A 57,671-nucleotide genomic window follows, 5' to 3' on the forward strand; every position below is an offset into this window, starting at 1 on the left:
ACTACTTCTAATTGATTTCTTCTCTCTTCTTCACGTTTCGATAACATGTTCATCCCCCGCAGAATTGTGTTATTACCCTTATTATACAAAAAAGCTTGTAGACTTTGTCTACAAGCTGACCTTTCAGCATAATGGCTGAAAGGTTTTTGGTGTGAAGAAGGAAGGGAAAACCAGAAAAAAAGTAACACTTTCTCTTTGAGATTTCAATTTTCATTTATGAATATTTAATCTTGTGAAATATTTTCAAAAAGATGCCTATCGTCTTTTCTTCTTTTTCTGCTCTTTGCTCATTAATGAACAATAAGTATAAATGAGCTATACACCATTTTTTAGCAGAGTAGATTCAGAGAAAATAGAATCGCTATGAGATTGATTCATATTCTTTCAGATGAAACCACAGCATTTAAACAGTCATGGTACGGCAATGTCGAATACACTAAGACAAATTAGCGGCTCGATCGGGACGAGTTTGATCACGACGATTTATACGAATCGGACTGACCCGTTCTTTATGAATTCATTACAGGCGGCTGTATCGAATGTGGTACATCATATGGGCATTAACGATGCTTATATGTGGGTTACGTTATTCTGTGCTGCAGGTGTCATTCTTAGCTTGTTCCTGCGAGCTCTTCAAAAGTTTAAGCAGCCAAAACCACTTGTCAAAGAAGATGAACAAGGGAAATAAATGAATGATGATATGTATCGTTCTGGAACGACAAATAAAAAGAGAACCTCTCATTTCTCTTTTTATTTGCACAAAAAAACCGCCGGCTGAAGCCGTGCGGTTTTCCTTCACTCTATAAAGTGCTAAAAGAGCAGATGCTCTTAAATTACGCTTTGTTAACGTTAGCAGCTTGTGGTCCACGGTTACCTTCAACGATTTCGAAAGAAACTGATTGACCTTCTTCTAAAGTTTTGAAGCCTTCGCCTTGGATAGCAGAGAAGTGAACGAATACATCGTCTTGACCTTCTACTTCGATGAATCCGAAACCTTTTTCAGAGTTGAACCATTTTACTTTACCTTCTAACATGAAATTTCCTCCTAAAGCGATCTTAACGCTTAAATTCACTATTCTTGCTCTTACACAAACTTCAAAGACGAAAACTCTTTCAAAACTTTCTTCTTAAAGATGATACGAACAAAAATAATTACCTCTACTTTACCAGTGTTTGTGGAAAAAAACAACTGTTATACGAAAACTTTTTTAAAAATAATGAAGGCTAACAAATTGAGGAAAAAGCCTATGCCAAAGGTCTCTCAAACTTTCGTGATTTAAAGCACCTGTTAAAAGTCATAATGAGCTTGGAATCTATACAAATTTAATAGTTGATATGATTTTGTCTGATGCTCAACAGCCCAATAAGTGAAATGCAGTTCAAATGATGTTTCATGTACAATGGTGATAAACAGGCTGGTTGTTATCACGTTGCTTATCGTAATGGATAACAGCATTTTCACTACATGATTGATATGGCGTTCAGCAATCAAAAAAGTGTTGCGATTATCATCATGGAAAAAATATTAATGAATGATGAGAATGTGTAGAAAACGCTTTCTAGATTAGGCGTGATGGCTCTATTTTTTTGAAAAGTATCCTAGATCGTTCGTAAATTACATGTTAAATTTTAGGAGGTTTAACCGTTTTCGTAAAAGAACATTTTTCAAGAGAATAAAGTAAGGAGCCTTTTTCAGAAAGGCTCCTATTTGATTTATTTGTGCTCGATGTCGTTAATGACTTGCTGGATAGATTCATCATCCATCACATTCATGACACTTTCATCAATGTGAAGAGACTGTGCATAAGACTCTTTTGGCTGATGTGTTCTTGATGCTGACTGATGCTGATTCGTCTGATTTTTTGGTTGGACAGCTGTGAACGCTTGCTTGATCATTTGCCCAACTTCAGCAGTCCCTTTTGATTCTTTGTGCGAGTGAGTTTCATGACGATACGGCTCTTGATGTGGATGATTATTGTCTTTCATCATTGAAGACATTTTCATTTGAGTCATGTTTCTCAACTTTCTCCGTAATACTGGGGAGAATAATGCAATGATGGCTGTTGAAGCAGCGATCATAGCACCAGTGCTCATACCTTTTCTTTTTTTAAACAAAACGAATCCCTCCATTTGGTCGTGATGATCCTTCATCATGTTTAGGATGACCAAACGAGGCTGAATTATGAATTCATTTTGCTGAAATAGAGAATGTGTGCATAAAAAGTTGATTGTATGAAAAACCTATGAGCAAAAGGAGGGAATAATTGATGAAGAAGAAATGGATGCTTTCTTTACTACTCGTTCCAACATTAATCACCACTGGGTGTGGAATGAACAACCAAGGCAATGAGCGAAGAGGAACAATGGAGCGACAGTATGAAAATGTCACATATAAGAACGACAACATGAGACAGGATCAGCAAAATGTCCAAACACCTCAGAAGGTCAAAGTAGCAGATAAGGCGTCAGAGCTTGTAGCCAACATGCCTGAAGTGAAAACAGCTAACGTGCTTGTCACAGGGAAAAATGCATTTGTTGCAGTCATGCTTGAAGGTAATAAAAGCGGCGATGTGACAGAAGATTTGAAAAGCAAAATTTCAGACAAAGTAAAATCAACGGATCAAGAAATTGATAACGTATATGTATCCACTAATCCAGACTTTGTTGATCGTATGGAAGGGTACGGAAAACGTATTAGAAGCGGAGAGCCTATTTCAGGATTCTTCGATGAATTTACTGAAACCGTTAGACGCGTCTTTCCTGAATCAAAATAGCTAAGACAAAAGCCGTATGTCATATGCGGCTTTTTTGTTTAGAACCGCACCTTGTATAACTGACTGCATAAAGTAAAAAATATATCACCTCTTGTTGATCTTTGTTTCTTCATATCAAGAGAAAGATGTTGCAGGATGAATTCAGGTGGGGAGTAAATGAAAGAAAAGCCGTCATTGATTCATAAAAAGCTTGTAGGCGGAATGATTGCAGCAGGTCTTATTTTTTATGCTTTCACCGCTTACTTGATTTATGTTACGTTTCAGCTGACAGAACAATATTTAAAGCAGGATTTTTCTCCTAAAACGGTATTAACGGAGGGACTCAATAAGCAAGTCTATGAACATATCAGAATCTACTATGCAGAGGAAGAGGATGAATTTGTCGACCTGACAATAGAGGCACTGGATCAGGCAAAGAAGAGAACCGCGTCGGTGCTTCAGTTTGATACTGACAAACCTTTAGACATTATTTATTTTGATGATAAAGATACGATTGAACAATTTGCTGGTATCAAGCATATTACGGGTTTTTACTCTGATGATAATCAAATGATTGGGTTATACCCAAATAAAAGAGAGGAATTGTTAAAGAAAGAGACACTACCTTTGTACTTTTTCAATACGCTATTCATTCATGAGTATGCTCATTTTGTTTTCTATGAAAAGGTGCATGCATACAAGGTGTCTCCAGTGATCTTTCCTCTTTGGTTCCATGAAGGAACAGCAGAATGGACGGCTTATGACGTGTTAAACGCCACGTCTGAACGGTTTGACGTCATCCCTTTTCAATCTCTTTATTCTGATCAAGATTGGCAAGAATCTCGTATGAGCTATGAGACGGATGTTTATTTACAAAGCTACTATATGATCTATGAGCTAGTGCAACTTTTCGGACGAAACATCATACATGAGATCATGGAGGAAACGGCAAAAACCGGCCGTTTTGATAGAGGCTTTGAACATGCGACAGGACAGCGTCTCACAGACTTTGAAGAACAGTTTAAGGTAATTTATCAAAGGAAAAACAGCTGACCGGAGAAATGGGTCAGCCGTTTTTTGTTTAATGAAGTGTTTTTTGCTGATTGGCTTTGCTTGGCGGCATTTGTACTTGCCCCTGCAACGGAACGAAAGTAGATGTCATGGCTTGCATATCTTGGCTTGAAAGCTGAGGAACTTGATAGTAGCCATGTTTGTTTTGATACAAGAAAATTTCATACGCCATTTCGATAAAGTTCGGAATTTGTGCTGCAAGCACACGTCTGACAACAGGATTGGTTACTTCTAATGCTGTCATTGAAAGTAACCCTGCGTGTGATTTGACTAGGCCGAGCATATGCCCTGTGATGCCTGAGTCTTTTATATCTTGTAATGACTGATTGGGCTTTTTCGGCTGAGAAGGTTTGATCCCATACGTCACCTGCGTTTCTTCTTTCATCATATAAGTGGCAGTTTCTTCACTAGGCTTTTGTCCAGTAGAAAAACAATCTACAGTGACATTGTACTGGGACAAAACAAATTCATATTGTCGATCTAAGATGTCGGATAATGCTGGATCTTGGATAAATTCACGTAAGATCATATATTGATCCAAAATATTGATCGTACCCGCTAAAATTTCATGTAAATCGAATAACTCATGCCCGCCATGGTTGAATTCAGGCTGGGGGGCATTTCCCTGAACGGATGGTTGCTGATCGTTTTGCATAGAGATTCCTCCTTCTGTTTATATATTCTGTATTAATATGAGGATGTTTTCCTTCTTTCATGCAAAAAACATTATTTACAATTAGAGGGTTTTCTTCCTTTTTGTCGAAAAAAAGTATCATACGAATGAACATGGGGGTACCAGATGCAGGACAAAATCATTAATCGTTTGATAGAAGACGAACATGTGCAAGCACCAGTGATTGGCATTGGTGTTTCGCCATTTGATCAGCATCATCTTGAGGCTTTTTTTCAATCGTTTTCACACGAGCTAAGTGCCTCTTTTATTGTTGTCCAAAATCGTGTGACGGGCGGTTGTATAACAAATGTGGAAGCACTTGTTTTAACGATTGGCTACCGGGCAAAAACGATTAAACATGGTGAGAAAGTCATGAAAAACACGATTTATTTTTGTCCGCAGGGTGCGGTTGTGACATTGACAGAAGACAAGCGGTTGCACATATCACAGCAGCTTTCAACTGCTCAGACATGCTCTGTCAACACGTTGTTTCAGTCGCTTGCCAATGTGCAAAAGGAAGAGGCCTTTGCCATCTTTTTTCAAAAAGGCTTTTGTGTGGGGAATGGTTTGCTTCAATTGGTTGATCAAGGTGGTACAGCCTTATCATGTAGTGAGACAGATAGTAGACTAGACAGTATATATCATCAACATTTTAAAGACCCTTCTACCCTTGCAGTATATATTAGCAATATCATAAACCTCTCACATGTCGATGTGGCAGATCCCGTGTTGGGAAGAATCGTTGAACGTCTTGAAATGCATAAAGGTATTGCCTTTTCACCTTATGAAAAGCAAAAAATGCTCTCTGTCATTCAAAAGAGAATGCGAAGTGCAAAACAGCCAATTTCATTATTGTCAGAGTACGATCGTTTATTAGAAATAGAACCAGATGAGCTAGATCACTTACATGTACAGCTTTTAAGCGGCATGACTTCTTTTTTTAGAGATATGGAAGCTTTTCGTATATGTGAACAGACAATCATTCCGTCGATTATTGAAAATACGATAAAAAATGGGAAAGCTCGATGCCGCGTTTGGATCGCTGGATGTTCTACAGGGGAAGAAGCCTATTCCTTTACAATTTTATTTTTAGAAGAAATGAAGCGAAGACAAGTGTCAATTGAACTTCAAGTGTTTGCAACTGACATTAACCGGAAAGCCATTCAAACTGCAAGTAAAGGTCTTTACTCGGTAGAGTCTATGGCAAAGATGCCTGAAAAATGGCGGGCGCAATATTTCGAAAAAAAAGGTGACGCTTTTATTGTGAAGCAATCGCTTAGAAAACATATTGTCTTTGCTCCTCACAATTTATTGATCGATTCACCTTTTATCCACCTCAATTTTATCAGTTGCCGAAATGTTCTCATGTACTTCCAGCCAGAAGTACAAAAACGAGTATTGTCCGGATTCCAATATGCTTTAAAGGATCAAGGAATGTTGATATTAGGGCCAAATGAAACTGTACCCAATATCCCTCGTTTGTTTCATTTGTTAAATGAAAAATGGAACATTTACACCCACTCAAACGTTCCTAAATACAATGTGTATTCGAGGCATGACGCGTGTCCTGTAGAGTTAAAAGAACGAGCTGCACAATATATGAAAGAAGTAAGCGAGGATTATGACGAATACTTGGTGATCAACGATTGTGACAAAATTTTGGCAATATCAAATGGCGCCTATTCTTACTTAGAGCATATAGAAGTGTCAGGTCAATCATGTGAACATGTGACACCTGATTATATGAAAGAGATGTTGAGCCAAACCTTTCAAAAAGTGTGGACAGAAGAGACTGAGGTTGTATTTCAGCATGTCCTCATTTCGGAAAAAGGCAGAAAGCAGTATGCCGATTTTAAAGTGAAAAGTTTTGATCGCCGTTTTAAAGGAGTATATATCATGCTCATTCGGCTAAATGGAAGAGGAAAGAATCAACAGAACGGCAGGGGTAAAGGATTGTCAGAGCAGAATTCAGTCTATCAACAGCGTATTGTCGATTTAGAAAATGAACTCAACGAAGTGAAACAAAAGGAGCAAGAAGCAAGGGCTCAATTATGGGAAGAACTGTATCGACCCTCTGTGAAGCCGGAGTTTGCTACGTTGTTTGTGGACAGGGACATGAATATTCGCTTTAAAATTCCTACATCTGCCTCTTTATTCACTTCAGCTCAAAGCCGGCCCCAGCAATCCTTTCAGTCGATGGCTAAAAAGCTCACACAGGAAAGGCTGTATGATGATATTCAATCCGTCATATCGGACAGGCATGTCATCGAACGTGAAATTAAAACGAACGAAGGGGAGCAATTTACCGTTCATATGACACCTATTTATGATCAGGATCATGAGGAAGTAGCGATGACATGGATTAAGATGACGGAAATGACGAAAATCAAGCAGGCGCTTCCTCTTGCAGTGACAGCACTTGATAACAGCCATATTCATATTGTTGTCGCAACAGAGGAAGGCACCATCCAATACGTAAATCAGCGCTTTTGTCAGTTTGTACAGCAGCATCAGTATGATCTCATCGGCAAAGATATTTTTTCTGTCTATCATTCGTTGTGTCAATGTGATGATTTAGTGAAGCAATGGGACGTTTGTTTAAGAGAAGGAAGCTGGATAGGTGAGCTTTACTTTCAGGATTTATCAGGGTGCGAACGATGGGAGAGAGTTTCTTTACACCGAATTGATGACAAGGACAAAATGCAGTCAATCGTGATGCGTCTTTCGGAGGATATTACAAATCAAAAGCAGTCAGAGAAAATGCACATAAAGTCCGAAATGCTTTTGGCAGTTGGTCAGCTTGCAGCGGGCATTGCTCATGAGATCCGCAATCCGCTTACGTCATTAAAAGGCTTTTTACAGCTGATGATTCAAAGTAAAAAGTACCAAAAGGATTATGCAGGTGTAATGATGTCAGAGTTTAATCGACTCGAGGCAATTATTAACGAATTCATCATGCTCACTAGAAGCAAATCTGTGAAATTTGAGCCAGTACATGTCAACGTTCTGATCGAGGAAGTCATTATGGTCGTTGGATCCCAGGCGGTATTAAAAGGAGTGTCCATTCAAAAGGATCTTTCTCCAGCGCTGCCAAGCATTCAAGGCATACCAAATGAATTAAAACAAGTTTTCCTTAACATCCTTAAAAACGGTATAAAAGCAATGGATGGCGTGACAGGTGTCATCCAAGTGATCTCAGTACTGAAAAATAATCAAATGATGCTGATATTTGAAGACCAAGGAAAGGGCATATCAGAAGACGAAATGGGAAAACTGGGCGAGCCTTTTTATAAAACGAAAGAAAAAAGAACAGGCCTTGGATTGATGCTGACAATTAAAGTCATTGAAAGTCATGGTGGAACCATTCGTTTTGAAAGTAAAAGCTTTGAGGGAACACGGGTGATTATTACGTTTCCAATGAGTAAAAAGAGATAACTTTTACAAGAAATCCATTCAGCATCAATATTTACTTTGTACACTATGAGAGATAAAGTTAAAGGGGAGAGAGCCAATGAAACGTAATCAATCAATTCGAACGATCTGTTGTTTGGTTTTGGTGATATTTAGTCTGCAATCCTTACTGCCTAGCATGATGACAGTAAAGCAGGTCAGTGCATCTGAGAAGAAGGAAACTGTGTGGAAACAAAAGAAGCCAATGAAAATCCAAAAAGCCCGTGAGCTGATAGGAGAGACGGTAACGGTGAGCGGAATTGTGACAGCAGATCAGTCCGCTATTGGAAATGGAAAACTATCCACGTATATTCAAGACAAAACAGCAGGCATCAATATTTATTCCTCGCAGCCCAAACATTTCCCAGAATTGAAAGCCGGTATGAGGGTGACGGTGACTGGCAAGGTAACGTCTTATAAAGGGTTGATTGAAATTGTGCCATCTCAAGATCGGCTGAAGATAGATGCTATCCATCAACCATTGCCAGCACCGAAGCGCGTCTCCATTAAACAATTGGAAACCGATCATGCAGGTAAATATGAAGGAAGACTTGTGAAGGTAAAAGGCTACGTGGAATCAAAACCGAAGCAGCCTGCTGCCGGTGGATACAATGTGGTCTTGATAGATAAAAAGTATCGCAGTACTGTCCTTAGAGTCATGGTTGATACAGTTGCAATTGATCAAGTCAAGATGGGGAAATGGTATGAGTTTACAGGAGTTTTAAGCAGGTACGACACGCTGCAGGTGCTTCCAAGACATGAGGCTGATATCAAACTGCTGAAACGTCAGCCAAAGCCGCCAAAAATGAAGAAAGAATATCAAGCAACTGTTGACCGTGTTGTGGATGGAGATACCATTCATTTAAAAAACCCTGTACTAGGTACAACAAAGGTGCGCTTTGTCAATATGGACACGCCTGAAACCTACCACAATCCAAAAAATGAATTAGATCAAAACCAACTGCGTTTTGGAAAGCAAGCGACAGATTATTTAAAAACACTACTCTCAAGCGGTGATAACGTCACATTAAGCATTGGCCCTAAAGCAAAAGATGGCTATGGGCGTCTTCTAGCTCAAGTGAAAACAAAAAAAGGGATCAACACGAATTTAAAGCTTGTGATAGAAGGATATGCCACTACTTATTTCATCTGGCCTGTTGGAGATAAAAAAGACTACAACATGTTCCAACAAGCAGTAAAAGAAGCGAAGAAAAAAGGGCTGGGTATTTGGAATGAAGCGGACCCCCTGCTAGAACAGCCGTTTGAATTTAGAGCACGCGAGCAGAAAAAAGGACTTACACGTTATGTTGGTGATTCATCTGCAAAAACCTACGTAGCCCCTGATAGATGGAAAGAGATAGAGGTAGATAAACGTGTCTTTTTTGCTTCTAAAGAAGAAGCAGAGCAGGCAGGGTATCAGCCGGCAGAAGAGTCGGGCGAATTACCATTCATCATTTTAAGCATAAATGATTTACATGGAAAAATTGATCAACAATACAAGCTAGATCTGAAAGGGATGGCAGTAAACGAATGAACGGACGAATGGATTATGTGGCTTATATGAAAAAACATATACGATTACTGTCCATGTAGGGAATATGATTGGTGAAGCCCTATCTTCTCTTCTTCAAGATGAACCAACTGTGGAATTCATGGAGAACATTGGATTTGATGTCGGCACAGTCGGAAACCGTGAATTTGATGAAGGAGTAGACGAGTTATTACGTATTTTAAAAGACGGAGAGCATCCTAAAGACACAAAAGGGTATGACAGCCAGAACAATTAATTCGCTTGTTTGTGCGAACTGTGAATACAAGGATTCTGGCAAACCCCTTTTACCTACCTATGAAATCAAGGATGTCAAAGGAATCCCTGAGGCATTTATCGGTGTAGTGACCTAATCTGCCGCAGGAATGGTGATGCCAGAAGGGATTAAAAACATTCAGTTTACATTAATATTCAGCCATTCGGCAATGTTTTAAAGCTTGAGATTAAGGGGAAGGACTTGGTGATATCATTGAAGCCTAAATATCTCCTCAATTTGGTCCAGATTATAGTATTTCTGATCCGTTAACATATAAAGTAGTCGACTTGAAGCTGTCAGATGGTTCTCCAGTTGCTTTCGATCAATCGTATACACTCACGGTGAATAACTTCATAGCCACTGCAACTGAATAAGCCGACTAGGGAAAATCCTGAAACCGGCCCTGAAGGTATAGAAGCAACCGTCGCCTTTGTTAAAAGTTTTGAGACGCTTCTATTGTGTATCAAAACGAAGGTCTAATGCAACAAGCAAAACAAGAAGAAAGGCAGCAGCAAGCTGAAGGCGCATCATCTAAGAAAAGTGTAATTATTTATAAAACGAAGGAGTTTAAGCATGAAAAAGTGGCTTGCACTTACTGTAATGACAGCAGGTATTGCGCTGCTAGGCTGGGGAATGTGGCAAATCGCCTCTACTCATCTTCAAACAGCACAATCATTAGAGGAAGCGAAGAAGGTCATAGCGGTCGATCAAGGGATAACAAAGAAGCAGTTTGCTCCTAAAGTAGGCAAAGCCTCTGGCATTCTCACGATTCCGAAATTAAAAGCAGACCTTCCTATTGTCGAAGGAACGGATGCGGACGACCTTGCCAAAGGAGTGGGGCATTACAAAGGCAGTTATTATCCTGATGAGCATGGACAAATCGTTCTGTCAGGTCACCGTGACACGGTATTTCGACGGACAGGTGAGCTGGACATTGGCGACCAATTGAAAATTACTGTGCCGTATGGGGAATTTGTTTATGAAATCACTTATACGAAAATTGTGGATCAGCATGATACATCCATTATCACCTTGCAGCATGAAAAAGAAGAGCTGGTGCTGACCACATGCTATCCATTTCATTTTGTCGGTAATGCACCAGAGCGGTACATTATTTATGCAAAAAGAGCATCTGTATAATAAAAAAAGAGATTGTATATGATCAGCAAGCTCTTATTTTATTGGATCATGTTGTCCATTAGTTCGGCCATATCAGGTGGAAGCGGCGCATCTATGGTCAACTGCTCACCTGTCAATGGGTGTTTCATCTCTACTTGTTTGGCGTGAAGGGCACATCGATTGATACGATCACGCAGACCGCCGTATAATGTATCTCCAGCTAAAGGATGCCCGAGGCTGCTAAGATGGACACGAATTTGATGCGTTCTTCCCGTCTCTAATTGAAGCTGAACGGCTGTCATCTGAACGTGTGTATTTAAGCCAATGACTTGAAAATGAGTAACGGCGTTTTGGCCATTAGGGGAGACTCTTCGTCTGACTGCATGGTGTTTATTGCGGCCAATTGCCGCATCGATGGTTCCTTTCTTTTTCTTAAACAATCCTTCTGTGATGGCGATGTAAGTTCTGGTAATCGTTTTTTTAGAAAGCATTTGATCAAGTATAGCATGCGCTAACCTGTGTTTTGCAAAAATAACTGTGCCGGTTGTGTCTTGATCTAGCCTGTGGATATGTCTCACCCGCTTTTCTTCCCCATTAGCTTGAAAATGAAATGCGACAAGATTGGCAAGTGTGCCAATTTGCCCTTTTTTATTCGGGTGCGTCGGTCGTCCAACTGGTTTTTGAACAATTAATAAATGCTCGTCCTCAAACAAAATCTCTAATTCACCGTACTCTGGCGTAACATCACTTTCTTCCGTTTCAAATAAATCGATGATGATCTGGTCACCTGTACTGACTTTTACCGCGTGACGGGCAGGCTTTTGATTTAAACGTATTTTTTGGTGCTCCATCCAAAAATGGGTGATCGGTTTAGAGGCAGACACTTCGGCTTTTAAAAAATGACTTAATGAAGTGTTATGATAACGATCATCTACTTTTAGTGAGAGTGTATGTCCTTTTATGTCATGATTTCCGTTCCTCTCTTTGGGTTTATATAGGAAACACTTACCTTGGCGAATGCCTTTTTTTCTGTGCTATTCTGAATGGAGAAATAACGACAGAGAGGTAGATGTCACGTGAGATTAATGAAAGCTGCTACAGACCTTCAGGAGCAGGCAATTGAAGAAATATCAAAGGAGTTTGAAGATCTTTTATCCCATTTTGTAAAGGGAGAACAAAAGGAAGCCCGTCAAAAGGAGCGACCGCTTACATTCATTGATGGAGTATATAATGGTACAATGGATGATGCTTTTCGTATTTTATCAGGCCTTCAGCTTGTACATATCATTATTTTAAAGCCTAAACGTCATATAACAAAACAAGATCGTGAGTTATTCGCGCGGAACCGGGAACAAGTCAATGCGTGCGGCTTCTTTTTTCCATTTGACTTAGACGATTTTGAGAGCCGTCTCCTTCAAAATGCGTAAAAGTTGGTGTGAACTTCCTTGTTAACTTACAGGGCGGCCGCACATACTATTTTTAAGGAAACGGAGAAACCTTCATGATCCTGTAATACCAAACCCGCTCTTTTTCACCATTATATATTCTCCACGAATCGGAGCGCTTGGATCTCTTGCAGAATGAATCGAACATGATAGGAGCCTGACAAAACGTTGCAGGCTCCTTTTATACATAATCATTTTAGCAGACATTCATCTTTGAAAGTCAATTTTATTCACGATATGATAGCAGTGAGTATCATTTTAAGACTTTTGTAAAAAGGAGTGGCGTCGTTGGTAAAGGCGATTATATTTGATTTTGACGGTTTAATTTTAGATACAGAAACACATGAATATGAAGTTCTGAAAGAAATGTTTAAGGAGCATGAATCAGAACTGCCTCTTTCTGTCTGGGGCAATGTCATTGGGACGCAGGCAGGATTTAAGCCATTTCAATATTTGGAAGAGCAGTTAGGGAAAACGTTGAATCATGAGGCACTCACAGCGGACCGACGTTCACGTTTTCAAAAGAGAATAATGAACGAAACAGCAAGACCTGGGGTAGAGGCTTATTTAGAAGCAGCAAAGGAGCTTGGAATTAAGATTGGTCTGGCCTCTAGCTCAGACTATAAATGGGTGTCTGATCATCTGAAGCAAATTGGTCTTTTCGATTACTTTGAATGTATCCGCACGTCAGATGATGTGAAAGAAGTTAAACCAAATCCAGAACTTTATTTGCAAGCAGCAAGCTGCTTAGGTGTAGAGCCGGAAGATTGTGTGGCATTTGAGGATTCTGTGAATGGTTTAGTCGCTGCCAAACGATCAGGCATGCAATGTGTCATTGTCCCAAACAAAGTGACGAGCACCCTACAATTTGAAGAATATGATTACAGATTAGAATCAATGGCTGAAATTGAATTGCTCCAGCTTTTCCATCAGCTTGAAAAAAAGGGTCAGTAAGGGGGCAAAAACATCATGGCAGAAAAACTAGATTTAACGCGGTTTGAAAAAAGAATGGTCATTCGTAATATAAGGGAAGAAGACATTGACCGGATCATTGCTTTGCAAGAAGTATGCTTTCAGGGTATGGACCCTTGGAAAAGAGAACATCTTGAAAGTCATCTCGAATATTTTCCGGAGGGACAGTTTTGTGCAGAATTCGAGGGAGAAATCATCGGCTCTTGTTCAAGCTTATTAATTAATTTTGATGAATACGATGATCGGCATACTTGGCAGGACATTACAGATGATGGGTACATCACAAACCATAACCCTGATGGAATGAATATGTACGGAATTGAAGTCATGGTTAGTCCAGAATACCGACGCATGAAAATTGGTCATCGTTTGTATGAAGCAAGAAAAGATTTAGCGAGAAGATTAAATTTAAAAAGCATTATCATTGGCGGACGCATTCCAAACTATCATAAATATCAAGAAGAAATGACGCCTCGCCAATATGTGGAGCAGGTCATGCTGCACCAAATTTACGACCCCGTTTTATCTTTTCAGCTGTTAAATGAATTTAGCCTGATGCGGATTAATCCTAATTACTTGCCTGACGATAAAGCGTCTAGCACATATGCGACGTTAATGGAATGGAACAATGTTGATTATCGCCCTCAATCAAAAAGATATTATAAATCAGCCTTCCCGGTCCGAATATGTGTGATTCAATATGCGATGAAACAAATTCATTCATTTGAGGAATTTATGAATCAAGTGGAATATTACGTAGATGTCGCATCAGATGCGTCAGCTGACTTTGCCGTTTTTCCAGAAATTTTTACAACGCAGCTGATGTCTTATTTAGAAGAGAGATCACCAAGTCTTGCGGTGCAACGGATCACTGAATATACCGAGGACTACATTAATTTGTTTACAGATCTCTCTGTGAAGTACAACATTAACATCATCGGTGGTTCCCACTTCGTTGAAGAGGAAGGGAAAATCTATAATATCGCCTATTTATTTAGACGTGATGGAACCATTGAAAAGCAATATAAGCTTCACATCACCCCGAATGAAAGAAAATGGTGGGGAATTTCAAGCGGTGATCAAGTGAGGGTGTTTGATACAGACTGCGGCAAAATTGCGATCCAAATTTGCTACGATATTGAATTCCCTGAGCTTGCTCGGATTGCTGCTGACAAAGGCGCTAAAATTATTTTCACCCCTTTTTGTACAGAAGACCGCCAAGGCTATTTAAGGGTGCGTTACTGTGCGCAGGCTAGAGCGGTTGAAAATCAGATTTATACGGTGATTTCTGGAACTGTCGGAAACCTTCCACAAACAGAAAATATGGATGTCCAATATGCACAGTCCGCTATTTTTGCACCATCTGACTTTGAATATGCAAGAGATGGCATTGTCGGTGAGTGTAATCCAAATATTGAAATGGTCGTCGTCGGTGATGTCGACTTAGAAATTTTAAGAAGACAGCGGCAAGATGGTACTGTGCGTCAATTAAAGGACCGACGCAGAGACGTGTACCATATCGAATATAAGAAATAACCAAAACAAGTGCCTCGTTGTAAGAAAAACTTGCAAATTTTTCATGCTTTTCCTGCCTGCAATAACTTCTTTTCCTGTTTTTGAAAAGTTCAACGTTTTGTTTAATGGTGTCATTGATTGAAGGACGCTGAAAGTCACTATGTGTTGTTACCTGCTTTTTTTGAACAGGTACAGCAGCATCAGCTGTCTGTGTAAATGGTAAAGCGAATAAAATGACTATAGAGGAGAGGACCAAAGATTTTGTGATTGTTTTCATTTAAAAAACTCCTAGTTTTTTTAGTATTGTGTTTCGAGATTTATTATATATTTTTTTAAATAAGGTAACGATTTTAACCGCTTATTTTTTATGTGCAAGGGATGCCGAAGCAAAAGACGAATATACTGAAAGGAGATCATATGTTCAAAAAGGAGATCATATGTTCAAAAAGGAGAGGAACATGGGGCGACAATCTAAACATCTGTATATCAATTTGCCGGTAAAGCATGTCAAGGAGTCAAGGGCTTTTTTTGAGCAACTGGACTTTCATTTTCATCAGCAGTTTACGAATGATCAGGCCGCTTGTTTGGTCATTGATGACACGGTCACTGTTATGCTGTTATCTCTTAAGCATTTTCAATCCATTTCAGAGAAACAATTGGTGGATGCAAGGCAGGCATCAGAGATGATTATCTCCTTGCAGGTGAATTCAAGAGAAGAGGTCGATGAGCTGGTGGAGCAGGCAATCGCAGCAGGCGGTTCACCGTTTAAGGAAAAGCATGATCTTGATTTGATGTATGGATGGAGCTTTCAGGATCTTGATGGTCATTTGTGGGAAGTGTTCTATATGGATGAGGAGAGAAGCGACCTTTTATAAGGGTGCTTCTTTTTTATTGTTAATCAGTGGTATGATAATGAGAAAATGAAAAGAATAAGGAACTCTTCTAAAAAAGGAAAGTAGGTGCAGCATGGAGTTTTTACTAGTCTTAATGCCAGTGTTCGGAATTTTCCTTATAGGGTATATCGGGCAGAAGGCAATTGGTTTTGACATACATACGCTCTCATCAATGTCTTTATATTTAATGTCACCGTTTCTTGCGTTTGAAACCTTTTATCAAAATAAAGTATCGATGGACTATGTGTACTTATTCATTTTTGTCGTAGGGCTCTGCCTTTCACTTGTTTTATGTGTCTTTATTTTATCTCGTATTTATGGTTATTCGAATGAAACATATTGTGCAATGGTTTTGTCGTCATCATTTATGAACAATGGAAATTATGGTACACCCGTTGTGTTGCTTGTCTTTGGAGCAGCTGGTTTAGATATTGCGATCGTTTTGATGGTCCTTCAGCAGCTTGTGATGAGTACAATTGGCATGTATTATGCAGCGAAGGGAGGAGAGGATGCAGGAGATCTAAAGGTCGTTTTGAAAAAAGTGCTACGCATGCCGGTTGCTTACGGGGCGCTCATCGGTCTATTATTTCAGCTCATTGACCTTTCATTACCTAAAGAGCTCATGACGGGTGTTCAGCTCGTTGGGGATGCCGCTATACCGACGATTATGCTCATTTTAGGCATGCAGCTTGCTGTCATTTCTTTTAAACAAGTGGATTATCGCAATATTTCCTATGCCGTGCTGTTGAAGTTATTTATTTCACCAATGATCGCATTCGGATTTACTCTCATTTTACCGGTAGATGATTTAGTGAAGCAAATTATGATCTTAGTTGCAGCTATGCCAACAGCAGCGAATACAACGCTGATGGCTGTTCAATTTCGAACGAAGCCTGAGCTTGTCTCAAGCACGACTTTTCTTAGTACGATCTTAAGTATCGTCACTTTACCTGTTTTATTATGGTTTTTATCCATGCACCCTCTGGGATAGGGGACGGCAAACAAAGGGGGACATATGAATGAATACAGATGTCATTTTCAAGTGAGTAATGTGATGAAAACGAAGCATTTTATGCATGTGAACATATTAGCTAGGGTAATGTGCTGTTTCCAGGTTAAATGGCTACATGTGTTAATGAGCTTTTATTGACCCCTCATCCGCAAATGGATATATTGGATCAAGTATATCAGCACTTGAGGGTGATTCTTCTAAGCAAACGGAAGAGCTTGTCATGAGCTACTTACAGCATGCTTCATTGCCAAAAGGAGACGAAGTGTCTCAAAAGCAAGAAAGGCAGAGAATTGGAAAGAGCATGCGGAGAAGGCAGCAAACGAAATTAGACAACTATATGATCGGGAACAGCTTCATGGAACAGTCATCAATTTTGGGATTGGTCAATATTGTGAGCAGTTTCAGCATAGGAGAACAAGCTTTCAAGCACCGAAATGCCAGGCGCTTGAATTTGAGATCCTCGCTTATGAATTTCTGCAAGGAAATCGTCATTAACTAGCTTTGTTAGATTTGCCAAGGCAACAAACGATCTGTCTAATGTGGTCTGCCCAGCCCTTGGATCTCTTTAACAGGTGGTCTTGATTCAGTTTCATATGTCTCACTTTTCATCCATATAATGAATGGAGAGACAGTGTACTGACCTGTCTAAGCATTTTTAGTGATGAAAACGGGTACGTGGGGGCGTGGGAAGATGAAAATACATGAGCAGGCTCAAAATCTTCAGGAAAAAGACGATCAGTTGATCTGGCATCATATGAAAGGGAAAAACAAGGAAAATGAAAGCATGGTTATTCACGAGGCAGACGGCGCATGGGTGACAGATATTCATGGAAATCGATATTTAGATGGCATGTCAGGACTTTGGTGTGTGAATGCCGGATATGGCCGAAAAGAGCTTGCAGAAGCGGCGTATAAGCAATTAATTAAGATGCCTTACTATCCGCTTACACAAAGCCATGTACCAGCGATCAAGCTGGCTGAGAAGCTCAATGAATGGCTTGGCGGTGACTATGTGATCTTCTTTTCCAACAGCGGTTCTGAAGCCAATGAGGCCGCATTTAAGATCACAAAACAATATCATGCGCAAAAAGGAGAGAGTACACGCACAAAATTCATCTCCCGGTATCGGTCGTATCACGGCAATACTGCAGCAGCTCTTGCGGCAACGGGTCAAGCGCAGCGCAAATATAAATATGAACCATTAGGACAGGGCTTCATCCATGTCGCTTCACCTGATCTGTATCGGTACCCTGAGGATCAAGAGAATTTGGCAAGTGCTACGGCGATTGATCAAGTGATGACGTGGGAATTAAGTGAGACTATTGCTGGGGTCATCATGGAGCCGATTATTACGGGAGGCGGTATTTTAATGCCGCCAGAAGGGTATTTGAAAAAGGTAAAAGACATCTGTGACGCGCATGGAGCGCTCCTCATCGTGGATGAAGTGATATGCGGCTTTGGCCGGACAGGAAAGCGATTTGGTTTTATGCATGAGGAAGTAAAGCCGGATATCATCACAATGGCGAAAGGGATCACAAGCGGCTATTTACCGCTTTCTGCAACGTGTGTCAAGCGGGAAATCTATGAAGCCTATGCAGGAGAAGATACGTATGATCGGCTGCGTCATGTGAATACATTTGGTGGTCACCCAGCTTCCTGTACGGTTGCGCTTGCCAACCTTGACATCATGGAAAACGAGCAGTTGGTTGAGCGCTCCGAAACACTTGGTAGAGACATGCTTGATCGTTTGCAAGCGTTAAAAGCGCATCCATTTGTCGGTGATGTCAGAGGAAAAGGATTGCTGTTTGGCATTGAGCTTGTGCAGAATCAGCAGTCTAAAAAGCCAGCTAATCCAAGTGTTGTTGGTCAATTGATTGCAGAATGTAAAAAACGCGGGCTGATCATTGGGAAAAATGGAGATACGGTGGCTGGCTATAATAACGTTGCTCAGCTTGCACCACCACTGAGTATCACAGATGAAGACGCTGCATTCATCATCAACACCTTAAAAGAAAGCATGGCACAGCTATAGCAGAGAGACTTCTCTGCTTTTTTCTATAAACGAAAAGCCTATTCATTAGACAAAAGATCTCTTACTCAAGTTGCTAGGTCAAATCGACAATGGGCACACTAGGTGTATTGAAAAAAAGAAGATATTCTATTACTGTAGGAGAAGTGAACCAATACAATTTAGAAGGAGACGGCATATGAGTTTTCATGATCAACCCATTCTACCTGCTGTTCGCAATATGAAGCAATTTGAGGAATTTTTAAAAAATCCATTTACATATGGAGTCTTACTGGATGTTCACTTAGGCCGGCTTAAGGGCATCATGAATGAGGCAAATGCACATCGGAAAAAAATGTTTGTCCATGTCGATTTAATTCATGGGATCAAACACGATGAGTATGGAACGGAATTTATATGTCAGGAAATGAAGCCGGCAGGAATTATTTCTACTAGGTCTTCTGTCATAGTAAAAGCCAAGCAAAAAAAAGTAAATGCCATTCAGCGAATGTTTTTACTTGATACAAGTGCAATGGAAAAAAGCATGGAGTTTGTTGGGAAACATCGTCCAGATTTTATTGAAGTATTGCCAGGTGTCGTGCCCGATTTAATTACAGAAGTGCGCAAAAGAGCGGGAATACCAATATTTGCAGGAGGATTTATCAGGACAAAAGAAGATGTGGAAAGAGCGCTTGAGGCAGGAGCAACAGCTGTGACGACGTCGAATACAGACCTTTGGAAAGCGTTCCAAAAGTGAAAAAGATAAATGTGAAAATTGATTGACAACGTTTTCACACTCTGATACTATAGCACTAAGTTAATATCATGTGATGGAGAAATGGAGATCCACAACAGCGCTTTACTAGGTGACAAATGACCCTGATGTAAAGTATGTTTGTTGTGGGTCTCTTTCTTTATCTTTTCAACACATTCATAGGTTTGGCAATTGAACCAGAGGAGGAATTTTTATGACACCATTTTGGGGTGAAGTCGTAGGTACAATGCTACTCATTATCTTTGGAGGCGGTGTGTGTGCGGCCGTAAATTTAAAGAAATCGCTCGCATATCAGTCCGGCTGGATTGTAATCGCTTTCGGATGGGGATTTGCAGTAGCCATTGCAGCTTATGCAACTGGTGGAATTAGCGGTGCACATTTAAACCCGGCCCTAACAATTGGTCTTGCTCTAGAAGGAAGTTTTTCTTGGGCTGATGTTCCAATGTATATTGTCGGTCAAATGCTTGGGGCATTACTCGGAGCTATTATTGTCTTTTTACATTACTTACCACACTGGAAAGCAACAGACGATCCAGGTGCAAAACTAGGTGTTTTTTCAACTGGTCCTGCGATTCCGCATACCTTTGCAAACGTACTCAGTGAAGTGATCGGCACGTTTGTATTGGTTGTTGGGATCTTAGCGATTGGTGCAAATAAATTTGCAGACGGGGTGAACCCGCTGATTGTTGGTTTCTTAATTGTAGCGATTGGTCTTTCTTTAGGTGGAACAACGGGTTATGCGATCAACCCTGCACGTGATTTAGGGCCGAGAATTGCACATGCGATTCTGCCGATTCCAGGTAAAGGTCCATCGAATTGGAAATATGCTTGGATCCCTGTTGTTGGTCCAATTTTAGGCGGCGCATTTGGCGGTGTTTTCTACAATGCAGCCTTCAAAGCGAATGTCACGCCAGCCTTTTGGATTGTAAGCGTTATTTTAGTTGTGGTATTGTTAGGAATCCATTTCTCTACGAAAAGCCACACAAACGCTGTAAATGAAAGTATGTAAGGGGAGGAAAACACGATGGCAAAAGAAAAATATATTCTCGCATTAGATCAAGGGACAACGAGCTCAAGAGCGATCTTATTTGATCAAGAAGGCAAAATTGCTCATACAGCACAGAAGGAATTTAATCAGTATTTTCCGAACCCAGGCTGGGTAGAACACAATGCAAATGAAATTTGGAGCTCTGTTCTCTCTGTGATTTCAACGGCTCTGATTGAATCAGGAATTGAAGCAGATCAAATCGCAGGTATCGGGATCACGAATCAGCGTGAGACGACTGTTGTATGGGATAAACACACAGGGGCACCAGTTTATCATGCCATTGTGTGGCAGTCTAGACAAACATCTGGCATTTGTGAAGAGCTGAAAGCACAAGGACACAATGATACATTCAGAAATAAAACAGGACTTCTCATCGATGCTTATTTCTCAGGTACAAAAGTAAAATGGATTTTAGACAATGTAGAAGGAGCACGTGAGAAAGCGGAAAATGGCGACTTGCTGTTTGGCACAATCGATACATGGCTCATTTGGAAAATGACGGGCGGTAAATCTCACGTTACAGATTACTCTAATGCGTCAAGAACACTAATGTTTAACATTTACGATTTAAAATGGGATGAAGAATTACTTGATATTCTAGGCGTACCTGCTTCTATGCTGCCAGAGGTCAAACCATCTTCACACATTTATGGTGAAACGACGGACTATCACTTCTTCGGGAAAAATATCCCGATTGCAGGAGCGGCGGGAGACCAGCAGTCTGCTTTATTCGGTCAGGCTTGCTTTGAAGAAGGAATGGCGAAGAACACATATGGTACAGGATGTTTCATGTTGATGAATACAGGGGAAAAAGCAATTAAGTCGGATCATGGATTATTAACGACGATTGCATGGGGCATTGACGGAAAAGTTGAATATGCTTTAGAAGGAAGTATTTTTGTTGCTGGTTCAGCAATTCAGTGGCTGCGTGATGGACTGAGAATGTTTAAAGACTCGAAAGACAGTGAAGCTTATGCAGAGCGCGTAGAGTCAACAGACGGCGTATATGTCGTTCCGGCATTCGTTGGTCTAGGCACACCATACTGGGACAGTGATGTCAGAGGCGCTGTATTCGGATTAACACGCGGTACTTCTAAAGAGCACTTTGTCCGTGCAACGTTAGAGTCACTTGCTTATCAAACAAAAGATGTTTTAGATGCGATGGAAAAGGATTCAAACATCTCATTAAAAACATTGCGTGTTGATGGCGGAGCTGTGAAGAATGACTTCTTAATGGGCTTCCAAAGTGATTTGCTGGATGTACCAGTAGAACGTCCAGAAATTAATGAAACGACGGCACTCGGTGCGGCCTATCTTGCGGGAATAGCAGTTGGCTTCTGGAACGACCGTTCAGACATTGCAAACCAATGGAACCTTGACAAGCGCTTTGACCCTAAGATGGAAGAGGACAGCCGTGACTCGTTATATAGCGGGTGGAAAAAAGCTGTAAAAGCAGCTCAAGCTTTCAAATAAACAAAGAGTATGGTATACTCCAAGTAAGTTAATAGAACGGTTGGAGAACTGGAGAGACCGCAGACACTGAAGTGTAGAAATACGCTTTGGGTGTTTGTGGTCTCTTTTTCTTTACCGTATAACATGGGAGGAACAAGAGATGACTTTTTCTAGCTTAGAAAGAGAACAAATGCTGCAGGAAATGACAAAAAAACCATATGATGTGTTTATCATTGGTGGGGGTATAACAGGCGCTGGAACAGCACTTGATGCAGCTTCACGTGGGATGCGTGTTGGTCTTGCCGAAATGCAGGATTTTGCGGCAGGTACGTCTAGCCGCTCAACGAAACTCGTGCACGGTGGGCTTCGTTATTTAAAACAATTTGAAGTGAAGATGGTGGCAGAGGTCGGTAAAGAGCGTGCCATTGTATATGAAAATGGTCCGCATGTGACAACACCAGAATGGATGCTTCTTCCGATGCATAAAGGCGGCACATTTGGTAAGTTTTCAACATCAATTGGATTAAGAGTGTATGACTTTTTAGCAGGGGTAAAGCATAGCGAACGCAGAAGGATGCTAAGTGCAAAAGAAACACTTGCGAAAGAACCGCTTGTGCAAAAGGATGGCTTAAAAGGCGGCGGCTACTATGTTGAATACCGTACAGATGATGCACGCCTCACAATCGAAGTCATGAAAGAGGCTGTAAAATTCGGTGCTGAAGCTGTTAATTATGCGAAAGTAAAAGAATTTATTTATGATAAAGGCAAAGTCGTCGGCGTCATTATTGAAGACGTCATGACTCAGAAAACATACGATGTATATGCGAAGAAAATTGTCAATGCGACAGGTCCATGGGTAGATCAGCTAAGAGATAAGGACCAATCAAGAGAAGGAAAACATTTACAGCATACAAAAGGAATCCATTTAGTATTTGACCAATCTGTTTTCCCATTAAAACAAGCGATATACTTTGACACACCTGATAAGCGTATGGTTTTTGCCATTCCAAGAGAAGGCAAAACGTATGTTGGAACAACAGATACGGTGTACAAAAAACAGCTGGAACATCCGCGTATGACAAAAGCAGATCGTGATTACGTCATCCAAGCAATCCAGTACATGTTCCCAGATTTAAACATTACAGAAAAAGATGTTGAATCCAACTGGGCCGGTCTTCGTCCGCTCATTCATGAAGAAGGCAAAGATCCTTCAGAAATTTCTCGTAAGGATGAGGTATGGACATCATCTTCAGGCTTAATTACTATTGCTGGTGGTAAATTAACAGGCTACCGTAAAATGGCTGAGCATATTGTGGATCTTGTACGTGATGGTCTCAAAAAAGAAACGGGAAAAGATTACGGACCATGTAAAACAAAACATATGCCAATTTCAGGCGGCCATGTAGGCGGTTCTAAAAATATGGCATCCTTTGTTCAAGCGAAAACGGCAGAAGGAGCATCTGTTGGTTTAACTGAACCGATTGCTGAAAAACTAGCCGAAAAATATGGCTCAAATGTCAGTAGTATATTCCAACGTGTAGAGCAGCTTCAAGGCGAAGCAGACAAACGAAATATTCCGGCGTATGTACTCGCTGAGCTTGTCTATGCGATAGAAGAAGAACTGGCCGTTACACCTGTTGATTTTTTCTTAAGAAGAACAGGAAGCCTATTATTTAATATCAACTGGGCAAAAAAATATGCACAGCCTGTCGTTGACTATATGGCAGATCACTTTGGCTGGGATGAAGCGACAAAACAAAAACATCAAACTGAATTAGATCAACTATTCCATGAAGCTGTTGTTCCGCTTGATGCCGAATAAAGAGAAAGTCGATCGTGTATCGGCTTTTTTTTAAATTGTTTTTCGTTTTTTTGATATGCCAATGATATAGCATGACATTAAGTCTGATTCCATATAAAATAACAGTGATGTTATTTTATTGATGAAAAGAGCTGGGAGGACGACCATGAGCTGGAATACGAATTATGAGCGATGGATCCATGAGGAGCAGCTAGAAACTGAACTAAGGGATTGGCTTGAGGCACATCAGGATGATCATCAAGCGCTTGAAGACTGCTTCTACAAAAATCTGGAGTTCGGAACTGGGGGAATGCGCGGAGAGATTGGTGCTGGAACGAACCGAATGAACGTCTACACCGTTCGAAAAGCATCAGCCGGTCTTGCTGCGTATATTGCAAAACATGGAGAGGATGCAAAAAAAAGAGGCGTTGCCATTGCATATGATTCACGTCATAAATCCCCTGAATTTGCGATGGAAGCAGCCAAAACGCTTGGTTCAAATGGCATTCAAACGTACGTATTTGACGAACTGCGTCCGACACCAGAACTCTCCTTTGCGGTTAGAGAGCTGAATGCATTTGCTGGTATCGTTGTCACAGCAAGCCATAATCCACCAGAATATAATGGCTATAAAGTATATGGAGAAGATGGCGGGCAGCTACCCCCATTCGAAGCAGATCAAGTCATTAAAGAAGTAGATGCAATTGAAAATGAACTAGCGATATCAGTAGAATCAGAAGAAACATTGAAGCAAAACGGGTTGATCCACATCATCGGAGAAGAAATTGATCATGCTTATACTGAAAAATTAAAAACCATCAGTGTGCACCCTGAGCTTGCAAGTGAAGTCGATGTCAAAGTGGTGTTTACCCCGCTTCATGGTACAGCGAATAAACCTGTCCGAAACGGGCTGCAGGCTCTTGGATATGAGCATGTGACCGTTGTGCCTGAACAGGAAAAGCCAGATCCGCAATTCTCAACTGTGACGTCGCCAAACCCAGAGGAGCATGCAGCATTTGAATACGCCATCAAGCTTGGTGAAAAGCAAAATGCTGATATCTTGATTGCAACAGATCCAGATGCTGACAGATTAGGCATTGCCGTTAGAAACCATGAGGGAGAATTTACGGTCTTAACAGGCAATCAAACAGGTGCTCTGCTGCTTCATTATTTATTGTCTGAAAAACAAAAGCTAGGTCAGCTACCGCCTCGTCCAGTTGTGATCAAAACCATTGTCACAAGTGAACTCGGTCGTGCTGTCGCATCCGCATTTGGTGCTGACACAATTGACACGCTCACAGGCTTTAAATTTATTGGAGAAAAAATAAAACAATTTGATGAGAGCGGGGAATACACGTTTCAATTTGGCTATGAAGAGAGCTATGGCTATTTGATTGGTGATTTTGCCCGGGATAAAGATGCGGTACAAGCAGCGCTGTTAGCCGTTGAAGTCGCTGCCTTTTATAAGAAACAAGACAAGTCATTGTACGATGCACTCGTCGATATTTTTAAGGAATTCGGATTTTACTGCGAGGGGTTAAAGTCATTAACCTTAAAAGGAAAAGAAGGAGCGGAACAGATTTCAGCGATCCTTCATACCTTTAGAACAAATCCGCCAGTTGCCATCGCAGGTCAGCGCATTACTGTCATTGAAGATTATCAATCAAGTCAAAGACGCCTTGTGCCTGAAAAGAAAGAAGAAACCATTCATCTGCCGGCTTCAAACGTACTGAAATATTTCCTTGAAGATGGTTCATGGTTCTGCTTAAGACCTTCTGGTACTGAGCCAAAAGTGAAATTTTATATCGCGGTCAAAGGCACATCTTTGACAGATAGCGAAGAAAAGCTGAAGGATCTATCAGAAGAAGTGATGAAAGTCGTCTACGACATTGTTAGAAGAAACAGCTAAATAAACCAAATTAACAACGCCATCGTGTTATGCATGATGGCTTTTTTCTCAGCCAAAAGGATGAGATAAAATCATCCTTTTTGAGAAAGAGCCAAGAGGATGCTCATGGTATAATCAACGTAATGATAAGAGAAGGCATGGAAATGAAAGATACGCTTCATGAAGTTCTTCATATGCTCATGGAGATTACAGGCTTTCAGACAGCATGGATTTATTTTATAGAGGAAGACGGCTCGTATGAACTGATGGCAGAGGTATCTTTACCTGAAGCACTGGCAAAGGATCGAAAGCAATTGATGTGCCAAAATGATTGTTATTGCATCAATCGATATACTAAGGGGTCACTACAATCAGCCACCAATATCATTAACTGTTAACGAATTGAAACGGTGATTGAGCAAAAGCTTGGAGATACGGAAGGAATTACGCATCATGCAACAGTTCCGCTCAAAGCATGTAAGCGCACGTTCGGTTTATTAAATGTGGCGGCAAAAGGAAAAGTTACATTTACACAAGAAGAGCTGAATTTGCTTGAAAGTATTGCGCTTCAAATTGGTACGGCCATTCAGCGGATGAAGCTTGTGCAAAGTGAACAGCAGCATGCACTACTTGAAGAAAGAAACCGTCTCGCACAGGACTTACATGATTCGGTCAATCAAATGCTGTTTTCTGTGAGTCTTACTGCAAAGGCAGCCCGTCAAATGACAAGCGACCAGAATTTAGGGGAAATGATTGATTTTATTCAGCATTTGTCACAAGATGCACTCATTGAGATGCGGTCACTCATTTGGCAGTTAAGACCAAGAGGACTTGAAAAAGGATTGACAACAGCGATTGAAGAGTATGCACAGCTTTTAGGGCTAAGCTGTACATTATCCTTATCCGGCTGTAGGGAAATGGATCATTCGCGGCATGAGACTTTGTTTCGCGTATGTCAGGAAGCGCTGAATAACTGTCAAAAACATGCGGGAGTAGACAAAGTAGAAGTCAAACTCGAGCAATCAGCAGACACGTTTGATATGAAAATCATCGATTACGGAAAAGGATTTCAGTATGACGAACAAATGAGTCTTCCTTCACTTGGGCTGAAAGGGATGGCTGACCGAATCAAAAGAGCAGGTGGTACATTTTGTATTAATTCTGAGCGAAATAAAGGATCCACCATTCATGTCCAAGTGCCATTTTCTCAAGAAAGGAAGGGGGCTTCATGAGAGTAGTCATTGCAGATGATCATCATATTGTGAGAAAAGGCCTCATGTTTTTTTTGCAAACACAGCCTGATATTGACATCGTTGGAGAGGCGTCAAATGGCGAAGAGGCACTTGAGGTTGTCAGACAAACGCAGTCTGACATTGTCCTGATGGACCTATCAATGCCTGTTATGAATGGAATTGATGCAACGAAACAAATGACGATAGAAATGCCGGGGACCCGCATTGTGATTCTGACAAGCTATGCGGATAAAGATTATGTCATTCCAGCTATTCAAGCTGGAGCGAAAGCCTATCAGCTCAAGGATGTAGCGCCAGAAAAGTTGCTCAAAACGATGATTGAAGTACAAAATGGCACCTATCAATTAGATGGTCATATCACGACCTTTCTTGTGCAGCATCTGACAGAACCAAAAGAGCAAAAATGGGCAATGATGAACGAGCTGACCAATAGAGAACGAGATGTCCTATTTGAAATTGCACAGGGCAAAAGCAACAAAGAAATCGCCTCTTCGCTGTTTATTTCTGAAAAGACGGTCAACTTATCAAAGTTAGAGCTGGCAGATCGAACACAAGCAGTGGAATATCAAAAAAATCAGCCGAAAGAGCTACTATGACAGAAGATCATCATTGAACGTACCAACTTATGTAAAAAGGCCGAAAATCAGCCTTTTTCTTTATGAGTACACCGGTTCTGAATAAACCTTAGAAGCAGCCTCTGAAGCATGGTCAATATATTGCAGAAGCCAGTATAAACATTTTTCAACATCTGCATCGTTCCGGTTAAATTGATACGCATGTAAGAAATGCTCAATATGTTTCGAGAGCAAGTCATCTTTTGTACGTACCATAAGAATAAGTAAATTATCCCACTGCGAACGATGCGTATAATAAAGGGCCTTATCATAATCCGCCACATCCATTAAACCTTCTCCTTTCCCTTGAGAAGTCCTCATTAGTTTGCACGGACCATTTAAACTTTTTCAGGGGAAAAGTTGGTGTCCGCATAAACAGCGTACCGGTAATTATAGGCTGAATAAATGCTCCATGTATGAAAGAGAGTCGTATAGCTAAACCTAATCAAAATATACATGAAAGAGAGAACAATGATATCATGCAGCCGAAATTGTGGATGCTTATTGTAGCAGGAATGCTTTTGCTCGGCAGTCTGATTCACCCTGCATCAAAAGCAGCGGTACAGCCCTTTGAAAATTGGGAAAGACTTGCTTATACAGCCTTGCAAGACGAATATGAAGGTGCCGCTTTAAACGATTACCATTACATTGGACGTACACAAGTGAATGATGAGCAGACAAAAGATGTGTTTCGCGTTACCGTGAAGGAAGGTTCAACACTTTTTGCAGCGCACGCCGAAATTTATTTTCACCCGGTGACCGGCCATTTGATTAGTATCAATGTATTTCGGCTTTAAAAAAGCACCTCTTTTGGAAGAGGTGCCAGCACAAATTCAATTACTTCATGCTTCCTTGAAGGTATGAGCGAATATCCACACTGAGTGAATCCGCTAATCGCTGTCCGTAATCTTCATCTGCACGATAGAAGTTACAGATCGCAAGTAATTTCGTTTTTTCATTTACATCTTTGAGGTCAGCGGTTAGGTTTTTAATCAATGCTTGTTTCTCTTCCTCAGAGTAGCTTTGATATTTTTCCCCAGCTTGTTTGAAATCGTTCGGTTTTTCGATTTTTTGTCTCACCATACGGTCACCATGAAGAACAGGTTCACTTTCTTTGTAGTAAGGGTTTTCTTTTGGCTGATCGTCATAACGGTTTGGCTCATAGTTAATATGTCCGCTTGGACGATTTGTTGTCATAAAGCCATCTTGCTGGTTATTGTGTACAGGCGCATAAGGGCAGTTGACTGGAATGCACATGTAGTTCGCACCAAGCCGATGACGCTGCGTGTCAGGATATGAGAACAGACGACCTTGAAGCAGTTTATCTTCAGATGCTTCAATTCCTGGAACAAGTGCACTTGGCGTGAAAGCAGATTGTTCTGTTTCAGCAAAGAAATTTTCTGGATTGCGGTTAAGTGTCATGCGGCCCACTTTTTGAAGTGGATAATCTTCCTCGCACCACGTCTTCGTTGGATCACATGGATCAAAATCAAGTTCATCATAATCGCTAAGCGGCATAAGCTGAACATATAAGTCCCACGCTGGATAGTTGCCTTTTTCAATGCGATCATATAGATCTCTTGTCGCATGCTGGAAATCGTTCGCTTGAATTTTTGCTGCTTCTTCCATGGATAAATTGCGAATACCCTCTGAAGGTCTCCAGTGATATTTCACATATTTGGTTTCTCCAAATTTGTTTACCCATCTAAACGTATGAACACCAGAACCGCGCATTTCTGCGAAGTTCGCAGGGATTCCTTCGTCAGAGAAAAGCCATGTGAGCATGTGAGTAGACTCAGGTGTTAAGGTCATAAAATCCCAATAACGGTCAGGATCTTGGATATTGGTGACAGGATCTGGCTTGAGAGAGTGAACCATATCTGGGAATTTCAATGCATCACGAATAAAGAAGATCGGCAAGTTGTTACCAACTAAATCATAGTTACCTTCTTCTGTGTAAAATTTGACAGAAAACCCGCGTGGGTCACGCAAAGTTTCAGGTGAGCCTTTAGGATGAATAACTGTTGAGAAGCGGACAAAAACGTCTGTCTGTTTTCCTTCTTCACTTAAGAAGGCTGCTCTTGTATGTTTCTCCATGCTATTTTCTACTTCAAACACACCATAAGCACCGGCTCCTCTTGCATGAACGACACGCTCTGGGATACGTTCACGGTCAAAGTGTGCAAGCTTTTCAATCAAATGGTAATCATCAAGAAATGAAGGTCCGCGATGACTAGCTGTTCTTGAGTTTTGGTTATCGCCAACAGGCACGCCTTGATTCGTCGTCAAATTTTTATGATTTGAATTTGTCATTCTTTTCTCCTCCTGTAAACAAAAAATGGTTTCTAGCAATCTATTTACCCTAATTATATTTAATCAAACATGATATATAATATTTATTTATAATGATTATAAATAAATATTATTCCAAGGAGGTAAAAAGACGAAAGAAATGGAATTCTTTCGTCTAAAGCAGGAGCTCTCTTAGAGCATCTTTGTTTTGTGTTAAATCTTTTAATGTGTATTGGTCAAGAACGTGTAAATAAGCAGTGAGTGCTTCATGAAGTACGTGTTTTAATGAACAAATTGGGGAGATGATACAGCTGTTTTTCTTTGGATCAAAGCATTCAACCATGACCAAATCGTCCTCTGTATAGCGGACAACTTCTCCAATATTGATGCTTTCTGGGTTTTTCCCCAGTCTAATTCCACCATTTCTCCCGCGGATCGTTTCCACATACCCGCGTTTTCCAAGATGGTAAATGATCTTCGTCAGATGATTTTTAGAAATGCCATAAATATTGGCAATCTGCTGAATATTTGACAGTTCATTGTTTTCTCTTGACGCTAAATAAATGAGTACTCTTAAAGAGAAATCTGAATAATTCGTAAGTTTCATTTTGACCTCTAAACCTAATAGAGTTTTGTATCATCGTAACACATTTTAGACAAGAACTGTTGGAGAAAGTTTTAAATGTGACAACATTTAAAACATCTATTATAAATATTGCTATGATAAGCTGTCATCCATTACGATAAAGATGTATTTAAAATACATCTTTTGAAAGAAGGAATGACCATGTTATCCACAGATCAAATGAACGCTATTAAACAATCAGCCTCTATATTAAAAGCCGAGGGAACCAAACTTGTGACTGTTTTTTATCAAAATATGATCAGACAGCACCCGGAGCTACTCAATCAATTTAATAAAACAAATCTCATGAACGGAAGTCAGCCTGAAGCGCTTGCTGCGACACTCTATCAAGCTGCATTGCACATTGACCGATTAGAAGAATTGCTTCCTGCTGTCAAACAAATTGCCCATAAACATGTCAGTGTCATGGTCAAAAAAGAACAATATCCAATCGTCGGATATCACCTCATTGAAGCGCTGAAAGAAGTGTTTGAATTAACAGAGGAGGATGACACATTATTAGCATGGAAGGCCGCATATGACATCATTGCAAATATTTTCATCACCATTGAAGCAGAAATGATGGAAGAGAATGTAAAGAAAACAGGCGGATGGGCAGATATGAAACCGTTTGTGATTAAGAAAAAGGTACAGGAATCTCCATCGCTGATCTCCTTTTACTTAGTACCAGAAGATGAATCAAAACTGCCAATGTATGAAGCAGGCCAGTACATTACAGTACAGGCAGATATGCCAGGAGAAGCCTATATGTGCAGCAGACAATACAGTTTATCAGATCAGCATCATCCATCTTATTATCGTATTACAGTGAAGCGCGATGGGCATGTGTCTACATTTTTACATGATGAAATGGGAGAAGTAGACGTCCTTCAAGTAAGTATGCCTCAGGGGATGTTCTGTTTGGTACAAGACACAAAAGAGCCTGTTTATTTCATTAGTGCTGGCTCTGGGGTCACACCCATGATCGGGTTAATGAAAACAGCTGCTCAAAACAGGCAGCCTTTTACGATGATTCATGCAGATCGATTAGAGGATGTAACCGCTTTTGGAAATGAATTTGAAAACGTTCTAGCTTCAGCTTCTCATGGACGCATCATCTTATGTAATGAACAATTTGCACAACCTAGTAAAGGTGAGCTTGTTGAGAAAGCAGCTTCCCGTATTGACCGTCCATTCCTTCAATCAGTGATTGGAGAAGGGAAAGGACAATTTTATCTATGCGGTTCCCCGGTGTTTACACAGGACATAATTCAAATTCTAAAAGAGCTTGGAATTCCAAAGCAGAATATTCATTTCGAAGCATTCGGCGGGCAATCCATCAAAGAGATCGAAGTTATATAAACGAAAGGTTGAACATCATGTTTTTTTAGGTGCGTTCATATAGTAGGGATAAGTCCGATGAGGAGGGATGGTTTCCTTGAGCGTATCTGAAAAACGTCTTTTACAAAGAGCCATTGATGAAATTACAGAAATTGCAGAAGGATTTGGTCTAGATTTTTATCCGATGAGGTATGAAATCTGTCCCGCGGAAATTATTTATACGTTCGGTGCATACGGAATGCCAACACGTTTTAGTCACTGGAGCTTTGGAAAGCAATTTCATAAAATGAAGCTTCATTATGATTTAGGATTAAGCAAAATTTATGAGCTGGTGATCAATTCAAATCCTTGCTACGCCTTTCTACTTGATAACAATACGCTTGTTCAAAATAAATTAATTGTGTCACATGTACTGGCGCACTGTGATTTCTTCAAAAATAATTGTCGTTTCCAAAACACAAAACGAGATATGGTGGAAAGCATGGCAGCGGCGGCAGAACGGATTAAAGAGTATGAGCATATCCATGGAACAAAAGAAGTCGAATCCTTTTTAGATGCGGTATTGGCTCTGCAAGAGCATATTGATCCGTCACTTGTTCGTTCAAAATTAAGCTGGAATGTAGACGATGAAGAAGAGCCAGAAGAAGATAAGCCAAAACGTCATACGCCGTATGATGATTTGTGGGGGATGGATGAATCGAAGACGAGTAAGAAAAAGAAAACCGTTAAGCAATTTCCGCCAAAGCCAGAAAAAGATATTTTGCTCTTTATTGAGGCACACTCCCGGGATCTGGAACCGTGGCAGCGTGATATACTGACCATACTTAGAGAGGAAATGTTGTACTTTTGGCCGCAACTTGAAACGAAGATCATGAATGAAGGCTGGGCATCGTATTGGCACCAGCGGATTATGCGTGAGCTTGATTTAGATACAAGTGAATCGATTGAGTTTGCCAAATTAAATGCTGGAGTGGTCCAACCATCTAAGACGGGTATCAACCCTTACTATTTAGGGCTAAAGATTTTTGAAGATATTGAAGAGCGTTATGACAATCCATGTGAAGAATTAAAAAAAGCAGGTGTGACCGAAGGGTCAGGCTGCGGCAAAATGTTTGAAGTACGGGAAATTGAATCGGACATTTCCTTTATTCGTAACTACTTAACGAAAGACCTTGTGATGAGAGAAGACTTGTACTTGTTTCAAAAGCAGGGGAGAGATTATAAAGTCATTGATAAAGAATGGAAGGCAGTTCGTGATCAGCTTGTAAGCATGAGAGTCAATGGCGGTTTTCCTTATTTGACAGTGATAGATGGCGACTACTTAAAAAACAATGAACTTTATATTAAGCATTGGTATGAAGGCATTGAGCTCGACCTGAAATACTTAGAAAAAGTGCTCCCGTATCTGTATCAGTTGTGGGGAAGAAGTGTGCATATCGAATCAGTTCTTGAAGGAAAAGAACTGATGTTTTCATACGATGGAAAAGGTGTTCATAGGAAATATCTCGCTTAAAAAAGAGCCAAAAAGATGTCTGTTTTAAGACATCTTTTTTGTGTAATTCACAAATTTATTGGTTTTTAAGCAACTTGAAAATGTGCTTCGCTTGATCTGTATTTTCCATGAGACCTTTTAGCTCCTGACTTGTTGGTCCATAAGCATAAAATGGTACTTCATCACCGGTATGACCAGACGTTGTCCAGCCTGTATGTGATCTCGTATTGATCACTTCTTCAATCGCGTCATCAATTTTGAAAGCATCTTTTGTTTCTGCCGCCTTTTGAATAGAGGCTACTTCCTCTTTTGTGAAATCAAGATTTATATATTGCTTCAGTGCTGATTCAACTGTCATACCACCTATGATTTTGTTTGCAATAAAGTCAAGTGTCTTTTTCACTGCTTTTACAGGTTTGTAATCCCAGCTGCCTGAGCCGTTTGCCCCAAAGGAAAGTCCCCCAGTTGAATGATCCGCCGTAGCGATGACGAGCGTGTTTTTATCCTTTTTCGCGAAACGTATGGCTTCTTCAAACGCTTTTTCAAAATCCTTCATTTCACTCATGGCACTAACAATATCGTGGTCATGTCCAGCCCAGTCAATTTGACTGCCTTCGACCATGAGGAAAAATCCTTTTTTGTTTTTAGACAGCTGTTTAATGGCTGAGGACGTCATGTCTTGTAGAGAAGGGGTATTTTTATCACGATCAATTGCTTTGTCGAGACCGCCATCAGCAAAAATGCCTAACACTTTTTGGTTTTTGTTTTTTTGTAAGGCTGCTTTATTTGTGACGTAATCATAACCTGCTTTTTTGAATTCCCTCGTAAGATCACGATCCTTGCGAACAAAATCGACAAGTCCTCCACCAAGCATGACATCCACTGTATGTTGTTTTCCGATTTTTTCATCGAAGAAATCATCAGCGATGGCTGCTGTGTCTTTTCTGGAAACATCGTGGGCGGCATACGCAGCAGGTGTGGCATTCGTTAATTCAGATGTTACGACAAGACCAGTAGACTTTCCTTTACGCTTTGCCTGTTCTAAAACCGTTTTTAATTTTTTGCCGTTTTTGTCTACACTGATAGCATTGTTGTATGTCTTTTTACCAGTTGCCATGGCTGTACCGGCCGCTGCTGAATCGGTGATGTTACTTTTAGAGTCGTCAGGGTATGTTTTGTGCATGCCAGTGAGGTAAGGGTCAAACGCTGTTTGCTTTGAAAGGTCTCCGTTGTGTTTAAATGAGCGGTAAGTTATAAGATAAGGTGTTCCCATGCCATCTCCAATTAGCACGATCACATTTTGTACGTCATTTTTTGTTTTCTTTTTAGCCTCAGCTTTGTCAGCCTGTCCAAATTCAATTCCTGAAAAAATGCCAATCGATAGCAAAGATGCCGCTGCCACTGCAGCTATTTTCGTTTTCGAGCTTTTCAACACACTCATTCATGTGCCTCCTCATTGTGAATGTATTGCTCTTACGTTTACAATGGTAGAGCAAAGGATTCCTTTTTACAGCATCGTAAAGTTCACTTTAAAATTGTAAAGGTCCACTTTACATAGAGTGGACTAAAAAGAGAAATGAATGTATCATTTATCCATGACAAGATACATTTGATTTGTCATGATTGTGTAATAAAAATGAAATAAAAAGAACCCTAAAAAAATAAAATTTTGACGAATTATTAAGCAAAATGTCGCAGGAAGTCAAGACTATTTCTTCTGGTATTTGATCCTTATAATATTAAGTAGATTTGGATCACGATAGATACATACGAGGAGGAACACATGAAAAAACAATTGATCACAGCTGCAAGTACAGTTCTACTTGGGACAACATTATTTGCCGGAGCTGCCTCAGCACAATCAGTAAAGGTCCAAAAAGGTGACTCTCTTTCTGTTCTAGCGAAAAGATACAAAACAACCGTGAGCAAGATTAAATCAGACAATAAGCTGAAATCCGACATGATTTATGTTGGACAAACGTTAAAAGTAAATGAAGCTTCCTCGAAAACAACAACAAAAGTTAAAACGGCTTCAGCGACAGCCACTCATAAAGTTGTCAAAGGCGATACATTATCTAAAATTGGCAAAAAGTACGGAATGACAGTGAAAGAGCTAAAATCATTAAATAAACTCAAAACAGATCTCATCAAAATTGGTCAAAAGCTAGAGGTGAAAAAGACGGCTATAGTGAAGACAACACCTGTCAATGAGAAAACGGTATCTACTTCTTCATTAAATACGTCTAAACTCATAGCAGATGCTAAAGCACAGAACGGTACACCATACAAATGGGGTGGAACGACGCCAAAAGGCTTTGATTGCAGCGGTTTTATGTGGTATATCATTAATAAACAAAAAAAGATTTCAAGACAAACAACAGAAGGTTTTTGGGGCTCGATGAAAAGCGTGTCAACACCAAAAGTTGGAGATTTTGTGTTCTTTACAACATATAAATCTGGTCCATCTCACATGGGTGTCTACCTTGGGAACAACAAGTTTATACATGCTGCTTCTGACGGTGTGACGATTAGTGATATGAATTCAAGTTATTGGAAACCGATATACCTTGGAGCGAAGACATTTGTCAACTAATCTATTCAAAGAGACTGCTCATGAGCAGTCTTTTTTTCATATATCATTCACAAGAGATGAGTAGACCTTATGGATTTGTCCTGTTTTGCTGTCATTTATCAGCACTATCATTGCACATCACAAAGCACACAGAATTCAATAAACAATAAACCAAAAAAGCCAGTGATACTCGGTGTAGTCAAGTATCACTGGCTTTTCATTTTGTGAGCCATTAAAAACCTAATTGAAGATCTACATCGATCGATACAATGGTATAGACACAAACGATGATAAAAATATTCAAAACGACGCCTAGGAAACCTGGGCCCGTACGCCCCTTTTTAATGAACAGTTCAATAATGCCAAATGGAACTGCAGCCATTGCAAAAGGGAGCATCTGAAAAGAATAAAATGTCACGTTACTGATAATGGCGAGGTTCAGCATGAGCAGGGATAAAATAGCTGTGCCAACAGAAATCCAGCCAAATACATTATGCTCTTTAAAAATTCTTACCAATTCCATAATTCCACCTCGCTCACTTTTGCCGTTTTAATACGTTTCATCTTCACAAATTTCTCAATTTCCTTAGAAGGACCCGTCACAACAGAGCCATAAACAGTGACACCATTTTGATTGATATAACGTATTCGGTTAGAGAGATCAAGTTCAGGTCTGCCAGAGATTGTTTTTGCCCAGGTTGGATGCTGATTGACATAGGCTAGGGCATCTTTGAATTGATCTACCTCTGTTTTTGACGTGTGCTGTAGCTCCTTTAAAAATTCGGAGTCTTTTGCAGGAAAACCGATTGGGAGCTGGTTTCCACTTAATGAATCCTCTGTTTTAATCGCATTCCAGAGGACTTTCATATCATACTTTTCAGCAAATGAATAAACCTCCTTTGGTGTGTAAGCTGTGACATAGGATACATACACTTCACTCACTGTTCCTTCGGGAAGCTTGTTTAGCGTGGTGAGTGTTTGTCTTTTTGATGCATCTGCCTGCGTAGATGGGTGGCTAAAGAATTTTTCTGTATCGTGCGCACTGTCACCATAATAAGAGATCGTAGGCTGCTTTAGTTTATCGAAAAACATGTCAATTTGTTCAATGCCAATGGCTTCTGTTTTATTGCCAATTTGTTTTTGCAGCTTAACCTCAGTATTCATACCAAACAGCTTGACCTGTCCTTTTAAATCCTTCATATCAATTGCTACATTAGGCTCTGTCAGAGCAACTGTCACTGCGGCTGTTTCCATAAAATGATTGCCCCTGCTCTCTGCTCCGCCAATCCCATAGTATAGATAACTTCCTAGTGTACAAAGCGGTAAAATAATGAGCGTCGATATGACAGCAAGTACGGAAATACGCATATATGACTTTCTTTTTCCATATTGTAAAATGGCTTTTTGCTTTTCAGGACTGATGGAAAAGTCCGTCCATTCTGAGTCATTCAGTTCCTGGCTTAAGCGCTTTTCATTTTCTTCAAGCTCTTCTTCAAACGCCATCATTTCTTCCTCATTCATTTCGCCATTATTATATTGTTCCCATCGCTTGTTAAACTCTTCATTCATCATTAACACCTCTGTTGTAAAGTGCTTTTAGGCGCTGCCTTGCACGAAATAAAACACTTTTAAAATTTGCTTCAGTAATATTCATGACCTTGGATGCTTCTCTGTAATTCAATTCTTTTAAATAATACAATGTCAATGCTTCCTTGTAGTTATCTGGAAGCTGCTCTAAATACATGTTGAGGACTTCTTTTATTTCAACCTGTTCAGCAGGACTTTGTACAGACGTTTGTAAAAGACCGCCAATGAGATCATCCGATATGGTCACTTCTTTTTTATGTTTCCTGACATAATCAATAAAAGCATTTCGTGCCACCTGAAATAACCAAGGTTTCACTTTGCTATGGTCGTAGGAATGAATATGTATATAAGCACGCATAAAGGTTTCCTGCAATAAGTCTTCTGCCAAATGTTTGTCTTTTGTCATGGAGAGCAGAAACCTGTAAACATCGTTCATATACATTTGATAAATTTCATCGATTGTCACTGATTTTTCTCCCCTCTATGTTATACACGAATAAGAAAGGCATAAAGTTGCACGAAACTTCTCATAGACCGTACATTAATCATTTCTTTCGCCGATTCAAAATCATTTCTCCTTATCATAGCGAAATTTGCATCATTTATAAAGCATTTTTAATAGAACAAATCAGGATAAAAACTCGAAAAAAGACAAAATTGGATAAAATTACTATTCTATTCTTTCCTAAAACCTTATGCCAGAATACAGAAGGACCCGTAATTCAAACAAAAAAACATCATTTTAATGAACAGCCATTATTTTGACAGCATCAGAAAATTTTTAGTACCAGGTAATAAAAAATTTGTTATAATAGAAACAAATCCTCCATTCTTCAAACAAAGGAAGTGCACTATGTATAAATTTTCAGGCTATACCGTCAAAGCATTATTTGCTCTCCGAGGTGGAATCAAAGTGTATCAAAAAGAGAATCTGCCAACAGATCGGGGTTTTGTCATTGCTTGTACGCATGAGGGTTTTGTGGATGTTCTTGCATTAGGCGCAGGAATTCTTCCGTTTGAGATCCACTACATGGCGAAAAAAGAATTGTTTGCAAATAAATGGATCGGCGGATTTTTAAAAAAGATTCATGCTTTTCCAGTTGATCGAGAGAATCCTGGGCCAAGCAGTATTAAAACGCCCATTAAATTATTAAAAGAGGGGAAGATCGTTGGGATTTTTCCAAGTGGCACACGGACAACAGAGGATGTGCCTTTAAAAAGAGGGGCTGTCACCATTGCACAATTAGGTAAATCGCCAATTATACCAGCGGCTTACAAAGGACCATCAAATGCAAAAAGTCTTTTCAAGAAGGGGAAAATGCGCTTAATCATCGGTGAGCCGATTGAGCTGTCAGAATTTGACCATCTGCCGTCAAAAGAAAGGCTAGGTGCCACGGCGGAAGTGTTAAATACAAGAATCAAAGAACTTGAAGCTCAATTAATCGAAAAGGAAAAGGCATAAGAAAACGACCACTTGCTGTTAAGCAAGGGTCGTTTTTTTCTTACGAAGCGCCTTCTTCGGCTGCTTCTAATTGTTGTTCATTTCGCTTTTTGACCTCGATGTATGAGACGTGGTGTCCATCGACTTCATTAATGATAAATTCATAGCCTTGTTCACGAATAGAGTCGTGCTTCTCCACTTCATATTTCTGTGTAAGGAACCAGCCGCCGATCGTGTCGACTTCTTCGTTATCAAGCTGCGTACCTAGTAGCAGGTTGACTTGATCGACAAGGACCTTCCCATCAAAGATATAATGGTCTTCTCCAAGTTTACGCACTTCGTTAATTTCATCAATATCGAATTCATCACGAATTTCTCCGACAATTTCTTCAAGGATGTCTTCAACGGTAACAAGACCTGCTGTACCGCCATATTCATCTGATAAAATGGCCATGTGTACTCGTTCACGCTGCATTTTGAGCAGTAAATCATGAACAGGAACGGTTTCAATCACATGAATAATCGGGTTCACAAACTTTTCAATCGTATCACTTGTAGAACATTCACCACTAATACAAGCAGTGAGAACCTCTTTAATATTCACAACACCAATAATGTTGTCTTTATCGCCATCTTCAATTGGATAGCGTGTATATTTTTCCACCTTGGTCACTTTCAGTATTTCCTCAATGGTAATATCGTGAGGGAAGCTGACAACTTCGGTCCGCGGAATCATAATTTCCTTCGCAAGACGGTCATCAAATTCAAAAATTTTGTTCACATATTTGAATTCAGACTGGTTAATCTCGCCGCTCTTATAGCTCTCTGATAAAATAATTCGCAATTCTTCTTCAGAGTGCGCCATGTCATGCTCAGATACTTGCTGAAGACCGAACGCTTTCGTTAACAAACGAGCAGATCCATTTAATACCCAGATGAACGGGAACATCACTTTGTAAAAAATCATGAGTGGTCTAGCAAAAAGAAGGGATACTTGCTCTGCCTTTTGAATGGCGAGTGTTTTAGGTGCAAGTTCTCCAACCACAACGTGTAAAAACGTCATGATACTAAACGCAATAATAAAAGTGACGATGTGACTAGCTGATTGAGGAATTGAAAGCTCTGCAAAGAGTGGTGCAAGCATATGCGAAATCGTTTCTTCCCCTAACCAACCAATCCCAAGGGCGGTAATGGTAATCCCAAGCTGACAGGCAGATAAGTACTCATCAAGATGAGTCGTTACATGCTTTACAGCAATTGCGGTTTTATTACCTTCTGCAATTAATTGATCAATTCTTGAGCTTCTTAAGCGAATGATCGCAAACTCTGATGCAACGAAAAATGCGGTTAAAGCTATAAGTAAAGCAACTATGAATAAATTAACTATGTCCAATTAAGGCCTTCGTTCTGACTTTGAGAACGAAGGTAACACCTCCTGTTTAGTAAAGATTTTAACTTAACAGCAGTAAAAATGATTGGACAGCCGTCATTTTTTCTGGAGTAAGCTGCTCTTTTAGTTTTTCACGTTGTTCTGGTTGAAGCTGCTTACAACGTGTCAAAATGCGGTCCATATGTTCATTCATACGATCGATATCAGTGGTTAAATGGACAAGTTCATCATGTTCTTCTTTTTGAGAAGGGAATTGTTCATCTAATCTGGATTTGATGTCAGAAAGAGCCAATCTCTGCTGTTTGCAAAGAACGATTAATTGTAATCGTTTTAAAGCAAGTTCATCGTAATAACGATAATTTGAACAAGATCTAACAGGCGCAAGCAGTCCAAGATTTGTATAATAATCTACAGTTCGTTTCGTCACCTGTGCAATTTGTGCTAGTTCACCAATACGATACTTTTTCTCAGCCCCATCTGAACATCTCCTCCTAACCGTCACGTTATAGTTTATGAAAATAGTTTAATATAATTCGAGTCTGAAATACAAGTTAATCGTTCATATTCCCTTCCAATATGCAGAGGGGACTTCCCTCAATTTAGGCTATCATGTCAAAAATAACATGATGATACAGGAACTTTCAGATTATTTATGGTAAGATAAAATGAATACCGTTTCATATATATGCAGAGAGGCGGATTTTATGTGAACCGGAGGTGGTTAAGTGGGACCCTCAATGTAGTCTTATTTAATCAGTTAACCGTTTTGCAAAAGACAACATCATCAATCAGGAGGTGACTCCTTGTTCTTCTAAGAAAGAGCAAGGTTAAATGGACGATATTGTTAATCTGAGTATAGTCGGTGTTTTGATTGCTTTAACAGCTTTCTTTGTTGCATCTGAGTTTGCCATTGTGAAGGTGAGAAGTTCAAGAATTAATCAGCTTGTTGCCGAAGGGTCTAAAAAGGCCACCATGGCGAAAAAGGTGACATCAAGGCTAGATGAATATTTGTCAGCCTGTCAGCTTGGTATTACGGTGACATCACTTGGTTTAGGGTGGATCGGTAAGCCGGCAGTGAAAGAACTTTTGGTTCGAGGTTTCGGTTTGACAAACATTCCTGATTCAGCAATCAGCCTGATCTCAGCAACACTTGCGTTCTCTATAATTACCTTTTTGCATGTAGTCGTAGGTGAGCTTGCACCAAAAACACTTGCCATTCAAAAGGCAGAAAAAATGACGCTATGGCTGTCAGGCCCGCTGCATGCATTTTATATGCTTATGTTCCCTTTCATTTATGTATTGAACGGGTCAGCCCGTGTGTTAACCAAAATGATGGGTATCGATATGGGGTCTGAAAAAGAACATTCCCATTCTGAAGAGGAATTGAAGATTTTATTATCTGAGAGCTTAAAAAATGGGGAAATCAACCCATCAGAATATAATTATATGAACAAAATTTTCGATTTTGATAATCGAATTGCCAGAGAGATCATGATACCGCGAAGAGAAATTTGTGCCATCCCGGAAGATATGCCATTTGACGACATACTCGCCATTATGACGAAGGAAAAGTATACGCGCTTTCCTGTGTTTTCAGGTGATAAAGATCATGTCATTGGCATGCTGAACAAAAAGCAGCTCTTTGCAGATATTGTGTATCAAGGAGAAAAAGATCACCTGAAGATTCAAGATTATATTTATCCAGTGATTGAAGTGATTGATACAATTCCAATTCAGGAGTTACTTGTCAAAATGCAGCGTGATAGAATGCATATGGCGATCTTAACCGATGAATATGGCGGAACGTCTGGACTTGTCACTACAGAAAATGTTTTAGAAGAGATTGTTGGAGACATTCGGGATGAATTTGATGAAGATGAACAGCCAATCATTCAAAAAAGAGCCGATCATCATTATGTACTAGATGGCAAAGTTAGATTAAGTGACATTCAAGATTTGATCGAGCTTTCCTATGAGGATGAAGAGATTGATACAATTGGCGGGTTAATCTTAAAGGAAAATATTGATATCCAAGAAGGGCAATCCATTTATCTTGATGATATTCGGATAAAGGTGCTGGAAATGGATGGACGTTATATTAAAAAGATTGACCTGAAAAAAGGCATCACATCATCAGAAAAAGGAAACACACGAACTAGGCTTGATATAAAAGAGCCGCTGTTAGTAAACGAAATGACCTTGAGCAAAAAATAAGCTCAAGGTTTTTTTAGGTATTAAGTTTCTTTTTTAGGTATTAAGTTTCTTTTTTAGGGAATATATGTTCGCATAGAAGGACAACTAATGAATCAACTACTCATCAGCTTAGCAACCATCACGAATATTTAAAAAAGGATTTGTCCTATTTGATAGAACGCAGCAAAGAGACTTAAAGACCCGAGAATCGTCATAACTAAATAGACAGCAAGTTTCCCTATTTGACGGTGCATCAGCATGGTTGCCGACTCTACGCTAAAAGTAGAGAATGTCGTAAAACCACCGAAAAAACCCATTCCAATGATTACAAGTAGTGGGTGATCGGACATCACTGCACCTGTCAGTAAACCTAAACCGGCTGCACCTAATAAATTGACGAGCATAATACTATATGGGAAACGCGCATGGGATTGGGCTTTCTGAACAGATTGGCTGATGAAAAAACGAAGGGCACTACCAATCCCTCCTGCAACCGCTGTATAAAAATCAATCATTTATCTGCTTCCTTTCTGCTGGTGATGTTGATGTAAAAGCCGCTGAGCGATTATAAATCCAGTTAAGGCAGCAGTTACTCCAGCAATCACTGACAGTAGTATGTACATTACACTTGAATTGAATTGCCCAGCTTGTAATAAGAGAACTGCCTCTTTAGAAAAAGTGGACATGGTCGTATAACCACCGCAAAATCCTGTTCCGATCAAAGCTGCAAGATATTTCTTTTCTTTATGAAACATAAAGTATCCTGTGGCATAACCAAGAAGCAGACTGCCTGCAACGTTTTCGATGAGTGTTGAGTAGGGAAATGTTTGGCTGACAACGGATTGACTTAGCTTATATCTGCAAAACGTACCAATCAGTCCACCAATAAAAACGGCGAGATAAGTTTTCATTTACATCATTTCTCCTTTTGAAAAAAATGGCGGATGATCCGTCACCACTCCATCAATTGGGTATTTTTTTATCCAGTTGGCTGTTTTTTGATCTTTCACTGTCCATATAAACACATCCATCCCGAATGAGTGGATATGGTCTATCCACCAACTGTTGATCATCGTTTTCTTCATATTAAGACAATCAGCAAACGAGTTGTACACCGCTAATTTCCTTTTCGTCAGTTTTAAGGCGGAAGGTTTCATGATAAAAGCTGTTTGAAGAGAAGGGGCGTCAGCTTTGATTCTTTGAAGTGTAGTGTCATCAAAAGATTGAACCATGATATGGCGAGAATAGGAAAAACGATTGATGATGTCCACAACTGCTTTTTCAATCCCAATTTGCCGTTTTGGATGCTTGATTTCAATCAATATACCGATACACTGGCTGTATCTCTCAAGAATTTCTTGTAATGTTGGGATTCTTTCTTTGGCGTACCGTTTATCAAACCAGCTCCCTGCATCCAGCTTTTTAAGCTGATCGAGTGTATAACTTCTGACTGGCCCACTTCCGTCTGTCGTTCGATCAACGGTATCATCATGGATCACAACTATGTGCTGATCCATTGTTAGCTGAATGTCTAACTCAATATAATCTGCACCCTGCTGAACAGCTAAATCAAAAGCAGCGATTGTATTTTCTGGGGCAGCGCTTGATGATCCTCTATGCGCAATAATATACACATGATCCAGCTCCCTGACATAAGTTCTGATCTTATCATATCATATCAAATGCCTTATATATTGTCCTGCTTTACTATCAGGAGGGGAAGGTAGCGGTATGTAAAAAAGCATGTTGTGTAAATGTGAAAAGTTCCAGGAATATCCCAAGCTTTCATTGAGTAAATCTGAATTACATCAATTTTTCTTCGATCAATTTTGTCCAAATCGTCAGCGTTCGTCAAAATATTAGTACATTCGTCATGTTGACTGAAAATTCTGATGTTTTATAATGATGAAAAGGAGGCGAGATGATTGGGTAAAGGGAGAATTAGAGTAGAAGAACGTATTAAGGTCGAAACGGATGCTGAAATGTTTAAAGCGACTCTCCTTGATCAGACTCAGAAGAAAAAGTAGTTTGCTGCCCGTCGTTATGTCTCAAGCCAAAATTTCATATTGAACATCATGCCTCGGGATGTATCTCGAGGCTTTTTATATTCAGGTCAGACATTTAAGAGAGGACACATACGAAGTTTATAATATAAACTAGAGAGGATTGTTTTAAAGGAGAGAGACAGACATGTTTCCACAAAAATGGATGGATACATACTTTACAGTAGAAATTGCGATCCAAATTGGCATTAGCCTATGTATTTTTTTGCTTTTTTTATTGCTTCGGAAAGTATTTGCGAAGTACTTGTTTCATCTCCTTTTTAGGCTGACGAATCGGTCTAAAACTGAGGTCATTAATCAAATTGTTGTGGCATTCGAAAAACCTGCAAGGCTGTTTTTTGTGGTACTTGGCTTATATTTTGCGTTTAGACAGGCGCCGTACTTTGAGCACCATATGGGTGTCATCATTAAATTGTATAGGTCTTCGATTATATTGATGCTAACGTGGGGGCTTTGTAATTTAACCGCTGCTTCTTCATTCTTATTTCAAAAGGTGAATTCAAAGTTTGAATTAGAAATGGATGATATTTTAGCGCCATTTTTATCAAAGGTACTTCGTTTTATTATTATTGCACTGAGTATTAGTGTCATTGCACAAGAATTTAATTATGACGTGAACGGGCTTGTGGCAGGACTTGGTCTAGGAGGTCTAGCTTTTGCGTTCGCTGCGCAGGATACAGTGGCGAACTTTTTTGGAGGTGTTGTTATTATTACAGAGAAGCCATTTACGATGGGCGATTTTGTGGAGACCCCAAGTGTACTTGGAACAGTAGAGGACATTACATTTAGAAGCACAAAGTTTAGAACGCCTGCTGAAGCAGTCGTGACAGTTCCAAATTCCACGCTTTCAAAGGAGCCGATTACAAACTGGACGAGAATGAATAAACGCCAGATTACATTCTCAGTTCGTGTGGCCTATAATACACAAAAGGAAAATATTGAAAATTGTATTAAGCGTCTTAAACAAATGCTGTATGAGCATGACGGTGTTCATAAGGAAACCATTATGGTGAACCTCGATGTACTGGCAGATAGCTATATGAACTTATTTTTTAACTTTTACACAAACACAACGGCATGGTCTGAAAACCTTGATATTAGGCAAGACATTAACTATCGTATCATCGATATCTTCCATCAAGAAGGTGTAGAATTCGCCTTCCCTGGACAGACCATTTATATGGAACAAAAGGGTGAGAAACAGCAAGGTGAATAAAGCAAAGGTGGCAGCGCAAAGAGAGAGTGTGGCACAAGCTTCACATATCACAGTACTTTCAGGTGCTGGTATGAGCACAGAATCGGGTATCCCCGATTTTAGATCAACAGGTGGTGTGTGGACAGAAGATACCTCTAGAATGGAGGCAATGAGCGGATCCTATTTTTTATCACACCCTCATCAATTCTGGCCAAAATTCAAGGAATTATTTCAAATGAAAATGAGTGGAGAGTACGAACCAAATGCGGGACATTACTTTTTGGCAAACCTTGAGAAGCAAGGGAAGCATGTGGATATCTTCACACAAAATATTGACGGCTTGCAAAAAAAGAGGGAAGTCAGCATGTCTATGAACTGCATGGTTTCATTCAGACTGCCACTTGTCCTTCGTGCCAGACGAAATATGAGCTACCCTATCTACGACATCTCTATAAATATAAATCATAAAGAAACCCCGCACCTTTTTGCGGGGCTTTGACGTTTCAAATTTTATTGTTGTAGCGGCTTCATTGTTTCATCAAGGACTTCAAATGTATAGCCCTTTGCTTTTAGCTGTGTGATCAGACTGTTTAAGTATTTTGCGGTAGCTGGGTGATCATGCATTAAAATGATTTTTGGTTCTTTTGGATGTTTTGTCTCAAGCACTTGCAGCTGATTCAATACCTCTGGTACGTATTTTGAGCTTTTATATTTCCAGTCAAGACTATCAATTGTCCAATCCCAATAAATAAAGCCTTTTTGTTTTAAACGTATTTTTTGCTGATCTGTTAAATTTGGAACACTGCCATAGGGTGTTCTCACCAGATGAGTATATTCACCTGTGACAGAAGCTAAAATGCGCTGATCTTCTTTCATTTCGTTGACGGGAGAATCACTTTGTTGATAAAAGCGTTTCACATCATGCGTGATGCCATGAAGCCCTAATTGATGCCCTTCTTGATGAAGCCTTTTCACAGCTGCTGGGTGTTCTTTGATCTTTGGCCCAAGCATAAAAAATGTGGCCTTCACTTGATGCGCCTTTAGCACATCTAACAGCTGATTTAATGTAGCAGAAGGACCATCATCAAAGGTTAAAAAGATCGTTTGATCCGTTACATGTTTGTTTGGGTTGATCTTAAAATGTGCATCTAATGTTTTCGTAGAATCATCTTTTGCTTTCAGACTTATGCTTGTGTCTCGGAATTGACTGCTCGCAGACATTTCAGCCGGTTGATCTGCTGCCTGCATATTGGTTTTTGACATATCCCATATTAAAAAGAGGATCAGTGTAAGAATCACTAAACCAATAGCCTTTGAGAGCAGCAGCGTGTTTGAAGGTGTCTGTTTTTTCGTAACCCGTTGCATTACAATCGCTCCAATAAATCAAAAATTTGTGTCGAATCATGTAGTGGATTCTGTCTTTTTTCGCTGTTTTTTGTCGTGCTTATATTGAGTAAGTATACAGGAAAAAAGAGCCTATGAATATAGAAGATGCTAAAAAGTTGGAATCTTTTTCGTTATGAATCTATATTTGTTTCAATAGAAAGTGATCCATTTATTTGATCAAAAATCATTCTGAATAATCATTGAAACGTTTTCATTTATCGGCTAAGATAGCATCAGATCCAACCATTAAAGCAAAGCGAAGGGGAGAATCCATATGAAAGTATTGTACAATGGAGATTTCATTGAAAAAAAAGATGCACATGTTGATATTGAGGACAGAGGCTACCAATTTGGCGACGGAGTCTATGAGGTCATCCGTGTATACAATGGTACTTTGTTTACATTAAAAGAGCATACAGAGCGTCTGTTCAAGAGTGCAAAAGAAATCGGCATTCATCTGCAAGGTACGGTATCGGATATGGAAAAAAAATTAAAAAAGCTAGTCGCTGACAATCAACTAACAGATGGCGCCGTATATATTCAAGTGACACGAGGGGTAGCACCTCGCAAACACCAATATGGTGATTCTCTCACTCCTCAAATCACGGCGTATACGTTCCAAGTGAAAAAGCCTGTTCAAGAGCAGACAACTGGTGCAAAGGCCTTATTATCTGATGACCTTCGCTGGTTAAGATGTGATATTAAGAGCTTAAACCTATTATATAACGTCATGGAAAAGCAGAAAGCGTCGGAAGCTGGTGCGTTTGAAGCCATTTTAATCAGAGACGGCTTTGTGACGGAGGGAACCTCCTCGAATGTATATGCTGTCATTGATGGCGTGATTCGTACACACCCAGCAAACAACCTCATTTTAAACGGCATTACCCGTAGAAAACTGCTACAGGTATGTGAGGAAGAGGGGTGCAGTGTCGAAGAAACACGTATCAGCAAAGAAGAGCTGCTGCGTGCTAAAGAAATTTTTATCAGTTCAACAACTGCTGAAGTCGTTCCGATTGTTGAGATAGATGGTCAATCAGTAGGAGAAGGTGTTCCTGGAGAGATCACGAAGCGTGTTCAGGAAGGTTTCCAAAAAAAAATTAAGCAAGAAATTGAAGCATCGATTACTTCATAAATGAAAGAGGCTGTAAACCAATGTTTACAGCCTTTTGTAATGCATTTATTTCACAATAAGCACAGGTATATCTGAGTTTGATGATAATTTTTCACTCACACTGCCAAATAGCATTTTTTTTAATCTGCTTTGGTCACGTGCTCCCATGACGATGAGGTCCGCTGATATGTCTTCAGCATATTCGATAATTGCTTCTGAAGGCTCTCCCTCGACAATTTCTATTTTAGCTTCAAACTGTTCCTCATTCAAAATCATCCTCGCTTCTGCAACGACCTCTTCTGTATGGTCTTCAAATATCAAGGGACTTTGCTGTTCATCATGAGGTACATATATAGGGGGTGTTTGAAGGTCTGCCATGCCGCCGCCGATATAAGCGCCGCCAGTCATTGGGCGCGGTGCATCAAACACCTGTCTGCCTGATTTGCGATCATGTGCATAGGCGACGGTGAGCTTGGCATGCAAGGTTTTGGCTAAGGCGATTGCCTTTTTTAACGCTTTCTTACTGTCTTCATGTCCATCAAACGCAATGACCATCCGATCAGCTTGAAACAATATCATCATTCCTTTCAAAAGGAGTTTTTACACTCATGATATACCCGTTATGAGAAAAACATACACATGATGGTCACGTATTTTTGTTAGAAAATTTCATTTATTGAAAATAGCGACAGATACTATAAGATAAAAAAATCCTCAAGATCCAAAAGGAGGAAATGTCATATGCACTTTGGAAGAATGAAATCAAACTGCATGAATGAGTTGATTCACGTGACAATTACACCTTCATTGGTCATTGAAAAGGAACGATGTTGTGCCAATTGATCGGATGAATCAACGCGTATGTTGCGTATTTGTCAACATGCGTGACAGCCAAGAAAATATAGAAAGCGGCTAGCTTTAAAAGGAGAGAAGAACATGTTTTCAGTATTTGCGAAATTAGGCTGGTTCTTTAAAGAAGAGTGGAGGCGATATACGATTGCTATTATGCTGCTCCTTATTGTGAATGTGCTTGAAATGCTACCCCAAAGGTATCTTGGACAGGCAGTTGATGACATTCGTTCTGGTCAATTTGTGTCCATTGGGGCACTCTATGCGTTTGTCGATTATTTAAATCGATTGTTCCAGCCGATTACAGGCATCGTGAATCAATTTTCCAGATTAGAATTAGCAAGGGTATCATCTGAAAGGGTCTTTCGATTATTAAATGAGCCACGAACTGAAATGGAAGAACTTGTGCAGAAGAAAATAGAGGGACACGTTCAGTTTCAGGATGTCACCTTTGCCTATAACGAAGGAAAAAATGTATTAAAGAACTTCACCTTTGAATCCAAAAAAGGTCAAACCGTTGCTAGCAGCTAAAAGTGAACAGCCAAAAAAAGAGTTTCCTTCAGTTCGAAAGCGGCTCTTTTTGATACCATTAAGTGACGAAAAAAGTCGAGGCTTTATGTTATCGCCTCGACTTTTTCCTTGTTGTATATGGTTTGCACGGGCAAAAGGTTAATAAGCGATGCCGACTCGCTGATGCAAAAATTCCTTCGAATTTAACTGCTGATATAAAAAGTGTGCCGTATCTTCAACTGAAATTTCCTTTCCATATATAGGGAGAAAATCTTTTTCATAGCGATATGACCGTGTCACTTCTCCATCTGGTAAATAGGTTGGACAAATAATGGTCCAATCTAGTTCAGTCGATTGAATGATTTCAAAGGCTTTCGCATGCTCTTTGGCTGGCCGGGTAGTGGTTCGCTTTGATTCATTTGTTTCAAAGCGGTAAAGTTCCGGTTGCTGCCTTGCTTTTAAAATACCCGCAGTGCCAATCGTAATGATTCTTGATGTCCCTGTTTGCTTCATGGCTTGTACGATATGCTCCATTGAAATAGATAATGTATCATCACCATCTGTCGATAGACAGCTCACAACAATATCTGATCCTTTGATTGTCTCAAGCACATCCTCTTGATTTCTTGAATTGCCAGTGACTTGAAACATACCCGCAAGCATTCCTTCCCGGTTTGTCCGAACTAAAGAACGAACCATGTAACGATCATCTACTTGAACAAAACGAAGAAATGCTTGTCCTACACGTCCATGAGCACCGAAAAGTGCTATTTTCATCTGTTCGATCCCTCCACTACATACTATAAGTGAAAAGAACCCAAAATGGTACAATTTTATGTCATGCTTTTTCTGTAAAGATGAAAGGATCGAATACTATGAGCATATTCACATAATAGAGAGAGTCCTACAAATTGGAAAATCTCAAAATTCATACCGGAAATAATGTCCATGAAGATCCGCTCCTTTCTCATACATAGTATGAGTAGAAAGGGAATTTGTGAGGGATAAAAGCAAAAAAAGAAGACACCATAAGAGGTGCCTTCTATGATCCAGATATGAAATTAAGCTTTTGTTCCGCCAAGGTTTTGCTGAGCGTAAGACACAAGACGTTTTGTGATTTCTCCACCAACTGAACCGTTAGCACGAGCTGTTGTTTCTGCTCCAAGGTTTACACCAAATTCAGAAGCGATTTCGTATTTCATTTGATCGATTGCTTGCTCTGCTCCTGGAACGAGTAATTGATTTGATCTATTAGAATTTTCCATGATGTGAATCTCCTTTTTATATATGATTTAGTTTGGTTGGGTTTTCTGGAATCGCACCAGCGAAATGTTCAAGTCATTTGCCACTTGGCGAAACCCAATACGATATCCGCCTGATACTAAGTATTATGGATATTTGCGATGAAAACATACGAAAAAAGGCCATGGTAAATGTTGTTTCAACATGCAAAAAAACATCACCCGATAGTGAGTGATGGTGCACGAGAACTTCTCTTATTCAATTGAGCGAATGCGCAGTTCAGTTTCAGCATCGAAAAAGTGAGCTTTATTCATATCGATGGCAAGTGGTATAGACTGACCTGTCTGAACATCTGTATGAGAATCAACACGTGCAATAAACGATTGACCATCAAGAGAAGAATAAAGCATCTTTTCTGCTCCCATTAATTCAGCCATTTCTACATTTGCCTCAATTTTTGTTCCTTCAGATGCCTGTATAAACACAGGCTCATCATGGAGGTCTTCTGGCCTGATGCCTAGAATGACATCCTTTCCAATATAGCCCTGCCTACGTAATACCTTCATTTTTCCTTCTGGCACACGAATGTGCGTTTTTCCAATGGCTATGGTGCCTTCAGAAAGCTTTCCTGTAAAAAAGTTCATCGCAGGAGAGCCAATGAATCCGCCTACAAAAACATTCTCTGGGTTTTCATAAACATCCTTCGGCGCACCAATCTGCTGAATAAAGCCATCTTTCATGACTACAAGACGGGTAGCCATTGTCATCGCTTCAGTCTGATCATGTGTAACATAGATAAATGTCGTTTGCAGGCGCTGATGAAGTTTAGAAATTTCAGCTCGCATTTGAACACGTAGTTTCGCATCTAAGTTAGAGAGCGGTTCATCCAAAAGATAGACTTTTGCATCGCGCACAATCGCTCTGCCAAGTGAAACACGCTGTCTTTGACCGCCAGACAATGTTTTTGGTTTTCTGTCTAAGTATTGTTCAAGCCCTAATATTTTAGCGGCATTTCTAACCCGCTCATCAATTTCTATTTTAGGAAACTTCCGAAGCTTTAACCCAAAAGCCATATTATCGTACACGTTCATGTGAGGATATAATGCATAGTTTTGAAAAACCATTGCGATATCCCGGTCTTTTGGTGCCACGTCATTCATCCGTTTACCGTCTAACAGAAAGTCCCCTTGTGAAATCTCTTCAAGACCTGCAATCATACGAAGGGTGGTTGATTTTCCGCACCCCGATGGACCAACAAACACAATAAATTCTTTATCCTGTATATGTAGATCAAAGTTATCTACTGCTGTTACCTTGTTATCGTACACTTTATAAATTTGATTGAGTATCATTTCAGCCATAGATGATAGCCTCCCAGTCCCTTTTTGAAAGCGTTTTACTAATGAATAAAGTGTATAAAATAGGTGAGATTCTGTAAATGGACAACGTGCACAACATCTTATTTTATTTTTGGGCAGGGTGCTTACGTAAACCGTTTCTTATGAAAGATCGAAAAAATTCATCATAAAATAGGCAGCCGAAGCTTATTGAAAATGTCGTCCTGTTCGCTCAATAAATTTATCGATTGGATATTGAAGGCTGTTTCTGAGAACGTATAAAGTTTTTGATGCCTGCGATGTATTTAAATTACATTGCATATAGGTCATAAGGGTGCGGAAAACATCCCGATCAAAGACTGTTTCTTTAAATGCATCAGAAATAGCGTTAGAAACACGGAGGCATCATATTGAATGAGGGATGAAAAATTGGTAAAGTATTGTAACCCCTGATCTAAGATTTCCTCGTTGCATGTAATGCTCGTTTGGTTGTAAAAAGACGGAATCTGTTAGAAAGTCACTTGTGATGGCCTGAGACAAATCATTTGGACGATTTAGTTCACCTTTTTCAAAGAATGTGTTTGTCAGTTGTTGGTTAGCTGATGATATGGTGTCCGTAAACAAGCTTAAACTTTTCTAAATAGAGAGGCTCCTTAAACAGTTTAATCATAGACATGGAATAGCATTAGTTCGTGGATTTCTTCTTTTAAGGTTGGTTCGACTTCATATGGCGGAAGCTGGGAGCCCCATTCTATATCACCTGTTTTGTGGTAAATGCCTTCATAGTGTGCACCATTGTGGAAAAAGGATATTTTCCAGCCTGGCATTTGTGCTTTTCTAAAAAGGGGTTTCCATTGAAAATGAGAAATCATATCTTCATTGCCTCCTTGCTTTTATTGATGAAACAATAAGTACATACGACAATACGGAAACAACCTTTGCATTTGATTGTATTGTATCTCATCTAGTGAAAATAGCATAGGAAAAGCATAGATTTAAGACCACCGTCACGAGAATAGAAAAACAATCAATTGACTGTAGCGTGGTCTGTAATAGTGAGTGCTGTTTGTGATAGGTAAGAAGAGTAATCCACGATTCTTTTGCCAATGAGCCATTCTGAGTTTTTCAATGACGCATGCTGGAAAATCTCACGACCGGGACGAGAATTGGCTTCAAACATCCAAATAGCACCAGTGTGATCAATTCCTAAATCAAAGCCAATTTCACCAATAAAGCCTGGCATTTTTTCATCTATCACCTGACTAAGGGTGATAGCGGTTTCAGAAAGCTGTTGCAGCATCTGTAATCGCGTCTTTGCTTCAGGAAAGACAACATTCAGTGTTTTGACAGTTCCACCATGTAACTGATGGGTGGTGACTGTGTGATCTCCTGAGGCTTTTGCCGCTACTGCCGTGACTGTCCAATGACCGTTCTTATTTTTATTTGTATGAACTCTGAAATCCAGCAGTTGGTTCTCTATTTGCAGCAATTCAATGCCTTGTTGGGCTATATAGTCATGAATGACACAATCCTTTCGGAATTGTTTAATAAAATCGTCTACTGATTCATATCGAATGCCCATTCCTCTATTTGTACATATAGTCATCCCGCTTTCCGTTGCTGTTAACCGATAAATACCGTCTCCGTGACTTCCATTCATCGGTTTTAAGTAGATAACATGATGAAGATGGAGAAGTGTTTTGATTTTCATTATAACATCAGCAGGATCTAATTGTATGGAATGGGGGAGGAAGAACATTGTTCGCTCATCTGTCATTAGTTGGTCATGAATATGCCATTTATTAAAAAAATAAGGGTTGAACCAAGGGAAATCATATTCTTGAGTGAGTTTTCGCTTTGTTTCCTGAACAAATGCTGACTGAGTAGCTTTTCTATTTGGAAGCCGGTCATAAACAACAGATGGCAGAGGAAGTCGTTTTTTGATCCATTTTTTCTGCTGATACAGCAGTCCTTCTACTGTTCCTCGTTCCCAATCAATAGAATGAGTGCCAAAAAGGTAGGCAATACCAGCGTGTTGTCTGAAAGATTGTAGAAGCTTGATAAAAAAATCTGACCTTGCTCCTAAAGGCTGCGATTTCTGCTCAAAGCCAGCAGTGAAAATACCGATGAGTGGCCCTATATAAAGGGCTTGATCAACGATTACTACATCAGCTTTTGATTCGTAAGGAATCAGTAAATCACTGTATATATCTGCTGATAATAATATTTTATGTGAGTGTTGATGGTAGGAAATAGTGAATCCGTCTACTAAATGAGACCCTAAAGCAACGGAATGTATCTCTATTTGCTGTTTAAATTGAATAGGAAGATGTACTGTCTTTTCACTTGTGAGGTGAGATACGATGGTGAAACGTTTTTTGTTCATAAAGAACCTCCTTCGGCTGAGACATTGTAGATTGCGCATATTCAAGAATGATGTTGATCAATTGATTTTCTTTTTCAGGATAAGTTTTTAAAAAGGAGGTTCTTCCTGGCTTGGAACTGACATTTGAGATGAATAGTTTTCCTTCATTTGTATGAAGTAGATCTACAGCAAATTCTATGGAGGGAGAGAAGCTTTTATCTAAATACGCTGGAAGAGATGACTGAATGGATACGATATCATCTAAAAGAAGCTCATTGATATTTGGCTGCAATGAGTTTAAATAGTGATTAAATCCTAGCACATGAACTGAATTTTGTGTATTGTTTAAAAGGCTATTTTCTGCTGGTGATTTTGTATGAATCCCTATGCGTTTCCATTGATTTTGTGATTGTTTCATAAGGGAAATTCTGATTTCATTAAATAAAAATTCTTTTTGATCATTTGTGTTAAAAAATTGGAGGAAATATCGACCAATATACTTTCTGCACCAGCGCTCAATCTCTGATGGACCAGAAAATGTAATGACTTGCTTGTGATGAAGTTGAACAGTAAATGTTGATTTGTCCTTTAAGTAAATGAAGTAAGTGGGTGCTGCATGCTGTTGAGAGAGCGGCTGCATTTTACAATATCCCTCCCCCTTGACCATGTTGAACAGATCTGAAGGCTCATTCAATAATGAACAGACAGGTAAATATGGCTGTAAAGGAGAATGAAGATAGAGCTGCTCGAATAGCGTCATTTTATTTGGGAGCCCAGTATTCAAAAATGCTGTTTTTGGATACTTTTTTAACCATTCCATGATTGGTTTTGCTTTTTTAGATTGAGTGTCATGTTGATAAAGACATCGATCGTAAATCAAGTCAGGAATCGGAAATTCTGCGTTTGTAAACCCTTGACCAATCGTATATTTTTGACCTTGGATCAGATTTGAAGCAGGCTTTAAATCAAGAGGTGTAAAACGAACGACCTCTAAATCAAAAGAAGAGGCAGCTTTGGCAAGCTAAAGTGTGAATCCCTCTTCATGCTGCAGAGAAAGGGTTACAATGCCTAATGTTAACGTCATGAAAAAACACCTACTTTTCTACTTCAATTTTTAACACCCCAAAATCACATATTCAGGATTTTACATAAACCTTCTGTTCCTTTATCATTACGACAGATCACTTTATCATATGTCTCATTGAATGCTTCATTTGCTTGGGATCTTGACAACAACTATAATACGTATAGATAAAAACAATAAACATTGGGTGTTGTTTGAAAGGTAGATGACGACTTTGAATATATTCACAACATTTGTCTTTATGATTGTGATAGGAGCAGTAATAGGAGCAACGACAAACCATCTTGCGATTAAAATGCTTTTTCGTCCTTATAAGCCATATTACTTATTTGGGAAAAAGCTTCCATTTACACCAGGCCTCATTCCTAAAAGAAGAGATGAAGTAGCCAAGCAAGTAGGTGTCATGGTCATGGAGCATTTGCTGACGCCAGAAGGTATTCAAAAACGATTTGAATCGTCGGAGGCAAGGCAAGAGATATTGCATACAGTCCATCGATATATTGACAAGGGGGCTGAGATGGAGATGTCAGTAGTGTCCTTGTTAGAAAGATACGGCATGTCACAGGCTGATATAAAAGCGGATGAATGGGTCCACCAATGGTCAGACAAAAAACTCCATTCACTACTTGAAAAATATGACCAGCAAACTTTATTTGAACTGCTCCCGCAGGAAGTCGAAAACAAGCTCTCATCAAAAATTCCAGATGTAGCAGAGTATATTTTAAATCGGGGTATTCATTACTTTGAAAGTGAGGAAGGAAAAGCACGGCTTAGCAATATGATCGATGACTTCTTAAAAGAACGAGGAATGCTTGGCAGTATGGTTCAAATGTTTCTTGGGAATTCAAGCTTAATTGATCGTGTACATCCCGAAATCATCAAGTTTTTAAGAAATGCAGAAACAAAGAAGTTTTTATCAGATTTGCTTGTTCAAGAATGGGACAAGATAAAGCAGTTTTCTCTTCATGAGCTTGATGAGAAATGGAATGTGAAAGAGCTTGTCTTTAGTGCGAAAAGGCAATTGCTTTCACATTTCTCTACAAAGCTGATTTTAGACAGATCAGTTGGAACATATGTCAGTGCTGTGGCGGATGATCTCAAAATTCACTTTGCACCAGTGCTGGTAGATAAGGGGATGAAAGCGGCATCGAATGCTTTAGAGGGGCTGCTAGCGAAGCTCCAATTTGAAGAAGTCATTCGTGAGCAAATTGAACTTTTCCCGCTTCAAAAAATGGAGGAGCTTGTAATCAGTATTTCAAATAAAGAACTCAAAATGATTACGTTCTTAGGCGGTTTTTTAGGCGGATTGATCGGCGCAATCCAAGCTATCTTTGTCACGTTATTCTAAGACAAGTTAGAGAAATTTTGATGAATTCATTGTATATATGTGAAACGAAAGCCATAGTTTGTTATAGTGGAGTGGTGTCCGCCGATCATATCGGTGATAACGGATAGAAAGGAGACATAACATGTCTGTAAATCTTTATGATGTTGCATATGACCTTGAAAAAGCACTGCGTCATAGCGAAGAATATTCAACTTTAAGAAATTTTTATGATGAGGTAAACGAGGATGAGTCCTCTAAAAGAATGTTTGAGAACTTCCGTGACATTCAAGTAAACCTTCAACAAAAACAAATGACTGGTCAAGAGATTACACAAGAAGAGGTTGAGCAAGCTCAAAAAACAGTTGCGCTTGTGCAGCAGCACGATAAAATCTCTCAGTTGATGGAAGCAGAACAACGTGTGAGTGTGCTCATCGGTGAGCTAAATAAAATTATCATGAAGCCTCTTGAAGAACTTTATGGAAATACAGAAGAAAATTAATGGAAAGGGCGAATGTCATCGCCCTTTTTTATTTGACATCTCATCAGGACATCTTTAAAAAAAGGTTGTCTAAGCTCAAAAATTTTGCGATAATACTTATTGAAAGTGCTTTCAATGAGTGCTCTCATGAACAATTGGGTGCGTTTCACTTGGGATTTAAGGCGATGAGCCAAACGAGAAGCGCTTCTGGGAGAAACGCAAAGCATAAGGGGATCTGATATAA

General features: G+C 39.7%; 52 protein-coding genes and 6 pseudogenes. 33 read left to right on the plus strand and 25 right to left on the minus strand.

What is annotated here, in order from left to right; translation table 11 throughout:
- Positions 1-394 precede the first annotated feature (394 nt).
- Positions 395-688 (plus strand): annotated as a pseudogene (locus LC033_RS04505) (MFS transporter); the annotation flags it as partial.
- A 145-nt stretch (positions 689-833) separates the two neighbouring features.
- On the opposite strand, the gene cspB reads toward LC033_RS04505, so the two are convergent.
- Together cspB and LC033_RS04515 are read right to left on the minus strand one after the other, a co-directional pair.
- Positions 834-1,034 (minus strand): cold shock-like protein CspB, encoded by a 201-nt coding sequence (gene cspB / locus LC033_RS04510; protein ID WP_008349061.1) that lies wholly within the window; start codon positions 1,032-1,034, stop codon positions 834-836.
- A 679-nt stretch (positions 1,035-1,713) separates the two neighbouring features.
- Complete coding sequence (locus LC033_RS04515; protein WP_226567070.1) at positions 1,714-2,115, minus strand: spore coat protein; 402 nt, start codon at positions 2,113-2,115, stop codon at positions 1,714-1,716.
- Positions 2,116-2,267: 152 nt separating this feature from the next.
- Between LC033_RS04515 and LC033_RS04520 the strand changes: the two genes are divergently transcribed.
- Positions 2,268-2,774, plus strand: coding sequence for a YhcN/YlaJ family sporulation lipoprotein (locus LC033_RS04520; protein WP_226567071.1), 507 nt, complete (start codon positions 2,268-2,270; stop codon positions 2,772-2,774).
- 156 nt (positions 2,775-2,930) lie between these two features.
- Entirely contained in the window at positions 2,931-3,806 is an 876-nt protein-coding gene (locus LC033_RS04525) for a hypothetical protein (RefSeq protein WP_226567072.1), read from the plus strand.
- Positions 3,807-3,834: 28 nt separating this feature from the next.
- Here LC033_RS04525 and LC033_RS04530 read toward each other — a convergent pair whose 3' ends face one another.
- On the minus strand, positions 3,835-4,479 hold the full coding sequence (locus LC033_RS04530) for a spore coat protein (RefSeq protein WP_226567073.1): 645 nt from the start codon (positions 4,477-4,479) through the stop codon (positions 3,835-3,837).
- Between the two features lie 144 nt (positions 4,480-4,623).
- On the opposite strand from LC033_RS04530, the gene LC033_RS04535 reads away from it, so the two are divergent.
- From LC033_RS04535 to srtD, 3 genes and pseudogenes are all read left to right on the plus strand, one after another.
- Positions 4,624-7,932, plus strand: a complete 3,309-nt coding sequence (locus tag LC033_RS04535; RefSeq protein ID WP_226567074.1) for a CheR family methyltransferase — start codon at positions 4,624-4,626, stop codon at positions 7,930-7,932.
- A gap of 211 nt (positions 7,933-8,143) precedes the next feature.
- A pseudogene (locus LC033_RS04540) lies at positions 8,144-9,846 on the plus strand (thermonuclease family protein); the annotation flags it as partial.
- Positions 9,847-10,325: 479 nt separating this feature from the next.
- Entirely contained in the window at positions 10,326-10,892 is a 567-nt protein-coding gene (srtD, locus tag LC033_RS04545; protein ID WP_226567075.1) for a class D sortase, LPxTATN-specific, read from the plus strand.
- Positions 10,893-10,930: 38 nt separating this feature from the next.
- Here srtD and LC033_RS04550 read toward each other — a convergent pair whose 3' ends face one another.
- Positions 10,931-11,833 (minus strand): RluA family pseudouridine synthase, encoded by a 903-nt coding sequence (locus tag LC033_RS04550; RefSeq protein ID WP_226567160.1) that lies wholly within the window; start codon positions 11,831-11,833, stop codon positions 10,931-10,933.
- Between the two features lie 114 nt (positions 11,834-11,947).
- Here LC033_RS04550 and LC033_RS04555 point away from each other — a divergent pair, with 114 nt between their 5' ends.
- The 14 genes and pseudogenes from LC033_RS04555 (at position 11,948) to LC033_RS04620 (ending at position 27,529) form a co-directional block, all read left to right on the plus strand.
- On the plus strand, positions 11,948-12,298 hold the full coding sequence (locus LC033_RS04555) for a DUF5365 family protein (protein WP_312887856.1): 351 nt from the start codon (positions 11,948-11,950) through the stop codon (positions 12,296-12,298).
- A gap of 306 nt (positions 12,299-12,604) precedes the next feature.
- Positions 12,605-13,270 (plus strand): HAD family hydrolase, encoded by a 666-nt coding sequence (locus LC033_RS04560; protein ID WP_226567076.1) that lies wholly within the window; start codon positions 12,605-12,607, stop codon positions 13,268-13,270.
- A gap of 15 nt (positions 13,271-13,285) precedes the next feature.
- Positions 13,286-14,824 (plus strand): bifunctional GNAT family N-acetyltransferase/carbon-nitrogen hydrolase family protein, encoded by a 1,539-nt coding sequence (locus tag LC033_RS04565; protein ID WP_226567077.1) that lies wholly within the window; start codon positions 13,286-13,288, stop codon positions 14,822-14,824.
- Between the two features lie 437 nt (positions 14,825-15,261).
- Positions 15,262-15,678: a VOC family protein gene (locus tag LC033_RS04570; RefSeq protein WP_226567078.1), complete on the plus strand. Its 417-nt coding sequence runs from the start codon at positions 15,262-15,264 to the stop codon at positions 15,676-15,678.
- Between the two features lie 91 nt (positions 15,679-15,769).
- Positions 15,770-16,687, plus strand: a complete 918-nt coding sequence (locus LC033_RS04575) for an AEC family transporter (RefSeq protein WP_226567079.1) — start codon at positions 15,770-15,772, stop codon at positions 16,685-16,687.
- 241 nt (positions 16,688-16,928) lie between these two features.
- Positions 16,929-17,207, plus strand: coding sequence for a hypothetical protein (locus LC033_RS04580; RefSeq protein WP_226567080.1), 279 nt, complete (start codon positions 16,929-16,931; stop codon positions 17,205-17,207).
- Positions 17,208-17,399: 192 nt separating this feature from the next.
- The gene (locus LC033_RS04585; RefSeq protein ID WP_226567081.1) at positions 17,400-18,740 is read left to right on the plus strand and encodes an aspartate aminotransferase family protein; all 1,341 of its coding nucleotides are present in this window, start codon (positions 17,400-17,402) and stop codon (positions 18,738-18,740) included.
- A 175-nt stretch (positions 18,741-18,915) separates the two neighbouring features.
- Entirely contained in the window at positions 18,916-19,473 is a 558-nt protein-coding gene (locus LC033_RS04590; protein WP_226567082.1) for a glycerol-3-phosphate responsive antiterminator, read from the plus strand.
- Positions 19,474-19,684: 211 nt separating this feature from the next.
- Positions 19,685-20,500, plus strand: a complete 816-nt coding sequence (locus LC033_RS04595; RefSeq protein ID WP_226567083.1) for an MIP/aquaporin family protein — start codon at positions 19,685-19,687, stop codon at positions 20,498-20,500.
- A 15-nt stretch (positions 20,501-20,515) separates the two neighbouring features.
- Entirely contained in the window at positions 20,516-22,012 is a 1,497-nt protein-coding gene (gene glpK, locus LC033_RS04600; RefSeq protein ID WP_226567084.1) for a glycerol kinase GlpK, read from the plus strand.
- 139 nt (positions 22,013-22,151) lie between these two features.
- The gene (locus tag LC033_RS04605) at positions 22,152-23,813 is read left to right on the plus strand and encodes a glycerol-3-phosphate dehydrogenase/oxidase (RefSeq protein WP_226567085.1); all 1,662 of its coding nucleotides are present in this window, start codon (positions 22,152-22,154) and stop codon (positions 23,811-23,813) included.
- Positions 23,814-23,958: 145 nt separating this feature from the next.
- Positions 23,959-25,705, plus strand: a pseudogene (locus LC033_RS04610) (phospho-sugar mutase).
- Between the two features lie 118 nt (positions 25,706-25,823).
- Positions 25,824-26,912 (plus strand): annotated as a pseudogene (locus LC033_RS04615) (GAF domain-containing sensor histidine kinase).
- The gene (locus LC033_RS04620; RefSeq protein ID WP_226567087.1) at positions 26,909-27,529 is read left to right on the plus strand and encodes a response regulator transcription factor; all 621 of its coding nucleotides are present in this window, start codon (positions 26,909-26,911) and stop codon (positions 27,527-27,529) included. The pseudogene LC033_RS04615 and the gene LC033_RS04620 overlap by 4 nt, the downstream one beginning before the upstream one ends.
- A 60-nt stretch (positions 27,530-27,589) precedes the next feature.
- Here the strand turns inward: LC033_RS04620 and LC033_RS04625 are convergent, their stop codons facing one another.
- Positions 27,590-27,835 carry a YhdB family protein gene (locus LC033_RS04625; RefSeq protein ID WP_226567088.1) on the minus strand — a complete coding sequence of 82 codons (246 nt, stop codon included), beginning with the start codon at positions 27,833-27,835 and terminating at the stop codon, positions 27,590-27,592.
- 191 nt (positions 27,836-28,026) lie between these two features.
- On the opposite strand from LC033_RS04625, the gene LC033_RS04630 reads away from it, so the two are divergent.
- Positions 28,027-28,344 carry a YqzG/YhdC family protein gene (locus LC033_RS04630; RefSeq protein WP_376776403.1) on the plus strand — a complete coding sequence of 106 codons (318 nt, stop codon included), beginning with the start codon at positions 28,027-28,029 and terminating at the stop codon, positions 28,342-28,344.
- 40 nt (positions 28,345-28,384) lie between these two features.
- Here the strand turns inward: LC033_RS04630 and LC033_RS04635 are convergent, their stop codons facing one another.
- Positions 28,385-29,860, minus strand: coding sequence for a catalase (locus LC033_RS04635; protein WP_226567089.1), 1,476 nt, complete (start codon positions 29,858-29,860; stop codon positions 28,385-28,387).
- 154 nt (positions 29,861-30,014) lie between these two features.
- Complete coding sequence (locus tag LC033_RS04640; RefSeq protein WP_226567090.1) at positions 30,015-30,446, minus strand: Rrf2 family transcriptional regulator; 432 nt, start codon at positions 30,444-30,446, stop codon at positions 30,015-30,017.
- A gap of 180 nt (positions 30,447-30,626) precedes the next feature.
- On the opposite strand from LC033_RS04640, the gene LC033_RS04645 reads away from it, so the two are divergent.
- Positions 30,627-31,826, plus strand: a complete 1,200-nt coding sequence (locus LC033_RS04645) for a globin domain-containing protein (protein ID WP_226567091.1) — start codon at positions 30,627-30,629, stop codon at positions 31,824-31,826.
- 67 nt (positions 31,827-31,893) lie between these two features.
- Positions 31,894-33,318 (plus strand): SpoVR family protein, encoded by a 1,425-nt coding sequence (locus tag LC033_RS04650; protein ID WP_376776404.1) that lies wholly within the window; start codon positions 31,894-31,896, stop codon positions 33,316-33,318.
- Between the two features lie 55 nt (positions 33,319-33,373).
- Here LC033_RS04650 and LC033_RS04655 read toward each other — a convergent pair whose 3' ends face one another.
- Positions 33,374-34,738, minus strand: coding sequence for an alkaline phosphatase (locus LC033_RS04655; protein WP_226567093.1), 1,365 nt, complete (start codon positions 34,736-34,738; stop codon positions 33,374-33,376).
- A gap of 342 nt (positions 34,739-35,080) precedes the next feature.
- Here LC033_RS04655 and LC033_RS04660 point away from each other — a divergent pair, with 342 nt between their 5' ends.
- Positions 35,081-35,890 carry a C40 family peptidase gene (locus tag LC033_RS04660; RefSeq protein WP_226567094.1) on the plus strand — a complete coding sequence of 270 codons (810 nt, stop codon included), beginning with the start codon at positions 35,081-35,083 and terminating at the stop codon, positions 35,888-35,890.
- A gap of 211 nt (positions 35,891-36,101) precedes the next feature.
- Here LC033_RS04660 and LC033_RS04665 read toward each other — a convergent pair whose 3' ends face one another.
- From LC033_RS04665 to sigM, 3 genes are read right to left on the minus strand one after another with little or no spacing between them, the layout of a single operon-like run.
- Entirely contained in the window at positions 36,102-36,392 is a 291-nt protein-coding gene (locus tag LC033_RS04665; RefSeq protein ID WP_226567095.1) for an anti-sigma factor, read from the minus strand.
- Positions 36,380-37,438 (minus strand): anti-sigma factor, encoded by a 1,059-nt coding sequence (locus tag LC033_RS04670; RefSeq protein WP_226567096.1) that lies wholly within the window; start codon positions 37,436-37,438, stop codon positions 36,380-36,382. Before LC033_RS04670 ends, LC033_RS04665 begins: the two co-directional genes overlap by 13 nt.
- Positions 37,431-37,922, minus strand: a complete 492-nt coding sequence (gene sigM / locus LC033_RS04675; RefSeq protein ID WP_226567097.1) for an RNA polymerase sigma factor SigM — start codon at positions 37,920-37,922, stop codon at positions 37,431-37,433. The genes LC033_RS04670 and sigM overlap by 8 nt, the downstream gene beginning before the upstream one ends.
- A gap of 387 nt (positions 37,923-38,309) precedes the next feature.
- Between sigM and LC033_RS04680 the strand changes: the two genes are divergently transcribed.
- Positions 38,310-38,918, plus strand: coding sequence for a lysophospholipid acyltransferase family protein (locus LC033_RS04680; RefSeq protein ID WP_226567098.1), 609 nt, complete (start codon positions 38,310-38,312; stop codon positions 38,916-38,918).
- A gap of 40 nt (positions 38,919-38,958) precedes the next feature.
- Here the strand turns inward: LC033_RS04680 and LC033_RS04685 are convergent, their stop codons facing one another.
- The gene (locus LC033_RS04685; RefSeq protein ID WP_226567099.1) at positions 38,959-40,290 is read right to left on the minus strand and encodes a hemolysin family protein; all 1,332 of its coding nucleotides are present in this window, start codon (positions 40,288-40,290) and stop codon (positions 38,959-38,961) included.
- 58 nt (positions 40,291-40,348) lie between these two features.
- The gene (locus LC033_RS04690; RefSeq protein WP_226567100.1) at positions 40,349-40,789 is read right to left on the minus strand and encodes a MerR family transcriptional regulator; all 441 of its coding nucleotides are present in this window, start codon (positions 40,787-40,789) and stop codon (positions 40,349-40,351) included.
- 329 nt (positions 40,790-41,118) lie between these two features.
- Between LC033_RS04690 and LC033_RS04695 the strand changes: the two genes are divergently transcribed.
- Positions 41,119-42,501 (plus strand): hemolysin family protein, encoded by a 1,383-nt coding sequence (locus tag LC033_RS04695; RefSeq protein ID WP_226567101.1) that lies wholly within the window; start codon positions 41,119-41,121, stop codon positions 42,499-42,501.
- Positions 42,502-42,629: 128 nt separating this feature from the next.
- Here LC033_RS04695 and LC033_RS04700 read toward each other — a convergent pair whose 3' ends face one another.
- From LC033_RS04700 to LC033_RS04710, 3 genes are read right to left on the minus strand one after another with little or no spacing between them, the layout of a single operon-like run.
- Complete coding sequence (locus LC033_RS04700; RefSeq protein ID WP_226567102.1) at positions 42,630-42,995, minus strand: fluoride efflux transporter FluC; 366 nt, start codon at positions 42,993-42,995, stop codon at positions 42,630-42,632.
- Positions 42,996-43,391, minus strand: a complete 396-nt coding sequence (gene crcB, locus LC033_RS04705) for a fluoride efflux transporter CrcB (protein ID WP_226567103.1) — start codon at positions 43,389-43,391, stop codon at positions 42,996-42,998. It lies immediately after the preceding gene.
- A complete protein-coding gene (locus tag LC033_RS04710) occupies positions 43,392-44,114 on the minus strand; it encodes a glycerophosphodiester phosphodiesterase (protein ID WP_226567104.1) in 723 nt (240 codons plus the stop codon).
- Positions 44,115-44,405: 291 nt separating this feature from the next.
- Between LC033_RS04710 and LC033_RS04715 the strand changes: the two genes are divergently transcribed.
- The 3 genes and pseudogenes from LC033_RS04715 to LC033_RS04725 form a co-directional block, all read left to right on the plus strand.
- Positions 44,406-44,507: a YhdX family protein gene (locus LC033_RS04715; RefSeq protein WP_226567105.1), complete on the plus strand. Its 102-nt coding sequence runs from the start codon at positions 44,406-44,408 to the stop codon at positions 44,505-44,507.
- A gap of 163 nt (positions 44,508-44,670) precedes the next feature.
- Entirely contained in the window at positions 44,671-45,759 is a 1,089-nt protein-coding gene (locus tag LC033_RS04720; protein ID WP_226567106.1) for a mechanosensitive ion channel family protein, read from the plus strand.
- A gap of 7 nt (positions 45,760-45,766) precedes the next feature.
- A pseudogene (locus tag LC033_RS04725) lies at positions 45,767-46,179 on the plus strand (Sir2 family NAD-dependent protein deacetylase); the annotation flags it as partial.
- A 69-nt stretch (positions 46,180-46,248) separates the two neighbouring features.
- Here the strand turns inward: LC033_RS04725 and LC033_RS04730 are convergent.
- Positions 46,249-47,103 (minus strand): polysaccharide deacetylase family protein, encoded by an 855-nt coding sequence (locus LC033_RS04730; RefSeq protein WP_226567107.1) that lies wholly within the window; start codon positions 47,101-47,103, stop codon positions 46,249-46,251.
- A gap of 295 nt (positions 47,104-47,398) precedes the next feature.
- Here LC033_RS04730 and dat point away from each other — a divergent pair, with 295 nt between their 5' ends.
- A complete protein-coding gene (dat, locus tag LC033_RS04735; protein ID WP_226567108.1) occupies positions 47,399-48,256 on the plus strand; it encodes a D-amino-acid transaminase in 858 nt (285 codons plus the stop codon).
- Positions 48,257-48,301: 45 nt separating this feature from the next.
- Here dat and LC033_RS04740 read toward each other — a convergent pair whose 3' ends face one another.
- Positions 48,302-48,808, minus strand: coding sequence for a universal stress protein (locus LC033_RS04740; RefSeq protein ID WP_226567109.1), 507 nt, complete (start codon positions 48,806-48,808; stop codon positions 48,302-48,304).
- A 363-nt stretch (positions 48,809-49,171) separates the two neighbouring features.
- On the opposite strand from LC033_RS04740, the pseudogene LC033_RS17000 reads away from it, so the two are divergent.
- Positions 49,172-49,606, plus strand: a pseudogene (locus LC033_RS17000) (hypothetical protein); the annotation flags it as partial.
- Between the two features lie 147 nt (positions 49,607-49,753).
- Here the strand turns inward: LC033_RS17000 and LC033_RS04755 are convergent.
- The 7 genes from LC033_RS04755 to LC033_RS04785 all read right to left on the minus strand — a co-directional run bounded on the left by LC033_RS04755 (position 49,754) and on the right by LC033_RS04785 (position 55,358).
- Complete coding sequence (locus LC033_RS04755) at positions 49,754-50,371, minus strand: NAD(P)-dependent oxidoreductase (protein ID WP_226567110.1); 618 nt, start codon at positions 50,369-50,371, stop codon at positions 49,754-49,756.
- Between the two features lie 284 nt (positions 50,372-50,655).
- Complete coding sequence (locus LC033_RS04760; protein WP_226567111.1) at positions 50,656-50,859, minus strand: alpha/beta-type small acid-soluble spore protein; 204 nt, start codon at positions 50,857-50,859, stop codon at positions 50,656-50,658.
- Between the two features lie 231 nt (positions 50,860-51,090).
- A complete protein-coding gene (locus tag LC033_RS04765) occupies positions 51,091-52,197 on the minus strand; it encodes an oligosaccharide ABC transporter ATP-binding protein MsmX (RefSeq protein WP_226567112.1) in 1,107 nt (368 codons plus the stop codon).
- Positions 52,198-52,380: 183 nt separating this feature from the next.
- Entirely contained in the window at positions 52,381-52,503 is a 123-nt protein-coding gene (locus LC033_RS17185) for a helix-turn-helix domain-containing protein (RefSeq protein ID WP_376776406.1), read from the minus strand.
- A 332-nt stretch (positions 52,504-52,835) separates the two neighbouring features.
- The gene (locus tag LC033_RS04775) at positions 52,836-53,045 is read right to left on the minus strand and encodes a YheE family protein (protein WP_226567113.1); all 210 of its coding nucleotides are present in this window, start codon (positions 53,043-53,045) and stop codon (positions 52,836-52,838) included.
- A gap of 155 nt (positions 53,046-53,200) precedes the next feature.
- Positions 53,201-54,559: a YheC/YheD family endospore coat-associated protein gene (locus tag LC033_RS04780; RefSeq protein ID WP_226567114.1), complete on the minus strand. Its 1,359-nt coding sequence runs from the start codon at positions 54,557-54,559 to the stop codon at positions 53,201-53,203.
- Positions 54,516-55,358: a YheC/YheD family protein gene (locus LC033_RS04785; RefSeq protein ID WP_226567115.1), complete on the minus strand. Its 843-nt coding sequence runs from the start codon at positions 55,356-55,358 to the stop codon at positions 54,516-54,518. The genes LC033_RS04780 and LC033_RS04785 overlap by 44 nt, the downstream gene beginning before the upstream one ends.
- A gap of 478 nt (positions 55,359-55,836) precedes the next feature.
- On the opposite strand from LC033_RS04785, the gene LC033_RS04790 reads away from it, so the two are divergent.
- On the plus strand, positions 55,837-56,970 hold the full coding sequence (locus LC033_RS04790; RefSeq protein WP_226567116.1) for a DUF445 domain-containing protein: 1,134 nt from the start codon (positions 55,837-55,839) through the stop codon (positions 56,968-56,970).
- Between the two features lie 121 nt (positions 56,971-57,091).
- Positions 57,092-57,448, plus strand: coding sequence for a YlbF/YmcA family competence regulator (locus tag LC033_RS04795; RefSeq protein ID WP_226567117.1), 357 nt, complete (start codon positions 57,092-57,094; stop codon positions 57,446-57,448).
- The last annotated feature ends 223 nt before the right edge of the window (positions 57,449-57,671 follow it).

Source organism: Bacillus stratosphericus (assembly GCF_020524495.1).
GTDB lineage: Bacteria > Bacillota > Bacilli > Bacillales > Bacillaceae > Bacillus > Bacillus stratosphericus_B.

Coding starts and splice junctions, on each gene's coding strand:
- LC033_RS04575 (WP_226567079.1), top strand. CDS start 15,770: ATGGAGTTTTTACTAGTCTTAATGCCAGTGTTCGGAATTTTCCTTATA.
- crcB (WP_226567103.1), bottom strand. CDS start 43,391: ATGAAAACTTATCTCGCCGTTTTTATTGGTGGACTGATTGGTACGTTT.
- LC033_RS04595 (WP_226567083.1), top strand. CDS start 19,685: ATGACACCATTTTGGGGTGAAGTCGTAGGTACAATGCTACTCATTATC.
- LC033_RS04795 (WP_226567117.1), top strand. CDS start 57,092: ATGTCTGTAAATCTTTATGATGTTGCATATGACCTTGAAAAAGCACTG.
- LC033_RS04760 (WP_226567111.1), bottom strand. CDS start 50,859: ATGGAAAATTCTAATAGATCAAATCAATTACTCGTTCCAGGAGCAGAG.
- LC033_RS04535 (WP_226567074.1), top strand. CDS start 4,624: ATGCAGGACAAAATCATTAATCGTTTGATAGAAGACGAACATGTGCAA.
- srtD (WP_226567075.1), top strand. CDS start 10,326: ATGAAAAAGTGGCTTGCACTTACTGTAATGACAGCAGGTATTGCGCTG.
- LC033_RS04525 (WP_226567072.1), top strand. CDS start 2,931: ATGAAAGAAAAGCCGTCATTGATTCATAAAAAGCTTGTAGGCGGAATG.
- LC033_RS04520 (WP_226567071.1), top strand. CDS start 2,268: ATGAAGAAGAAATGGATGCTTTCTTTACTACTCGTTCCAACATTAATC.
- LC033_RS04680 (WP_226567098.1), top strand. CDS start 38,310: ATGTATAAATTTTCAGGCTATACCGTCAAAGCATTATTTGCTCTCCGA.
- LC033_RS04645 (WP_226567091.1), top strand. CDS start 30,627: ATGTTATCCACAGATCAAATGAACGCTATTAAACAATCAGCCTCTATA.
- LC033_RS04775 (WP_226567113.1), bottom strand. CDS start 53,045: ATGATTTCTCATTTTCAATGGAAACCCCTTTTTAGAAAAGCACAAATG.
- LC033_RS04605 (WP_226567085.1), top strand. CDS start 22,152: ATGACTTTTTCTAGCTTAGAAAGAGAACAAATGCTGCAGGAAATGACA.
- LC033_RS04780 (WP_226567114.1), bottom strand. CDS start 54,559: ATGAACAAAAAACGTTTCACCATCGTATCTCACCTCACAAGTGAAAAG.
- LC033_RS04630 (WP_376776403.1), top strand. CDS start 28,027: ATGCAGCCGAAATTGTGGATGCTTATTGTAGCAGGAATGCTTTTGCTC.
- LC033_RS04640 (WP_226567090.1), bottom strand. CDS start 30,446: ATGAAACTTACGAATTATTCAGATTTCTCTTTAAGAGTACTCATTTAT.
- glpK (WP_226567084.1), top strand. CDS start 20,516: ATGGCAAAAGAAAAATATATTCTCGCATTAGATCAAGGGACAACGAGC.
- LC033_RS17185 (WP_376776406.1), bottom strand. CDS start 52,503: ATGACCTATATGCAATGTAATTTAAATACATCGCAGGCATCAAAAACT.
- LC033_RS04585 (WP_226567081.1), top strand. CDS start 17,400: ATGAAAATACATGAGCAGGCTCAAAATCTTCAGGAAAAAGACGATCAG.
- LC033_RS04755 (WP_226567110.1), bottom strand. CDS start 50,371: ATGAAAATAGCACTTTTCGGTGCTCATGGACGTGTAGGACAAGCATTT.
- LC033_RS04700 (WP_226567102.1), bottom strand. CDS start 42,995: ATGATTGATTTTTATACAGCGGTTGCAGGAGGGATTGGTAGTGCCCTT.
- LC033_RS04730 (WP_226567107.1), bottom strand. CDS start 47,103: ATGCAACGGGTTACGAAAAAACAGACACCTTCAAACACGCTGCTGCTC.
- LC033_RS04530 (WP_226567073.1), bottom strand. CDS start 4,479: ATGCAAAACGATCAGCAACCATCCGTTCAGGGAAATGCCCCCCAGCCT.
- LC033_RS04785 (WP_226567115.1), bottom strand. CDS start 55,358: ATGGAATGGTTAAAAAAGTATCCAAAAACAGCATTTTTGAATACTGGG.
- LC033_RS04570 (WP_226567078.1), top strand. CDS start 15,262: ATGGGGCGACAATCTAAACATCTGTATATCAATTTGCCGGTAAAGCAT.
- LC033_RS04670 (WP_226567096.1), bottom strand. CDS start 37,438: ATGAATGAAGAGTTTAACAAGCGATGGGAACAATATAATAATGGCGAA.
- LC033_RS04660 (WP_226567094.1), top strand. CDS start 35,081: ATGAAAAAACAATTGATCACAGCTGCAAGTACAGTTCTACTTGGGACA.
- LC033_RS04655 (WP_226567093.1), bottom strand. CDS start 34,738: ATGAGTGTGTTGAAAAGCTCGAAAACGAAAATAGCTGCAGTGGCAGCG.
- LC033_RS04565 (WP_226567077.1), top strand. CDS start 13,286: ATGGCAGAAAAACTAGATTTAACGCGGTTTGAAAAAAGAATGGTCATT.
- LC033_RS04625 (WP_226567088.1), bottom strand. CDS start 27,835: ATGGATGTGGCGGATTATGATAAGGCCCTTTATTATACGCATCGTTCG.
- cspB (WP_008349061.1), bottom strand. CDS start 1,034: ATGTTAGAAGGTAAAGTAAAATGGTTCAACTCTGAAAAAGGTTTCGGA.
- LC033_RS04635 (WP_226567089.1), bottom strand. CDS start 29,860: ATGACAAATTCAAATCATAAAAATTTGACGACGAATCAAGGCGTGCCT.
- LC033_RS04590 (WP_226567082.1), top strand. CDS start 18,916: ATGAGTTTTCATGATCAACCCATTCTACCTGCTGTTCGCAATATGAAG.
- LC033_RS04720 (WP_226567106.1), top strand. CDS start 44,671: ATGTTTCCACAAAAATGGATGGATACATACTTTACAGTAGAAATTGCG.
- dat (WP_226567108.1), top strand. CDS start 47,399: ATGAAAGTATTGTACAATGGAGATTTCATTGAAAAAAAAGATGCACAT.
- LC033_RS04580 (WP_226567080.1), top strand. CDS start 16,929: ATGAGCTACTTACAGCATGCTTCATTGCCAAAAGGAGACGAAGTGTCT.
- LC033_RS04695 (WP_226567101.1), top strand. CDS start 41,119: ATGGACGATATTGTTAATCTGAGTATAGTCGGTGTTTTGATTGCTTTA.
- LC033_RS04765 (WP_226567112.1), bottom strand. CDS start 52,197: ATGGCTGAAATGATACTCAATCAAATTTATAAAGTGTACGATAACAAG.
- LC033_RS04665 (WP_226567095.1), bottom strand. CDS start 36,392: ATGGAATTGGTAAGAATTTTTAAAGAGCATAATGTATTTGGCTGGATT.
- LC033_RS04620 (WP_226567087.1), top strand. CDS start 26,909: ATGAGAGTAGTCATTGCAGATGATCATCATATTGTGAGAAAAGGCCTC.
- LC033_RS04650 (WP_376776404.1), top strand. CDS start 31,894: ATGGTTTCCTTGAGCGTATCTGAAAAACGTCTTTTACAAAGAGCCATT.